We start from the raw sequence: 57,671 nt of genomic DNA on the forward strand, positions 1-57,671 counted from the left end.
CGGTGCCCACTCTTTGATCTGCGCGTGATCTTCAGAGTAACGCATACCGCGAAACAGCGAGCTTTGTTGCAACGCGGCGTAACGAGCGCGCAGGAAATTAACGTTATCCTCGCCCCAGACAAAGCTCATATGCGGAACGGTATTGATAAATGAACGCGGAGTACGCAGCACGCCGCGCTCGACCTGGTGCGCCCAGAACTGGCGGGAAATCTGAAATGCTTCGTTAATGGCGACTGCTTTTTCAATACTGATGCTGCCATCGGCGTTTTGCGGGGTGTAGTTCAGTTCCATCAGTGCAGAATGCCCGGTTCCGGCGTTATTCCAGCCGTTCGAACTCTCCTGCGCGACACCCTCCAGGCGCTCCACCATGGTCATCGACCATTCAGGCTCCAGCTCGCGTAAATAGGTCCCCAACGTGGCGCTCATAATGCCGCCGCCAATCAACAGTACATCAGTTTCCTGCTCCTCGGACGCTTTCGCTTTTGCCGCCATCGAAACGGCATTAAGCCCCACGGCCATCGAGAAGAGCATGGCAGTCACTTTTTTCATCTTGTTAATGCCTTACTTTTAGTCGCTTTATTGCAGGTGAGATTTGCGCGGCATCAACGGTAACACTTAAGTAACAACATTTAAATAATGTTTATAAATTATATTCTAATTTTAGAAACATTATAATTTCGTTGATTAATTATATGGTTATTAGAAATGAAGGGATTTTTAGCATATTGACCTGACGGCAGCAGTCCGCCAGGTCAGCGTCGTAATATTATGCCGTCCGGGCAACGGCATCACGCGAAGCGGCATCGCGCTCTTCGCCCGTCAGCTCGCTAAGTTGCCCATTGCGCATTTCCAGCAGGCGGTCGGCGTGGATAAAGTAATGATCATCATGACTGATAGCGAAAATAGTTTTACCCATCTCCTGCATCAGCGGCAGCAACACCTGATAAAACTCACGACGGAAGTGTGGATCCTGATCCGCCGCCCATTCATCCAGCAGGATAATATCGCGTTCTTCTGCCAGCGCCAGCAACAGCGCCACGCGTTTTTTCTGCCCTTTTGATAACTTCAGGTTAACAATACGCCCGTTGCTTAACTCAAGCTTATGAGCCATTTTCAGCTGCGCCAGCCACTTCTCAACCAGTTGCGGGTTAGCGGGTTTACCCTCCGGCCCCAGCAGTTGATCAAACAGCCAGACATCGGTAAACACTGCCGAAAACAGTTTGCGATAATCTTCCGGTTGTTCGCCACTGACAGGTTTGCCATCCAGCAAGATTTCGCCGCTTTGTGGCTGGTACAAGCCCGTCAGCAACATCGCCAGCGTCGATTTTCCACTACCGTTGCCACCAATCAGAAACAGCAGCTCGCCACGTTTAATGGTGAGGTTAATCGGCCCAACGGAAAACGCGTTATCCTGATAGCTAAACGTCACGTTACGCAGCTCCAGCGTTTGCCAGTTGGGAAAAGCCTGCGGGCGCGGAAACTCAGCTTTGAAAGGCGCGAGCGCGAATTTGTTCAGCTTGTTAAACGCCACCTGCGCCGTCAGCAGCGTCGGCAATGCGCCAACCGCCGAAAGCAGCGGCGTACGCAGGAATAACAGCGTCAACGAATAGGTCGCAGCAACGTTGGTATCAGCCCAACCGAGACTGTTCGCCATCCAGAACACCAGGCCGATAGCGCCCAGCATCATGATGTTTGACCAGTTCACGGCGCTAAGATGGAAGGTGTCTGCGCGAATAATATGATGGCGATACTCTTGCGCATCGGGGATGTAGAGGTTGTTAAACACATACTCGGCGCGTTCCCGGTTCAGAGTCAGCTCTTTGCGCCCTTCGAGTACGGTTTGAAAATCCGTGTACAGCTTGTCTTCGGTTTCACGCAGGGTCGCCATATGTTTGTACACCCGCGCCACCAGCACAAAACCGCCCCAGATGGTGATCGCCATCCAGATAGCCGTTACCAGCAACATTTTGCCCGACAGCATCCACAGATACGCCGCGGAACCGATAGTGAGAATGATCCCCTGCACCAGTTCCGGCAGACGCACAAAAGCAATGGTGATATTGCGCACATCGCTGGTTAATCCTGCTAGCAACGAGGCGCTACCGAGTTGTTCAATGCGCTCGACGTGGGTATCCAGAATCCGCTTGATAAATTCACTACGCAGTCGGTAAACGAAGTGATGCCCCAAAGTGGTGAGCGCCAGTTGCGATCCGAGAGTGACTGCCATCAACAGCAGCAATAATCCCAGAAACTCCGGCAACACCAGCAGACTGGTATCCGCCGTTTCGATAAGGCGCTGATTGATAAAAGCAATTAAGCCAATGCCTAATGCCGCACTGGCGAGGCTTAGCGCCATCACACTGATAAATGGCCAGCGATACTGCCGCCAGACAAGTACAAGAAGTTCCATGCAGAAAACCCGGACAATGAATTACAGCCCGCAGTTTAAACATCTTCACGCGCACAGCAATAATAATTCTTATTTTTATTCTTTTTTACCTGCCTGACGGAATGTCAGGTTGTAGCGGCAGTCAGTGGTGAGTGGATGAAACCCCGCTTTCAACGGTTGAATACCGTGATAAAACAGCCGCGATTCACCGCCCCATATCACCACATCGCCATGTTCCAACAACAATCTTTTTAGCGGATCATTTCGTTTCAGGCCGCCAAATTGAAAAATCGCGGGTAAGCCCAGAGAAACAGAAACAATCGGCGCGCGCAGATCCGGTTCGTCTTTATCCTGATGCAGCGACAGTTTCGCGCCAGGAGCGTAGCGGTTGATAAGACAAGCATCTGGCTGGAAATCTGGATAGCCCGCCGCCGTAGCCGCACGTTGACATAAATTATGAAAACTCTGTGGCATGGCGGGCCACGGTTTATTTGTTTGCGGATCAATGGGCGAATAGAGATAACCTTGCCGATGGCTCGTCCAGCCCAGATGCCCACAGTTGGTCATCGCCACCGACATGGTATATCCCCCGGGGGTGACCATCTGGCGAAACGGCGACTGGCTGGCAACGTCATTAATATCGCGGATTAGTTGCTCCGCAGCGTTAAAAGCAAAACGGTGCAAAATTACCGCTCCAGCCGCCAGTGGCTCTTGCCACGGTTCAGCATCGGCAAACAGATCCAACATTACCTCTCCTCATTTTCAGCTTCGCGGCGCAGCAGTTGCGCTTTACGCGACACGCCCCAGCGGTAACCGGAAAGTGTGCCATCACCACGGACCACCCGATGACAGGGTATTATGATAGCCAGCTTGTTGGCGGCACAGGCGCTGGCAACGGCCCGTACCGCTTTCGGTTTGCCGATGGCGTTAGCCAGTTGCTGATAACTGACGGTTTCACCGCAAGGTATCGTGCGCAGTGCCTGCCAGACTTGTTGCTGAAAAGCAGTGCCGCGAATGTCCAGCGGTAACGTCAGCGGCGTATCGCGTTGATTGAGGCTGGCGATCACTTCACGCACATGTTGCTGAAACATCAGATCGGCAGGCGCGTTGTCGGCAGCGGGAAACATCTGCTGCAACTCGCTGATTAGTGTCGCGTCATCATCGCCCAGCAATATCGCGCAAATCCCCCGCTCGCTTTCTGCCACCAGGCAACGACCCAGCTCACAATCAGCCAGCGCATAACGCACCGCCAGATTTTCGCCACCGTGACGGAATTGTTTAGCCGTCATGCCCAGCGTTTCGTCAGCTTTGCGATAGTAACTGCTGCTGTCGGGGAATCCGGCGTTAAGAATAGACGTCGTCACGCTCTCCCCTTTCGCCAGCGATTCGCGCAAACGGCGAGCGCGCCAGGCCTGTTGCCAGGCTTTAGGCGTCATTCCGGTAGTCGCTTTAAACAACCGATGTAGATGAAATGGACTCATCGCCACCTGGTCGGCTAAGGCTTCCAGCGTTACAGGCGTTTCCTGTTCCAGCAGTCGACACCCGTGGGTGATTTTATCCAACCGATGTTGCTGGGCATTGGCTTTTTCTGGCTGACAACGTTTGCAGGGGCGAAAGCCAGCGGCGAGTGCCTCGCTGGCATTTGCGTAGAAGGAGACGTTTTCCCGCAAAGCATGTCTGGCGCGGCAAGACGGACGGCAAAAGATGCCTGTGGTACGCACGGCGAAAACGAATTCGCCGTCGGCATTCGGGTCGCGGGCTAAGACAGATTGCCAGCGTTGATCGTCAGTTAAGCATGTGGCTTTTTTCATAATCAGCTCCCTGGTTAAGGATAGCCTTTAGTCTGCCCGGTCACCATCACGCAAAAACCAACAATCTTGCGCTTTAATTTTTTTCGCTGACAAGGAAGCTTTTAAACTGTGGTGACATCCAGGTTTTAAAGCTATCGCCTTCTTTGGTGATCATATAAACCGCCAGCCCTTCCCGGCGAACAACCTCTTTGGCTTTCTCCGGCCCGAGTACCATCAAGCCAGTATCCCAGGCATCGGCTTCCAGCGCCGTCGGAGCAATCACCGTCACGGATACCAGATTGTGTTCGATGGGACGCCCGGTTTGCGGATCGATAACATGGGAAAGACGTTTGCCGTCCAGTTCGTAATAGTTACGGTAGCTGCCAGAGGTGCTAATCCCATGACCGTTGATATCCACCACAGCCTGAACCGCGTTTTCTTTATCGGTTGGTTTTTGAATCGCTACCCGCCACGGCTGGCCTTCACCGTTCATACCACGGCTGTTCAGCGCGCCGCCCACCGACACCAGATAGCGGGAAATCCCTTCCTGCTCCATCAAGCGTGCCAGGTGATCCGCCGCATAACCTTCACCGACGGTGGAGAGATCGACATATAAATCCGGCAGGTCTTTTTGCAGATATTGCTGATGCGACTGATTAATGACCGTCAGGTGCTGTAAGCCGGTTTTGGCTTTCACCGCATCGATCTGTTCCTGGCTCGGAATTTGAACCGGCTGTTGTTCCGGGCCAAAGCCCCACAGATTCACCAGCGGCCCGACGGTTATATCCATCGCACCATCGGTCCTTGCGCCAATGCGCAGCGAGGTGGTGACGATATCGGCCATCGCTTCACTTACCGGCCACGGCGACAAACTTTGCGAGTCGTTAAAGCGCATCAGCGCGGAATCTTTTTTATAGGTCGAAAGCAGCTGATCGTCGGCGTCCAGCTGGGTCTGAATCTTTTCTTTAAGTTCGGCACTGCGTTTGGCATCAATGCCCGGGATGCTGGCACGCCAGAAGGTACCCATGGTTTTGCCTTCAAGAACGGTAACTTCAGTAGCGTGGGTTTTGGCGGGTTGTGGTTTTTGATCGCAACCAACAAAGAAGAGCGCGGCAGCCAGCAGTGCCACGCGGGTAAAGCTTATTTCCATACGTGATTATCCTCATGCGAACGGTCGCAAGAGTACACCAAAAAACTGTGTTTGTACGCTGAAAACAATGAAAAAAGGGCCCGCAGGCCCTTTGTTCGATATCCATCGAGATTAGAACTGGTAAACCAGACCCAGAGCTACGATGTTATCAGTGTTGATGCCAGCGTCACGAGTGAACTGGTTGTCGTCCAGCAGGTTGATTTTGTAGTCAACGTAGGTGGACATGTTTTTGTTGAAGTAGTAGGTCGCACCAACATCAACATATTTCAGGATATCTTCGTCGTCGTAGCCACGACCCAGGTTTTTACCTTTAGACTGCAGGTAAGCCAGAGACGGACGCAGACCGAAGTCGAACTGGTACTGAGCAACAGCTTCGAAGTTCTGTGCTTTGTTCGCCCAACCCAGGGAACCTACGCGAGTTGCGTTGTAGGTCTGGGTGTACTGAGCAGCCAGATAGATGTTGTTAGCGTCGTATTTCAGACCACCAGTGTAGGTTTCAGCACGGTCGCCAGTACCGATGTAATCAGCGGTGTTGTTCTGAGCATCAGTACGTTTGGAGCTGGAAACTGCAGCACCGATACCAAAGCCTTCATAATTGTAAGTAATAGAACCACCAACACCGTCACCGTTCTGCTCAAATACATCATTACGGCCATTAGTGGTCATACCTTCGCCATGAGCACTACCGTTTTTACCCTGATACTGAACAGCAAAATCAAGACCGTCAACCAGACCGAAGAAGTCGGTGTTACGGTAGGTCGCGAAACCGTTACCACGCTGCTGCATGAAGTTATCAGAGTCGTAGGTATCGCCACCGAATTCTGGCAGAACGTCGGTCCAGGAAGTTACGTCGTAGACAACGCCGTAGTTACGACCATAGTCGAAAGAACCAACGTCCTGGAATTTCAGACCAGCGAATGCCACACGGGTCCAAGAACTATTGTCACTTTCAGGTTCGTTACCCTGAATCTGATATTCCCACTGACCATAACCGGTCAGCTGATCAGTAACCTGAGTTTCACCTTTGAAACCAAGACGCATGTAGGTCTTGTCGCCATCTTTAGAGTCGTTATCGGAGAAGTAGTGCAGGCCGTCAACTTTACCGTACAGATCTAATTTGTTGCCGTCTTTGTTGTAAATTTCAGCAGCGTTTGCTGCGCCTGCTACCAGCAGAGCTGGGACCAGGAGGGACAGTACTTTAACTTTCATGTTATTAACCCTCTGTTATATGCCTTTATTTGCTTTTTTATGCCACTGCATACTGATTAACCCTCATTAATCAGTCGGCAAGTCCATTCTCCCCAAAAATGCAGAATAATCCAACACGAATATGATACTAAAACTTTTAAGATGTTTCATTTATCGCTATAGATGTTTCAGAATGTAAATACAAGGGAACTTTTTAAGATTATTGCGGAATGGCGAAATAAGCACCTAACATCAAGCAATAATAATTCAAGGTTAAAATCAATAACTTATTCTTAAGTATTTGACAGCACTGAATGTCAAAACAAAACCTTCACTCGCAACTAGAATATCTCCCGCTATCATCATTAACTTTATTTATTACCGTCATTCATTTCTGAATGTCTGTTTACCCCTATTTCAACCGGATGCCTCGCATCCGGTTTTTTTTACCCTTCTTTACACAATTTTCATTATTCTGTGCTACCACAGAAAAACTATAACGCTTGTTAACTATTTCACAAATAATTAACATCAGCATAATTTCCAGCAATCTTCGTTTATTTGCAATTAATTTCGTTAGGCTTTTTGTAGGTTATTTGTACAGCAAAATGGCGCTTGTACATCTATTTCCCCCAATGCAGGATGATAAATATCACGGGAGAATAGAGAATCATCAATCAGGTAAGAGTCTGGAATTTCACACTGTACCCTTTATACTGCCCTATCACTTCGCGAAGTTTTAACAGGTCATAAACACGAATGCGTCAGAAAGAGACAACGGCCACGACCCGCTTTTCACTCCTACCGGGGAGCATTACCCGCTTCTTTTTACTGTTGATCATTGTGTTACTGGTGACGATGGGTGTAATGGTACAAAGCGCCGTTAACGCCTGGCTGAAAGATAAAAGTTACCAGATTGTCGACATTACCCACGCAATCCAAAAGCGCGTCGATACCTGGCGTTACGTGACCTGGCAGATCTACGACAACATTGCCGCGACGACTTCCCCCTCCTCCGGCGAAGGTTTACAAGAGACGCGCCTGAAACAGGATGTCTACTATCTGGAAAAACCACGCCGCAAAACGGAAGCGTTAATCTTTGGCTCTCACGACAACTCAACGCTTGAGATGACTCAACGGATGTCCACCTATCTGGACACATTGTGGGGCGCAGAAAATATACCGTGGTCGATGTATTACCTGAATGGTCAGGATAACAGTCTGGTACTGATCTCGACCCTGCCCCTCAAAGATCTCACCTCCGGATTTAAAGAATCGACCGTCAGCGACATTGTTGATTCACGTCGTGCAGAGATGTTGCAACAGGCCAACGCCCTCGATGAACGCGAAAGTTTTTCTAACCTGCGCCGCCTGGCCTGGCAGAACGGTCATTACTTTACCTTGCGTACCACGTTCAACCAGCCGGGACATCTGGCAACGGTCGTTGCTTTTGATCTGCCGATTAATGATTTGATCCCACCGGGTATGCCGCTGGACAGTTTCCGCCTTGAGCCAGACGCGACGGCAACGGGAAACAATGAAAATGAGAAAGAAGGGACGGATAGCGTCAGTATCCACTTTAACAGTACGAAGATTGAAATCTCCTCGGCACTCAACTCTACCGATATGCGCCTGGTCTGGCAGGTTCCTTATGGCACCTTATTGCTGGATACGTTGCAAAACATTCTGCTGCCACTGCTGCTGAACATCGGTTTGCTGGCGCTGGCGTTATTTGGCTATACCACATTCCGCCATTTCTCCAGCCGCAGTACAGAAAGCGTCCCCAGCACGGCGGTCAATAACGAATTGCGCATTTTACGGGCAATTAATGAAGAGATAGTCTCACTGCTGCCGCTCGGCCTGCTGGTTCACGATCAGGAATCGAACCGCACTGTCATAAGTAACAAAATTGCCGATCATTTGCTGCCGCATTTAAATCTGCAAAACATCACTACCATGGCGGAGCAGCATCAGGGGATTATTCAGGCGACGATCAATAACGAGCTGTATGAGATCCGCATGTTCCGCAGCCAGGTTGCGCCGCGCACACAAATTTTCATTATTCGCGATCAGGATCGCGAAGTGCTGGTAAACAAGAAACTCAAGCAGGCGCAGCGTCTGTATGAGAAAAACCAGCAGGGGCGGATGACCTTTATGAAAAACATTGGCGATGCGCTGAAAGAACCCGCACAGTCCCTGGCAGAGAGCGCGGCTAAACTCAATGCCCCGGAAAGCAAACAACTGGCGAATCAGGCAGATGTGCTGGTGCGGCTGGTCGATGAAATACAGTTAGCGAACATGCTTGCGGACGATAGCTGGAAAAGTGAGACGGTGCTGTTCTCTGTGCAGGATTTGATTGATGAAGTTGTGCCTTCAGTGTTGCCTGCCATCAAGCGTAAAGGTCTGCAACTGCTGATTAACAATCATCTGAAAGCACACGATATGCGCCGCGGCGATCGCGATGCCTTACAACGTATTTTGCTGCTACTGATGCAATATGCCGTGACCTCAACGCAATTGGGAAAAATCACCCTTGAGGTTGATCAGGATGAGTCCTCCGAAGACCGCCTTACGTTCCGCATTCTGGACACCGGAGAAGGCGTAAGCATTCATGAAATGGATAATTTGCACTTCCCGTTCATCAACCAGACCCAAAACGATCGCTATGGCAAGGCGGACCCGCTGGCATTCTGGCTGAGCGATCAACTGGCACGTAAACTGGGCGGTCATTTAAACATCAAAACGCGGGATGGGCTTGGTACACGCTACTCTGTGCATATCAAAATGCTCGCAGCGGACCCGGAAGTTGAAGAGGAAGAAGAACGATTACTGGATGATGTCTGCATAATGGTGGATGTTACTTCGGCAGAAATTCGGAATATTGTCACTCGCCAGTTAGAAAATTGGGGTGCAACCTGTATCACACCCGATGAAAGATTAATTAGTCAAGATTATGATATCTTTTTAACGGATAATCCGTCTAATCTTACTGCCTCTGGCTTGCTTTTAAGCGATGATGAGTCTGGCGTACGGGAAATTGGACCTGGTCAATTGTGCGTCAACTTCAATATGAGCAACGCTATGCAGGAAGCGGTCTTACAATTAATTGAAGTGCAACTGGCGCAGGAAGAGGTGACAGAATCGCCTCTGGGCGGAGATGAAAATGCGCAACTCCATGCCAGCGGCTATTATGCGCTCTTTGTAGACACAGTACCGGATGATGTTAAGAGGCTGTATACTGAAGCAGCAACCAGTGACTTTGCTGCGTTAGCCCAAACGGCTCATCGTCTTAAAGGCGTATTTGCCATGCTAAATCTGGTACCCGGCAAGCAGTTATGTGAAACGCTGGAACATCTGATTCGTGAGAAGGATGTTCCAGGAATAGAAAAATACATCAGCGACATTGACAGTTATGTCAAGAGCTTGCTGTAGCAAGGTAGCCTATTACATGAACAATATGAACGTAATTATTGCCGATGACCATCCGATAGTCTTGTTCGGTATTCGCAAATCACTTGAGCAAATTGAGTGGGTGAATGTTGTCGGCGAATTTGAAGACTCTACAGCACTGATCAACAACCTGCCGAAACTGGATGCGCATGTGTTGATTACCGATCTCTCCATGCCTGGCGATAAGTACGGCGATGGAATTACCTTAATCAAGTACATCAAGCGCCATTTCCCAAGCCTGTCGATCATCGTTCTGACCATGAACAACAACCCGGCGATTCTTAGTGCGGTATTGGATCTGGATATCGAAGGGATCGTGCTGAAACAAGGTGCACCGACCGATCTGCCGAAAGCTCTCGCCGCGCTGCAGAAAGGGAAGAAATTTACCCCGGAAAGCGTTTCTCGCCTGTTAGAAAAAATCAGTGCTGGCGGTTATGGTGACAAGCGTCTCTCGCCAAAAGAGAGTGAAGTTCTGCGCCTGTTTGCGGAAGGTTTCCTGGTGACCGAGATCGCTAAAAAGCTGAACCGCAGTATCAAAACCATCAGTAGCCAGAAGAAATCTGCGATGATGAAGCTGGGTGTCGAGAACGATATTGCTCTGCTGAATTATCTCTCTTCTGTGACCTTAAGTCCGGCAGATAAAGACTAATCATCTATAGGCCAGATAAGACGCGTCAGCGTCGCATCTGGCATTTGCACTGAATGCCGGATGCGGCGTAAACGCCTTATCCGGCCTACGATTCCCATTATTTCAATGGATTACAACAAAGTAGGCCAGATAAGACGCACCAGCGTCGCGTCTGGCATTTGCACTGAATGCCAGATGCGGCGTAAATGTCTTATAAGCCTACGATTCCCGCGATTTCCTGACCCTCTCGGCATATACCGTCAGTGTCTGTATTATAACATCCAGCGTTACCGGCTTCGACAGGCAACTGTCCATACCGGACTCCAGACACCGCTGCTTCTCTTCAGCCAGCGCATTAGCAGTTACTCCGATTACCGGCAACGTCAGCCCCAACTGACGAATGCGTTGCGTCAAGCGGTAACCATCCATATTTGGCATGTTGACGTCGCTAAGCACGATATCAATATGATTCTTGCTAAGTACATTAAGCGCATCGACGCCATCATTCGCGGTTTTACATTGATAGCCCAACGATCCCAACTGATCTGCAAGCAGACGCCGGTTAATCGGATGATCATCCACGACCAGAATCATCATATCGTCGTTATCGCTGACCGCTTTGTCCGTCGACGGCAGAGCGTTAGCAGGATCATCGCTCTCCATCTCGATCAAATAAATACGCGCCAACAATGCCGGTAGCTCATGCGGTGCAGCCACACTGTGTACCCACTCCCCTGGCGCTTTCTCCAGCGGAATACCAATATGGCGACGACAGAAGGTCACTACCGCTCTACCCTGCCATTTTTTGCTCACTACCTCGTCAGTGATTAACACATCTTCGGGAGTCGGTTCCTGCCCTTCGTATGTTGTAACGACGATGCCGCTGCGCTGCAAACTGGTTTCCAGGAACTGACAGAGCGACGCATTGCGGACCGCCAGCCAGCAGCGTTTACCACTCAACCCTTCCACGCCTTTTTTCTGCGGGTACTGAGCGCCGTACAACGGAATACGCACGGTAAACTGGCTGCCCATTCCCGGTTCTGAATCTACCGAGATGTCGCCGTCCATCATGCTGATCAGTTTTTCACAAATCGCCAGCCCCAGACCGGTCCCCTGGAAGTTACGCTGTACGCCCGTGCCGACCTGGAAGAAGGGATCAAACAAGCGCACCACTTCTTTCGCCGGAATCCCCACCCCCGTATCACGCACACGGATAGAGAGATAATCGCCATCAGCGCGAACATGCAGAACTATACAGCCGGTATCGGTGAATTTTATGGCGTTACTCAACAGGTTGGAGATGACCTGCTGTAAACGCATTGGGTCGCCATTTAAGGCCACTGGCACATCCGGTTCAATAAAGCAGTACAAGCCTAGCTGCTTGCGTACCACCAGCGGTAAATAGTTGGCGGTGATGTGGTTCATCACTTCACGCGGTGAAAACTCACGCGGTTCGATCTTCAACTGTTCTGATTCAATTTTCGAGAAATCGAGAATATCGCTGATAATTTTCAACAACAGGCTGGAAGAGTTGTTCATTGCCGTCACCAGACGATCGACGCCTTTTGGCAGCTCTTTGGTTTGCAACAGATCCAGGTTACCGATAATGCCATACAGCGGCGTTCGCAGCTCATGACTTACGGTGGCAAGGAACATCGATTTTGACTGACTCGCCTGTTCCGCTGCTTGTGCCATCTCCTGCAACGACTCTTCCATCTTCACGCGCGAAGAAACATCCACCAGCACACAAATAGCCACGTTTTCATTACGATAGCGCGAATGGACGAAGCTGATTTGCAGATTGGTATTGTTGCTGGTCAGGACATCAACAAAATTGACCTGCTGACCACAGATAATTTGCGTCAGTCGTTGGCGATCCTCATGCGTAAGCATATTGAGATAGGTATGCGCAAGTTCGTTACTTAAAATATTAACACCATCAGCGGTACGCAAAATGCAGATACCCACTGGCGCGGAGGCGACAATCTTGCGATTAAACTGCTCATGCTCTTCCAGTCGCAGGGCGTCGCTTTCCGCAGGAATGAATATACGCCGCTCGTACATCCGTGCGAGAGTAAACAACGCGGCTCCGGCAAGCACATTCAGCAAAATCGCGTTAAGGATCAACATGCGAATGCGCTCCAGCACCTTATCAACCGGCACCGAATAGACGATGCTTAACGATGAAGGTGGCAGGTTTTTCTTCAGCACCAGTTCCCGGAACCCTTCCGTATAGCCAAACCAGGAACGTTCCTGCATCCAGCGAGGATCGCTCTTAATCTTGCTTTCCGGTCCGGTAAGCGAAATCAGGGTATGACCATTTTCATCAAGAATGGTAACCCCCATCGGCAACGTACCAGGTAAAAAAAAGTTCTCCATCCGGATGGTTTGCTCGACACCCAAAAGCGCCTGCAACCGGTTCGCCAGATAAACTGGCGTCAAGGCGTAAAAATACCCGACGCCAGGGCGCGGACCTTCGCTGATCCAGTAGAGGTTACTGCCACTATCATCTTGTGGTGCATTTCGATATTTATTAATGCGTTCATGCAAAGCTTTTAGCGCGGTATCGCGTTCCACTGGCATATCACGCAGACCGAAATTGGCCATGCAGAGGTTATCGCTGCCGATTAAAAATACCCGGTTGAGATCGTAAGCCGCAGAGAAATTATCGCGCCAGTAGCGCATAAACCACGCCAATGACTCCAGAGAAACTCGCCAGGTGTTACTCATTGCGGAACAATCGGAGTCGGCAAACAGTGGTTCAAACACAGGCACATCTGCCTGCGTTTCTCGTCCACGCGGCGAAAGCACACCGTTTTCTGCCGATAAGCGATTTTCAGCTATGTACTTCAGCTCTTTCATCACATCAGAGGTGCGTTGAATAAAGCGCTGAGCCTGATCGGAACTCAGATTAAATTCCTGACGAATTTCCGATTCTCGCTGATGCAACGCATTAACGATGTAAAAAACGGATGAAAAAGCAATCAACAGCCAGAGCACTAACGCCAATGCTCTGAACATGTAGCGCGAGGCTTTCAGGGTTGTACGAAAAGAAGCAAGGTATTTCAAAGGGGCGAAGCTCCGCCTCAGGTGACCGATGGAGTGTGGTTAAGGTAGCGGTAAAAGCGTGTTACCGCAATGTTCTGTCACCATTGCAATAATGCGTATCGCTTAGAAACCATTGCCTTAATCAGGAAAGCCGGAGTAAATGGACAGTTTTCAGTACGAACAACAAGAAATGACCAATCTGCCGACGCTTGTTAATGGTTATATCCTGGCGTCGGCAGATCGCCCAGCAGTCTTATCTGAAAAAAGAGAGAGCCAGGTTGTGTGAAAGGATGGATCACCAGTCAAAACTTTTCACCAGCGTCAGTTCGCCAGCATTACGCATCGGTACAATAAATGTTTCCTGTTTCTCATTAACCGATCCTTCATCGGTGATCAGCGTCAGTTGGGCGGTCGTCAATTCCGTTTCGCTGCGTCCGCCATAGTAGTTGATATATACCTGATAGCGCCCGTGAACTGGTGCTGGCATGGCGAAAATCTCCGGTCCGTACCCCGTCGTGACATCCATATCCAGTGCACCACTGTTTTTCAGCACCGTGTTACCGTACCAGGCGTGTTCACCATCGGGTGTAACAACGTGAAGATCGAGGTCGGTATTGTCCGTATCCCAGGAGAGAACCAGCCGTAAACGCGCGCGAATCACTCCAGCCCCCGGCGTTGAGTAAAACTGCATTTTTTGTCGGCTTTGCCCATCTGGGCTGATGACCTGCACGCTGTTGCTGCCTTCAGTGAAAATATAAGGGCGTGCAAATGAACCATCGGATTCAATTCTCTGCGGCATACTGGCACCGTTGACCACCAACCGGCCCTGCTGAACTTTACCCGCCGCCGCATAATTCTTTATTTTGCCGCGGATCTGCGCTGAGATATTTTGATCATCTGCCATGTTGACGGACGACGCGGGGTAATTGATCGATTGTGAAAAGCTGGCATCTTCACCATCCGCAGGATGCCAGCCAGAGAGCGGTGCATCAATCTCGACTTCCTGTACACCTTCACTGTGAGCGACAGGCGAAAGCGCCACCAGTAACAACGGAAAAAAAATCTTTCGTATAGCATTAGTCCATTAATAATTGTCGGGTCAGCGTTTCGATATAGTTCTCATCAAGCCCGGTGGGATAACCATCAAAGGCCAGGTGCAGATACTCATGGGTTAAATCAAGCCGATCCTGAAGCGTAAAGAAGTTACGAATAAACAGCCGTTTCTGCTGCCGATCGGTATAGGGGAAACCTGAGACTAAACGGCAGACCGCAAACACGTCTGGTTCGTTGTACCCCGTCTCGCCTTGTAACATACCCCGCCACTGCGGCATTTTTTTCGCCAGCCAGGCCTTCGCTTTGGGTAATAACTGGCAGGTTGAGCGTGGCGCTCCCCAGCGGCTAAGGCTGTTGTCGGGATAAGCAAACGCGAGTATCTGGTCGTAACGCTCTCCCTGCCCCGCCTGGACGGTGGCTTGCCGCCAGGAAAGCGTCCCTTCGGTAGCGCGACTGCCGTGATAATGGACCGGGTCGCCCGCATAGATGAGATCCTGCGTCCAGGCGGTCATCATTCGCGCCCCCGTGGTAGCTGGCGAAGCAGAAACACGCTGCATGGCGCTGCTGTCGGGGATGGTCAGGCAATCGCCTTCCCGATTGGCGTTTTGCTGTAAGAAAGTGCGAATCGCCACGGTCATAGCTTTCGCTGCCTCAGGGGGCGTACTTTTCGCCTCGCGGTCCAGTACTCTGGCAACGTACTCTTCACGATCAAGATGCGACTGCAATTTCAGTTTGCCCTTTTCTGTCAGTAAGGTCGTCTCACCGTGGCTGACAAACGTAATGTGGTTACCATTGGCAAACGTCACACGATAGCGCCCATTAAGTACGCCGGGTTTTACTGCTGTCGTACTCTTTTCCGCCGTGATTTTCTTCAGCGGATAACGGGCAAACAGCTCCACCTCTACACATTGCCCACTGGCAACTTGCGTCGGCACTGGCAATACCCGATTAAGCACCGTCGCATAACGGGTCAGTACCGTTTTGCTGGTGCCACTGCCAGTAACCCACAGCGGTGTACCATCGGTTAACCAGCCGGCAAAACCACCCTGCCGGATTTCCTGCTCATCATCGGCAAACCAGCTCCAGGTTTTCACCCTTACCCGACTACCGAGCATGGATGCGACACCGATTTTCGCCTCGTCCAGCACCACATCCAGTAAGATTTCCTGAGCTTTGTTTTGCGCGGGTAACGTCGCTAATGAATCAAGCAGCGATTTAACCGTTACCGAGGTTTCTGGCTTCAGCGTCGGAAGAGACGCTAACCACGCAGGTGCCTGACGCTGTTGCCAGTATTGCCCCCAAACATCTGCACCAATATGCAACCGTTGCGGCGCAAAATAGAGTCCACAGGAGCGTACCAGCGCGGTATCGCGCGTTATGCTCTCCCCAGCCTGACAACAATAAACCTCTTCCGGGGAGTTTCCGCGACACTGGTAGGGCTGCTCTGGTTGATGGGTATCCTCCAGCCAGGCGTAAACATACAGTTTCCACAAACTCCCTAATGGCGTGGTGAGCGTGTCAGGTAATGCCGAGACTTTGGTCACGCCTGATGACGACAGCTGATACAGTTGATCGTGCTGCGCGCCCCGCAGCGCCAGTTGTAACGGCGTCTCCTCCGCAAGCGTTGGCAGAGTAACCAACGCTAATAGCCAGACGATTCTGCGCCAGTTCACTTATTTCACCTGCATCCCGGTCCATTCGCTCCCTGCCGCAACACTTTGCTGTGCAGGTGCATAGGAACGCACATAACGAGCAGGAGGCAGAACGAATTGCCCTTTTTGCGAGAAGCGCAGCAAATGGCGGAAAGAGACCGTTCCCGTCAGTTCTTTCACCGGCACCATATAGGCCAGTTCGCCCATTTCATTTCGCGCTTTTTCCAGCAACTGCCCCTGCTGTTTCGCGGCGTTGGGTTTATTGACCGAAATGCCCCACGTTGTCCGCTCAACATCGGCTCCCGGCGGCAGCGGTACTTCTACCTGGCCGTAGCGCAGAGCTGCATCTTGCTCGCTGGTAAGTGTGATTTCATCGAGATACAGCGCATCGCTGTCAATCTCATTGCTGTTGACAGGCTGTAAGGTAAAGTTCATATCCTCTTCACCCGGGATAAGCCGATACAACTGTCGTTCAACGGTCACCGGAATGTGACTTTGTTGAGCCGTTTTTGCCGGTTCACGCCAGCGAACCTGCACGTTTTGCGGCGGTAATTCGTCACCAAAAGAGAGAATGTCCGGCACGCCCTGACCAACCCAACGCCAGTATTCACCCCCTCCGGTTAACTTATGTTTGGCCCATGCGCCCGCAGGAGCAGGTAACGTAACCGGAGGCATCGTCGCCATATATTTCGCCAGCCAGTTCATTGCCAGCGCGCGCTCAATGGTGGATTGCTCAGCGGTTAAACCACTTAAAATAGCGGCAGCCTGGGTGGCGTCGCCTCCGCTATTGAGCAGCACAACCGTGTGCGCCAGCGGCTGGTTACTGTTTGCCGCTTTATCCCACGCATATTGCTGAACCTGTGGCATCACAGTGGACTTCAACTGCGCTTTTTTCAGCAACGTCATGGTTAAGACGTTTGCCACCGCATCTGCCAGTGGAGATTCAGGTGTATCGAGGATCAGACTGTCATTGATATCACTGGTGTCTGCCTCAGAGAAATCTTTAGTTTTAGTTCCGCGCCGGGCGATAGCTTCGTCCAACCCTTTCAACAACGTTTTGCACGGCAGATTCATCTCCTGCGCCCACGCCAGCACCAGCGCCCGATGCAATAATGGCATGTTATCCGCCTGCTCCGCGTAGCTGTCGAGCATATGCTGCCAGTATTCCGGTTGTTGCGTTACGCCGAGCGCCTGGCTGGCCTGCCAGTCGGCGTACCATGCCCATGCCGTGAGGAATGCGTCGCCATTGCCATCTTCACCCCACCAGGTAAAGCGCGCTCCTGGCCCCGCCAGTTGCATCAGCCGCAAACGGTTATCCTGAATCCTCTGACGAATGTCGTTAGCGGCGGCACTTTGATGATCGGCAAGTGAACGCCAGGCGAGACTGAGCGGGATCAGACGGCTACCGGTGTTGATCACGCCACCCCACGGTTCATCGACTAACGCATCAAGATTGTTACGGAAAATCTCCTGCGGCGTTTCACTACTTTGCAACCGGATATTGCTCGCCTGCTCGGGCAACATCAGCGCGTTATCGCCACCGCCGAGCATGACGTTTTTCTGCTGTTCAACGGGCCAGCTGTTATCCACAAAAGACAGTTTTGTGCTAATACTGTCCTGCACTTGCCCATTTTGTTGGAGTTCTGCACTTAACAAGCCAGATTGCTGAATATTCTGCGTCAGCGAAATATAATTCGCCCCTTTATGCAACGTCAGCGTCTGACGCACCTCAGCGCCTGAAAATTTAGTCACCAGCGCCACCGGTTCGTTATCCTGCTGACTGAAGATAAACAGTCCTGCCGCCGGTTTGTCGCCCATGCGATATACCGTTGGCATACTCCACTTCATGTAGAGATTTTTTTCCGAACGCAAATAAGCACGCCCCTGCCCGACCAGCCCGTCGCCGTTCATCCCACGCGCGGTGATGCGCCAGCGGGTTAATGAATCAGGCATCAGGAACGTGAAATACGCTTTGCCTTGTTTATCGGTTGTGAGTGACGGCATCCATGCCGCAGTATCCACTTCTTCACGCCGTGGACGTTCCAGCATTTTCACTCGCCGCTCGCTGCGGTTAGTCGCGCCAGGCGCAACAGGTTCGCTGGAGAGCGCCTGGTCGTAGCTGATAAATGACAGGCTGGAACTGGTGCGCACATTGTTACGCCCCAGCGGATAGAAAAATTTGCCGATATTCGGCGCGATTTCCGGTTGCAGCGCGTAGATCATTTCATCGACCACGCCAACCGTTAACTGCGCAGAAACTGGTTTACCTTTCAGCAACGAGGTTAATTCGACATTGACCAGTTCACCTGGCTGGTAATGGGTTTTGTCCGTTTTCACCCGAATATCCAACTGGGGAACGGCAACTTTGATCCCGGCGTTCTGAAAACTGTACTGACCGTTACGGGTATACAGCACCGAAAAAGTGATGTTAGGCGCAAAGGAATTGTTCACCGGAACGCGGGCTTCATACTGGGTATCGTTTAAACGTTGTAACGTCAGCCAGTTTGCCGGATGCGATAGCAGCGACTGCTGTTCAACGCGATCGCGTTCCAGCGTCAATAACGCTTCATCAATTGGCTCCGGGAAGGTAATCAGCATCTTCGCGGTTTCGCCTGGCTTGTACAGCGTTTTATCTGCCACGATATCTACCGTACCAGTATGCGCCGTGCTGCCCTTACCGCTGACGGCATGGCTTAACCCGGCGAGAATTAAGCCGTCTTTATCGCGTAACGTCAGGTTGTAGTTGCCTGGTTTATCGAAATTGACGGTAAAGGATTTGCCGCCAGAAGGTAGATCTCCGCTGTGGCTCGTGCGGTCTTCCAGACGCAACCACTCATACGTAACAGGAACCTGTTTTGAAGATTCCAGCGCAGCATAACGGAAAACAACCGATTCACCGCTATTGCTGTATTGTGCGGCGGTGCTCAAAGTGTAATGCGCCAGACCGCGTTCAATGAGGATCTCTTTGGTGGTGGTAACACGATACGCCGCGCCGTCACTGGCGGAGACAGTTAACAAATAACGGCTTGGTTTATCGGCGACGGGGAGATTTAACGCCACATAACCATTATCGTCGGAAACTGTTTCACTGCCTTCCAGCGACACCGGGAAGCGCCCGGCATAGCGCAAATCGTTACCGACCATCGAAAGTTGTTGGGCGCGCAAACTTAACTGCACGCGGGCATCTTTTACCGGCTCGCCATCCGGGTAAAGCAGTTGCAGTTTGCCGCTAACCGCTTCGCCTGTTTTGAACTCTTTTTTGTCGAGAGCTAAACCAATCTCAAAATGTGGCTTGATATAGTTGGCTACGCGAAAACTACTGCTATAGACCTGATTGCGGTAAGCAAGACGTAATTCATAACCTCCGGCAACGGCATTTTCTGGCAGGCGGAAACTCCCCTGCCCGCCATTACGCGCATCCAGCGTGACATTGACGGTTTGCAACAGGCTGCCATTAGCATCCAGCACTGAAAGTTTCGCCGGTGCGCTGACGATAGGGGATGAATGCAACGGATCGTGGAACTCGCGGCCCATCACTTTAACATCGACACGATCGCCTGCGCGATATAGCGGGCGATCAGTAAAGATATACAAGCGGGTATTGTAGATTTCACTTTCGTAGAAAAAATTCTCGGAGACAAAAACGCCGCCTTCTGCATCTTTACCCAGAATGTATGAACGTTCCGGCGATATATGTTGTAACTGCAAGGTACCGCTGTCATCGGTCACACCACGAGTCATCACGCCAAGACCGTCAGTCCACAGGATCTCTGAGCCTGGCTTCGCTTCACCCTGTTTTTTGCCAGCAGTCCACACCAGAAGTTCGTTGCCTGACACTTTGCTAAGCGCCACGGTATCGGAAACAAACACCACCGTCGTTGCCCGATACCCACCGACCATCGCTTCGACGAGATACAGTCCTGGCTCTTGTTTGCCGAGAGGAATATAGATGTTGCCCGGCTGCGGCGAGATGAAATTGCTGGATGCGCCTTCCAGTTTTACCCCTTGCTGCGGCTCGACCGGTTTTGCCTGCCATAGTGGATAGCGGAACTGTTCCACCAGTGGATATTTTTTCAGCGGTGAAAACTGGCTGTTCTGTACATAACGGGAAGGTTTAACAATGGCATTACCGAGCTGTAATTCGGGTAACGCCTGAGTCACATTCTGCCGTGACTGAGAAGAGAAAGTACGCTGCATTACACGGCGAGATTTGCCATACCAGTTATCCCACAGCCAGGTTAGCGTATTGTTCAGCCCGTCGCCCAGATATTGCGGTTGCACCACAATGCGATGCAGGTTTTTCTGCTGGCGCAAAAATGCCATCGGGTCAGGAATACGATACAGGCGAACGTCCACGCCGCCGTACTCTTCCATCTGGTAACGCCGATAATCACGCCCCGGCGCTTCCAGTCGCACTTTCGCCTCTTCACTGCTGCTAAAACTGCTGTCAGCGAGCAAAAAGAATGTTCCCCCGGCGGGCGGTGCATAGTTACTGGAAGGAAGCGAATCATCAGCATTAGCAAGCCCTGTTCCCACAAGGGACAGGCACAAGCACGCTGCTATCGCGCCAGAAAATTTAAACGATAAATGCCAATGAAATTGGGATTGGAATCGTTGGGTATCCATCGGGTGTCCTTCCATGTCATAAGTTGTTGCAGACTGACTGCGCGCATTCCGTTGTCAGTTTTCGTGGCGCTTCCGGTGTGGTAGATGACGTAACGCCCCATCCAGACCATTAAGTGCTGGGCATCGCCCTGATCGAAAAAAATCATATCGCCAGGCAACGCCTGGTTTATGTCCTGGCCAATAAATTGGCTGTTGTACTGAATCAAATTAATCGCGGTCACATAGGGGCCGGTTTTTCCGTTCCCCTGATTCCAGTTTTGCGCCAGTTGACGCTGTTCAGGTGTTAGCGTCATTTCAGGCGGCAAATACTGACTTGCTATACCGTTACTTTTTAGCCATTTGCTGTCGTGAACTTTCAGCGCCTCGTTCGCCGAAAATCGCACCAGGCCAGCACAATCCTGCTGATACCAGCGCGGACTTGGCCCCTGGCGGAGCTGTTCCTGTGCAATACGCACAAACCAGGCGCGAAACAGCCCCGATTGTTCGACATTCAGCATTTCGCTATGAGCAACAACACAACACAGCCAGCAAATCAGCGCCAGCAGCCCGTGCCTCATAGTGGCTGCCAGGTAATGGGTAGCCACTGCCAGGCGGCACCGGGTTCCATCTGGGCCAGCTTCATGACATAACGCGGTTGTTGAGATAAAGCGTCCAGCTTCGGCATTAATAAAGTTTGTGCGGCGTTATAAAAAACCGGTTCGAGATTCTTCGGCAGACTGGTCAGCGTTTCGTTACGCAGCAGTTTCGCCACGCCTTGTGGATTGATATAGACCGGAACAATGCCTTCAGTGGGTATCACATCCACCATTGCCGGGCGGGTTTTATTCAGTGTTTGCAACGCGTTATTGACCAGCGTGTCATCGAGGGAGAAAAGCATCGTCTTGTTTTGCATCGCCAGCGACACGCGGAAAAAATAATCCGACATTAATTGATCTGGTTGCGCTGCCTGCGCTTTCGGATACTGACCGTATCGGGAACTCACTTCGCGACGCCAGATTTGCGCTTCGCCCTGCTGCGTCTGGGTTACTGGCAATATACCTTCTGCGGCTTTGCTTTCGAGCGCACCAATATTTTGCGTAAACAGTTTTCCTGGCAATTGCACTTGTTCGGCAGAGCCATCAAACTGACCGACAAACAGCGGAGTTTGCAATTTTGAATCTTCATACCAGCACAGCCCCGCAGCACCGTCTAACGCCCCGTTGAGCTTGTCGTTTTCCTGGCTGATGTGGGAAAGCATCTCTTCAGCAATACCATGTGAATAAGGCACCGCCACACAGAAGCTGGCCCCTGCAGGCATACTGTTCCATACCGGCGTAAAATCGAAACTGGCATCTACGCTTGCGGATTCATCATTTAACGCCAGAAAACTGTGCCAGCCGTCATTGCTCATTTCGAAGCGCACACCAGCAAAAGAAGGCATTAATCGCTGGTAGCCAAAACCCAGCAAATTTGCACTGACCACGATGCGCTGGCGTACTGGCGTTTTTTCGGCAGTACGCTCTTCCAGGCCAAAGCTGGCTTGCCAGCGTTTTTTACCGCTCAACAAATCACTTGCGATCGCCGTGGCTTCGGTATCCTGCTGATCATCTTTAAACAGCATGTCCGTGCTGGAAAACACCAGCATCTTGTCCTGATAAGTTGCGAACATCAGGACGTTATTGCCGTTATAGCGCAACTGATAAACCGGGATGGTTTCACTATTTAGCTTAATACTACTGATTTCCGTTTTACTTAACTGGCTGTCGCTGGTAGCGGCAAACAGCAATGGCTCCAGCAGCTTGCTTAAACCACTTCGCTGGATCAGCACCATATAATGTGAAAGATGGCCTTGTTTATCGTGCCATAGCGCCGCCTGCGCGGGCTGATCTAAGAGTGACGAAAAGAGCTTATCTTTTAGTGTGAGATCGTGTTCGTAGACAATGCGGCGAATGCTGCCTTCAATGCCCAGACGGTCAGCATGGTTCTGATAATAAAAAACGAAATCTTCGCTTAGAACATCGTGAAGAAACGGAATGGTAAGGAGGTCTTTGGGAAGCTGGCTCAGAGAGTCGCTGTCGAGAAAGAGGTCCGGCTCATTGAGATCGATTTGCAGATTGTTGTGCACCACCAGCGGCGACAACGTTTTTTCTGGCCCACTACCAGCATATTGCAATGCCCAGACACCAGCGGAAAGCAGTACTATTGCGCCAAAACCTACAAGACCATAGAACCGCCAGCCTTTCGCCTTTTTTTCACTACCCATTGCCACATTCCTTGTGTAAAGCCAGCCATTTTTTATGGGTACAGCAAAACTTTACCGCGCCCTAATACGACAAAAGCCCAGACTTTGCAGCCTGGACTTCAATTCAAAAAAGGGAGATAACTCCCTTTTGGCATGAGGCGATGAAATTATTCTTCTTCTGGCTCGTCGTCAACGTCCACTTCCGGAGCGATTTCATCGTCCCCCTCCGCAGCACTGCCGTCGATGGTATCCAGATCTTCCTCATCAACCGGTTCAGCAACACGTTGCAGACCCACCACGTTTTCATCTTCCGCAGTACGGATAAGGATCACGCCCTGGGTGTTACGGCCCACGATGCTGATTTCAGAAACGCGAGTACGTACCAGCGTACCGGCATCGGTGATCATCATGATCTGGTCGCAGTCATCTACCTGCACCGCGCCAACCACTAAACCGTTACGTTCGGTAACCTTGATGGAGATAACCCCTTTCGTCGCACGCGACTTAGTCGGGTATTCCGCTACCGCAGTACGTTTACCGTAACCATTTTGCGTTGCGGTGAGGATTGCACCATCGCCACGCGGCACGATCAGAGAGACGACTTTATCGCCTTCACCTAAGCGAATACCGCGAACACCGGTGGTGTTGCAGCCCATCGCACGGACAGAAGACTCTTTAAAGCGCACCACTTTACCTTCAGCGGAGAACAGCATTACTTCGTCTTCGCCGCTGGTCAGGTCAACGCCGATCAGCTCATCGCCGTCAACCAGTTTGATCGCCACTTTACCAGCGGTACGTAGACGGTTGAACTCGGTGAGGACGGTTTTCTTCACAGTACCGTTAGCGGTCGCCATGAAGACTTTCACACCTTCTTCAAACTCAGTCACCGGCAGGATCGCGGTGATACGTTCGTCCTGTTCCAGCGGCAGCAGGTTGACGATCGGACGACCACGCGCGCCACGAGTGGCTTCCGGCAACTGGTAGACTTTCATCGAATAGACGCGACCACGGCTGGAGAAGCACAGAATATGGTCGTGGGTGTTCGCCACCAGCAGTCGGTCGATAAAGTCTTCTTCTTTAATACGTGCGGCAGATTTACCTTTCCCGCCACGACGCTGCGCTTCGTATTCAGAAAGCGGCTGGTACTTCACGTAGCCCTGGTGAGAGAGCGTCACTACCACATCTTCCTGAGTAATCAAATCTTCCAGGTTGATGTCTGCGCTGTTGGCGGTGATTTCAGTACGACGTTTGTCACCGAACTGTTCACGAACCAGCTCCAGCTCTTCGCGGATCACTTCCATCAGACGATCGGCGCTACCAAGAATACGCAACAGTTCCGCGATCTGATCCAGCAGCTCTTTGTATTCATCGAGCAGTTTTTCGTGCTCAAGGCCGGTCAGTTTCTGCAGACGCAGATCCAGAATCGCCTGAGCTTGCTGTTCGGTCAGGTAGTACAGACCATCACGCACGCCGAACTCTGGCTCCAGCCATTCCGGACGCGCAGCATCATCGCCCGCACGTTCCAGCATCGCGGCAACGTTGCCCAACTGCCACGGATTAGCAACCAGCGCCGTTTTCGCTTCTGCAGGCGTCGGCGCATGACGGATCAGTTCGATGATCGGGTCGATGTTCGCCAGCGCCACGGCTAATGCTTCAAGGATATGAGCACGATCGCGAGCTTTACGCAGTTCGAAAATGGTACGACGGGTCACCACTTCACGGCGGTGACGAACAAACGCAGCGATAATGTCTTTCAGGTTCATGATCTTCGGCTGACCATGGTGCAATGCCACCATGTTGATACCGAAAGAAACCTGCAACTGGGTCTGGGAGTAGAGGTTGTTGAGCACCACTTCACCGACCGCATCGCGTTTGACTTCAATCACGATGCGCATACCGTCTTTGTCAGACTCGTCACGCAGCGCGCTGATGCCTTCCACGCGTTTTTCTTTTACCAGTTCCGCAATTTTTTCGATCAGGCGCGCTTTGTTCACCTGATACGGAATTTCGTGAACGATAATGGTTTCACGCCCGGTTTTGGCGTCAACTTCCACTTCCGCACGGGCGCGGATATATACCTTGCCGCGACCGGTACGGTAAGCTTCTTCGATACCGCGACGACCGTTAATGATTGCCGCCGTCGGGAAGTCCGGCCCCGGGATGTGTTCCATCAGCCCTTCAATGCTGATGTCTTCATCATCGATATACGCCAGACAACCGTTGATGACTTCCGTCAGGTTGTGTGGCGGGATGTTGGTTGCCATACCTACGGCGATACCGGAAGAACCGTTCACCAGCAGATTAGGAATTTTGGTCGGCATGACGTCCGGAATTTTTTCCGTGCCGTCATAGTTATCAACGAAATCGACCGTCTCTTTTTCGAGATCGGCCATCAGTTCATGGGCAATTTTCGCCAGACGGATTTCCGTATAACGCATTGCCGCCGCAGAGTCGCCGTCGATGGAACCGAAGTTACCCTGACCGTCTACCAGCATGTAACGCAGCGAGAATGGCTGCGCCATACGGACGATCGTGTTATAAACCGCCAAGTCACCATGGGGATGGTATTTACCGATTACGTCACCAACGACACGGGCAGATTTTTTATAGGCTTTGTTCCAGTCATTGCCTAGTACGTTCATGGCGTAAAGTACGCGACGGTGTACCGGCTTCAGGCCATCTCGGACATCCGGCAGCGCACGGCCAACAATGACCGACATCGCATAATCCAGATAGGAGCTCTTCAGCTCTTCCTCAATGTTGACCGGTGTAATTTCTCTCGCAAGGTCGCTCATCTAACCGCTATCCCTCTACTGTATCCCGGATTCAAAGGTCGCAAATTATAACACAGCCGCGCAGTTTGAGGTAAACCTATACGCTTTATTCACCTCCAATGCCTGATATACTCGTTTGTCTTGCCAATTACGGAGTAGAAGTGCCAATGAATGCCGAAAAATCGCCGGTAAACCATAACGTAGACCACGAAGAGATCGCTAAATTTGAAGCCGTCGCCTCCCGCTGGTGGGATCTGGAAGGTGAGTTCAAACCGCTGCACCGCATTAACCCGCTGCGTCTGGGCTATATTGCCGAGCGTGCTGGCGGTTTATTTGGCAAAAAGGTGCTCGATGTCGGTTGTGGCGGCGGCATTCTGGCCGAGAGCATGGCGCGGGAAGGCGCGACGGTGACCGGTCTGGATATGGGCTTTGAGCCATTGCAGGTGGCAAAGTTGCACGCGCTGGAAAGTGGCATTCAGGTGGATTACGTGCAGGAAACCGTGGAAGAGCACGCGGCAAAACATGCCGGGCATTATGATGTGGTGACCTGCATGGAGATGCTGGAACACGTCCCCGATCCGCAGTCAGTGGTCAGAGCCTGTGCGCAACTGGTGAAACCGGGCGGCGATGTTTTTTTCTCGACGCTTAACCGCAACGGCAAGTCGTGGCTGATGGCGGTGGTTGGTGCGGAATATATTTTACGCATGGTGCCTAAAGGTACGCATGATGTGAAGAAGTTTATTAAACCGGCAGAATTGCTGGGCTGGGTGGATCAGACCAGTCTAAAAGAACGGCATATGATCGGACTGCATTACAACCCGATTACTAACACTTTTAAGCTCGGTCCCGGCGTAGATGTGAACTATATGCTGCACACGCAGAATAAGTGAGGTTGTTGTTTGGATTCATCCGGCAACCGTGCCAATGCCTGATGCGACGCTTGCCGCGTCTTATCAGGCCTACAAATGCTCCCGTAGGCCAGATAAGGCGTTTACGCCGCATCCGGCAATAGTGCCGGTCAGACAGCGATTACCATTTCACCGTCATCGACAAAAACCCTGCCGTCTGGGCAAAATCATTGTCTCCTTTCTGCCACACCACGCTGCCACGCAGGGACACTCGCTGACTGATATTGCCCGTTACTCCCACTTTTATTTCCCCCCGTTGCTTCACCGCATCGTCACTGATAGTGCTGCCATCTTCTTCAATTTCCGTCGGATGGGGATCGTGATAATAATTCAGATCTAATGTTGGTGTGACATGAACAGCGGTACGCCATTCGCTGTGTAAACCCAGCCGCGTCTGGATATCATCGCCCTGCGATTGTGACACGCGCGCATGGTTAGCGGCTGTAAAATCATCCTGCTGCACGCCCTGATAAATCACCTGCGCCTGTGGTTCAATCACCACTCCATGCCCCGGTAACCACTGATACCCGGCTTCCAGCGAGGCGATAATCCCCGACGAGTGGTAATGATCCGCACCATCGCCTTGTTCGGAAACATCATTGCTAAACCACGCGTATTGCAGCCAGCTATCCAGCCAGGCCCCCTGTTTTTGGCTACCGCGCTGAAACCAGCTTGAGGTCAGCCCAACGGCATAACCGTGGTTCTGGCTATCAGCGCGAGTTCCGGTCATGTTTGATCGACTGTCACCCTGGTTATCGCTGTAGCCGCCCACGGCCCCTAGCATCCACTGGCCATCATCGCCCCAGTATCCGCTTAACAAGTTGCCGCTAAGCTGTACCGTAGAAGTGTCTTCATGCTGGGCCAACTGCCCTGCCGCCGTGTAATGATAATCTCCGCCGATAACACGTAAATTCAGCGTCTGACCATCGCCACCAGCGTGATCGCGTCGCTCCATCACAAATGCCTGATTTGCCGCACGTAGGTTATTGAGATAGCCACCAACTTTGGCGTTCAGCACCGGCTGGTAGGCAGGCGTAGGGGCTGGAGCTGGGTCGGGTGTTGGATCAGGATCCGGCGTGGGATCAGGATCTGGAGTCGGGTCCGGATCGGGCGGCGGCGTCGGAGTGACTTCTTGCGATCGCAGATACCAGTCGTTGTTATCTTCCACCAGCGTGTAGTCATACGCTCCCATATTAACGTAGCCGCTGCCCGCAAGACTAAACAGCGCATTGTTTTGAAATTGCGTGGGATCAGCAGTGAAATCAACCACTTTAATACCTGTAGAAGTCGGTTCACCAGTGCCGGTAATGGGGTTAACCACCACGGTCGTGTTACCCGAGGTATTGCCGTTCAACACCAGTTGGTCGCTTACCGAGTCATCGCCGTTTAATTCGCTGTCGAGAAACAACGTACCGCCGCCGGTGTAATCACCGTTTACCGTGAGCGTATCGCCAGCGACGCCATTTTGCAGACTGACTGTACCGGACATATTGGTTAGATCACCATTAACCGTCACATCGGAAAGATAGGTCAGGCTGTCAGTTTCCAGGTTAGTATTAAGCTCGCCTGTCAACGTCACGCCATCGGTGGCATTCACCAACGTACCGTCGCCGTTAAACAGCGAGGCATCCAGTGCGGCGGAAGTATCCTGACTCGTCAGGCGCAAAACGGTGCCATCACTGATGTCGATAGTGCCGCTGGAAGTCGCATCAATAGACTGGATATCCTGATCTGCGCCAGTCTCGAACGTTGCTCCGTCACCAATCCACAGCGACGAAGCATAAGGAAAAATATCCGCAACATCGCCTTTCAGGGTACCTTCTTCAACACGTACCGCAGACTGCGTCGTACCGCTGGCGGTCAGCTCCAGGGTGCCAGCCCCCGTTTTAGTCAATGTGCTACCCTCATCCTGATGCTGCCCGCTGCTGTCAGCCATCAGTGCGCCCCACTGCGTGTCTACCCCCGCATCAACTGCCACTTCACCGTCGGCGCGCATTTCAATATCACGCCCATGCTCAACCGTTGTAGAGCGAGTATCGACATTGGCAGTAATCTCCATCACGCTTTCTTGTTGATTATCGGTAAAGATAACCTGGCGGTTATAGTGGGTATCTCCAAGCTGCGAGTTGTCACTCACCACCAGCGTACCGGAAGCAATTTGCGTTGTGCCGAGGTATTGATTGTCATTTGCCAGGCTGACCTGCCCATCACCCGCATCGACCACCACGTAGACGCCATCTTTCCCGTCGCTGCCGATATGCATATCGTTTCCGCCTGCAAGATCTACCACATCCTGACTGCCGATAACCGTTCCGCTGCTGCCGCTGACTTCAAGGCCATCGTTGTATGATGTGCCGCTCTGCCAGGTGGAGAAATCAGAGAGACCGAGCACACCGCCGTTTAACACGATCGACTGCGGCTCGTCCTGGAGAGCGGCGAGATCTGCAGCGTCGCCTTCTAGCGTAAGCACCGCGCCATCATCAACGACTATATCGCCAGTTAGCGCCATCGACTGCGCCCCTGCCAGCACGTAGCTGCCGTTTTGCGCAATGGTGAGCTGACCAGCACCTTCGATGGTGCCAGCAAAACTGCCTTGATTAACAGTAACATTGCCACCAGCATCGATATTTAAAGTGCCATTCTGAAAGCCCGTCAATGCGTGCACAAAGGTTTGTTGGGTGGAGCCAACATTTAGCTCTGCCTGATTCTGGTACTTATCAATACTCCCTATCGTCAGACCGTAGCAGTCTTGCGGATCGTCCTGGCAATGATTATCTCCGACATTCATCAGGGAGTTGCTGCGACCCAGGGTAACTTCACCGTTTTCAATCTGCATCTCACCAGTAAAGTCATTGTTATCTGCATTAAGTACCAGATCGCCGGAACCTGTTTTGGTGATCAACCCGGTACCAGCAATAGAGTCAACAGCTCCATCATTCTCTGTATTGCCGATAACCAGCGTTTTTCCGTCGGCAATATCAAAGGTAACTTCACTTAAGCCGAGATACATAAAGCCGCCCGCCGCAGTGGAAGGACCATCCCCATAGCCTGCTGCGCTATTGTTCTCATCGATTAACACACCGCCGTTCTGGCTGTAGCTGTCATCAACAGAAATATCAATAAGATAGGGAGCCGTCACGCTATTGGTATAAATTGCCCCGCCATAACCTTCGGCAGTGTTATTTGTAAATGCGGTGTTATTTATTATTGTGAAACCTGACGGATGCGTGATATCGCTATTATTATCGGTGACATCGATTGCACCGCCATCGCCATCACTGTAACTTGTTGATGTATATGCCTGGTTATTATTAAAAACATCATCACTTAGATAGACATCATTATTGATGGTATAAATTGCGCCGCCTTTGCCATCATTAGCGATGTTATTGCTAAACATGGCGTTAGTGATACGTAAATCGGCGACACCAGTATCATTAGTACCAGAAGAATAGATTGCGCCACCATAGCCGCCTGCGACGTTACCGGAAAAAATAACATCAGTAAGATTCAGCGTTGAGTTTTCTTTAGCAAATATTGCCCCGCCATTATTATATTCTCCTGAGACAGTATTATTGGCAAACAGAGTCATTCCAGTTTCATTATGTGGCGATATCGTAAATTCAGCACTTTGCTGCAAAAATACGGCCCCACCGCTGGCATTATTGGCCATACCCGAAAAAATCACCCATTGCCCATCGGCGATGCTCCAGTCCTGCGTAATGCCTGAAAGGCTTTGCCTGCTGGCCTGACAACTCGCTTTGATATCATATCCCTGGCATGAATCCAAAACCTCCGCGATACTGTTAACAGAGAAAAGAGATGCAATCATTGACGGGAGTAAAGATAAATACTCCTTGCGTAGAAAGATAATCCGCATATTCATCTAACCATCATTTTCTATAAGACGGCGTATTTAATCGTATTATGCGCTATGGGGTATATTTCTTTTGTAAATTGTACAACCCGGCGCAATGACTATTTTGTTATTATTTGATGAATAATATCAGTGTGTCATAATTCAAATTAATAACCTTAAGGTAAATCGGTTATATTTAAACTGAATTAAAGTAATAAATAATATTCTTATAATATATGCAAAAGTAACAAATTGGCTTGGTATTTAACAATAACCGAATAGAAAACAACCATTTCCGACTCAACAATCGCTTACATTCGCTTATATATTGACCACAACTGATACATCAGATTATGTGATGACTCGTGCTTAGATCAATTTTGGCAATCATTAGCAACAAGATTAATAAACCATTTATATCAATTTACCCATACTATTCTGCCGTTCAAGAAATCGCCGAACAGTTATTTTTAACAAATTTTTCTCTTCCCATTGACTTTCCCGGACACCTTGTCTGACCTAAGGTGCGCGAAAGCCACTTTTTCCTTCCTGAGTTATCCACAAAGTTATGCACTTGCAAGAGGGCCATTTTCACACTATCTTGCAGTAAATCCCAAACATACCCCCTATATATAGTGTTCTTAGCAGCTTCCCTCACTACAGGTAGTCTGCATGAATCTATTGCGGAAAGAATTCCAAAAACAGGTACGACATACATGAATCAGAATCTGCTGGTGACAAAGCGCGACGGTAGCACAGAGCGCATCAATCTCGACAAAATCCATCGCGTTCTGGATTGGGCGGCAGAAGGACTGCATAACGTTTCGATTTCCCAGGTCGAGCTGCGCTCCCACATTCAGTTTTATGACGGTATCAAGACCTCTGACATCCACGAAACCATTATCAAGGCTGCCGCAGACCTGATCTCCCGTGATGCGCCGGATTATCAGTATCTCGCCGCGCGCCTGGCAATTTTCCACCTGCGTAAAAAAGCCTATGGCCAGTTTGAGCCGCCTGCGCTGTACGACCACGTGGTGAAAATGGTCGAGATGGGCAAATACGATAATCATCTGCTGGAAGACTACACGGAAGAAGAGTTCAAGCAGATGGACACGTTTATCGATCACGACCGTGATATGACCTTCTCTTATGCTGCCGTTAAGCAGCTGGAAGGCAAATATCTGGTACAGAACCGCGTGACCGGCGAAATCTATGAGAGCGCCCAGTTCCTTTATATTCTGGTTGCTGCGTGCCTGTTCTCGAACTACCCGCGTGAAACACGCCTGCAATACGTGAAGCGTTTTTACGACGCGGTTTCCACATTTAAAATTTCGCTGCCGACGCCAATCATGTCCGGCGTGCGTACCCCGACTCGTCAGTTCAGCTCCTGCGTACTGATCGAGTGCGGCGACAGCCTGGATTCCATTAACGCCACCTCCAGCGCGATTGTTAAATACGTTTCCCAGCGTGCCGGGATCGGCATTAACGCCGGGCGTATTCGTGCGTTGGGTAGCCCGATTCGCGGTGGCGAAGCATTCCACACCGGCTGTATTCCGTTTTACAAACATTTCCAGACAGCGGTGAAATCCTGCTCTCAGGGCGGTGTGCGTGGCGGTGCAGCAACGCTGTTCTACCCGATGTGGCATCTGGAAGTGGAAAGCCTGCTGGTGTTGAAAAACAACCGTGGGGTTGAAGGCAACCGCGTGCGTCATATGGACTACGGGGTACAAATCAACAAACTGATGTATACCCGTCTGCTGAAAGGTGAAGATATCACCCTGTTCAGCCCGTCCGACGTACCGGGGCTGTACGACGCGTTCTTCGCCGATCAGGAAGAGTTTGAACGCCTGTACACCAAATATGAGAAAGACGACAGCATCCGCAAGCAGCGTGTGAAAGCCGTTGAGCTGTTCTCGCTGATGATGCAGGAACGTGCGTCTACCGGTCGTATCTATATTCAGAACGTTGACCACTGCAATACCCATAGCCCGTTTGATCCGGCCATCGCGCCAGTGCGCCAGTCTAACCTGTGCCTGGAAATCGCCCTGCCGACCAAACCGCTGAATGATGTCAACGACGAGAACGGTGAAATCGCGCTGTGTACGCTGTCTGCTTTCAACCTGGGCGCAATTAATAGCCTGGATGAACTGGAAGAGCTGGCGATTCTGGCAGTACGCGCACTCGACGCGCTGCTGGATTATCAGGATTACCCGATCCCGGCCGCTAAACGTGGAGCGATGGGGCGTCGTACGCTGGGTATTGGTGTGATCAACTTCGCTTACTACCTGGCGAAGCACGGTAAACGCTACTCCGACGGCAGCGCCAACAACCTGACGCATAAAACCTTCGAAGCGATTCAGTATTACCTGCTGAAAGCGTCTAATGAGCTGGCGAAAGAGCAAGGCGCGTGCCCGTGGTTTAACGAAACCACTTACGCGAAAGGGATCCTGCCGATCGATACCTATAAGAAAGATCTGGATACCATCGCTAATGAGCCGCTGCATTACGACTGGGAAGCTCTGCGTGAGTCAATCAAAACGCACGGCCTGCGTAACTCCACGCTTTCTGCCCTGATGCCGTCCGAGACTTCTTCACAGATCTCTAACGCCACTAACGGTATTGAACCACCGCGCGGTTATGTCAGCATCAAAGCGTCGAAAGACGGTATTCTGCGCCAGGTAGTGCCGGACTACGAGCATCTGCACGACGCCTATGAGCTGCTGTGGGAAATGCCGGGTAACGATGGCTACCTGCAACTGGTGGGTATCATGCAGAAATTTATCGATCAGTCGATCTCTGCTAACACCAACTACGATCCGTCACGCTTCCCGTCAGGAAAAGTGCCGATGCAGCAATTGCTGAAAGACCTGCTCACCGCCTACAAATTCGGGGTCAAAACGCTGTATTATCAGAACACCCGTGACGGTGCTGAAGACGCGCAGGACGATCTGGTGCCGTCAATCCAGGACGATGGCTGCGAAAGCGGCGCATGTAAGATCTGATATTGAGATGCCGGATGCGGCGTAAACGCCTTATCCGGCCTACGGCTCGGTTTGTAGGCCTGATAAGACGCGCCAGCGTCGCATCAGGCTCCGGGTGCCGGATGCAGCGTGAACGCCTTATCCGGCCTACGGCTCGGATTTGTAGGCCTGATAAGACGCGCCAGCGTCGCATCAGGCACAGGATGCGGCGTAAAATGCCTTATCCGGCATTAAACTCCCAACAGGACACACTCATGGCATATACCACCTTTTCACAGACGAAAAATGATCAGCTCAAAGAACCGATGTTCTTTGGTCAGCCGGTCAACGTGGCTCGCTACGATCAGCAAAAATATGACATCTTCGAAAAGCTGATCGAAAAGCAGCTCTCTTTCTTCTGGCGTCCGGAAGAAGTTGACGTTTCTCGTGACCGTATCGATTACCAAGCGCTGCCTGAACACGAAAAACACATCTTTATCAGCAACCTGAAATATCAGACGCTGCTGGACTCCATTCAGGGTCGTAGCCCGAACGTGGCACTGCTGCCGCTGATCTCGATCCCGGAACTGGAAACCTGGGTAGAAACCTGGGCGTTCTCAGAAACGATTCATTCCCGTTCCTATACTCATATCATTCGTAATATCGTTAACGATCCGTCTGTTGTGTTTGACGATATCGTCACCAACGAGCAGATCCAGAAACGTGCGGAAGGGATCTCCAGCTACTACGATGAGCTGATCGAAATGACCAGCTACTGGCACCTGCTGGGCGAAGGCACCCACACTGTTAACGGTAAAACCGTGACCGTTAGCCTACGCGAGCTGAAGAAAAAACTGTATCTCTGCCTGATGAGCGTTAACGCGCTGGAAGCGATCCGCTTCTACGTCAGCTTTGCTTGTTCCTTTGCCTTTGCAGAACGCGAACTGATGGAAGGCAACGCCAAAATTATTCGCCTGATTGCCCGCGACGAAGCCCTGCACCTGACCGGCACCCAGCATATGCTGAATCTGCTGCGCAGCGGCGCGGACGATCCTGAGATGGCGGAAATTGCCGAAGAGTGTAAGCAGGAATGCTATGACCTGTTTGTTCAGGCGGCACAACAGGAGAAAGACTGGGCGGATTATCTGTTCCGTGACGGTTCGATGATTGGTCTGAATAAAGACATTCTCTGCCAGTACGTTGAATACATCACCAATATCCGCATGCAGGCAGTCGGTTTGGATCTGCCGTTCCAGACGCGCTCCAACCCGATCCCGTGGATCAACACCTGGCTGGTGTCTGATAACGTGCAGGTTGCTCCACAGGAAGTGGAGGTGAGTTCTTATCTGGTCGGGCAGATTGACTCGGAAGTGGACACCGACGATTTGAGTAACTTCCAGCTCTGATGGCCCGCGTTACCCTGCGCATCACTGGCACACAACTGCTGTGCCAGGATGAACACCCTTCCCTTCTGGCGGCGCTGGAATCCCACAATGTGGCGGTTGAGTACCAGTGCCGCGAAGGTTACTGCGGCTCCTGTCGCACACGCCTGGTTGCAGGCCAGGTGGACTGGATTGCCGAACCGTTAGCCTTTATTCAGCCGGGGGAAATTTTGCCCTGTTGTTGCCGGGCAAAAGGCGATATTGAAATCGAGATGTGAATTGGTTGTAGTGCCAGATACGACGCTTACGCGTATTATCTGGCCTACAACGATTACCTGGCGTAGTAATACGCTTTTACCTGCTCCCAGTCCGCTTTGGGGATCGGCTCCAGATATTTTTCCAGCTGGCGGAAGTCATGATTAATCGCTTTATGGCGACGCAAGCGGCGACGACTTTTCTCCAGATCAAGAAAACCAGCTTCTGCCTTACCTTCTGTTTTCACATAGATATGGCGAACATAACAACAGCCATGCTGACGATTAACGCTATGCATTTTCTTAAACGCCAGCGCCACTGCTTTCAACATGGCTTGCCGTACTTCGTCAGAATAAGGCGTTACTGCATGCTGGGCATACCAGTCAGCAATGCTGATGAACCCCGCCATATCTTCAGTCACCAGCAACGCGCGCCATTCCCCCTCAATTTTCACCGCTTCACCAAAAACGATCTTCGGCACGATGACACCGGCCCGTTCCAGTTCTTTAATTACCGCAACCTCACGGACAATCGTTGGTCGGCCGAAAGGATAACGTACGGAATGAAACAGATGATGCGTCATGCGCTTTACATATAGCTTTTTGCCGTTGCGCTCGACGCATTGCACCCCGCTCATACCATTACGGCGATAGTTAGGCTCTTCAACCCAGTCGCCCTCTGTTGCCCACCAGTGATTAAATTCGTCGTGCTTTGCTGAAACTGCCATACCCTATCGCCTGTCATTTTTTATTAACGACAATGACTATAGGTGGTTACCTGCGAAAAATCTTAATGAAACGTGTCGTATTAATGAATTTCTTTTGCCACTACTAGCGCGACACCGCTTTTACCCTTCATTTGCAGCGCATAGACTCCACCAGCCACTACCACTAATAGTGCGCCCAGCAGATAAATCATTCGGTAGCCAGTATGTGCAACCATCATCCCCATCACACAGGCTCCCAGCGCCAGGCCTGCATCCATCGCATTGAAGAAGAGGGAGTTTGCGACACCGATTTTATGCGGTTCCACTGAACTGATAATCTGCGTCTGAAAAACTGGCGTCACGGAACCATACCCGATACCAAGCAACGCGCCAGAAACGACCATCATTACGCTGCCCTGGGTGTAGCCGAGAACCACCAGCCCAACCGTAAAGAACAGCAGGCAGGGGTAAACCACATATTTCGGGCCTTTTTTGTCGCAAACATTACCGGTGAAGGTACGGCAGATCATCAGGAAGATGGCGTAGCAGAGCAGGAAATTACTGGCCGCCGACATCAGATTAAGTTCGCGGGCGTAAAGCGCCAGAAAGGCAGAAACCCCGGCATACGAAAAGGTCATAAAGAATGTAACCATGGCAAACGGCAATGCCGCGCGATCGAACATGGCGGCGAAGCCCATCTTTGGCTTTGAACCGTCGGCATGGCTGATAACCGGCGGCACGGTCATAATCAGCGACAGGATAATCCCCACCGCCGCAACGCCAGTACATAACCAGAAAGCCATATTAAAGGCCTCCCAGCGCGCCATATTCAGGCCAATCCACGGCCCGACCACCATTGCCAGCCCCATTGCCAGAGAGAAAAAACTGATGCCCTCCCCACGTCGGGAGGCCGGGATCAGCCGCGCGGAAATCGTTCCCTTTACCGTTGTGATAACCCCGAAGGTAATACCATGAAGCACCCTAATAAAAAGCAGTGATTCTATTGAGTGGCAAAAAGGATACAGCGCAGTGACCACCAAAAAGGCCAGAGAAGAGAGCACCAGAATAGTTTTATTCGAATATTTACCCACCCATTTCCCGGCAAAGGGGCGAATAACAATCGCCGCAATTAAAAATAATGTCACCAGCAGACCAGCTTTATCAGGGGATGCATGGAGACGATCGGAGATATAAATAGGTAATAAGGTCAGCAACACATAAAAGACGAAAAAGATAATAAAGCTAATAATGGTGATTGCCCAAAAATCTTTCGTCCATAATTTTTCTTTCATACTAAACGACCCGTTCAAATGGCGCACAAGGACACCGCTCAGCATCACAGGCTGAACCACTACAGGTGCGTCAAAATGTGATTTACTCGATAGAAATAGAGTATAAATGGATGCACTCTATAAGAGAAATTAATCGTTTTAATCATATTAATTAGATATTACTAATGACACTAACCCAAATCCACACCCTGCTCGCCGTACTGGATTATGGCGGCTTTACCGAAGCCAGTAAGCGCCTGTTTATGACGCAATCCGCCGTAAGCCAGGCCATTGCCACCCTGGAGCAAGAGCTTGGCGTAGAGATCCTGATCCGCGAGCGGCGAAAAGCACTGCAGCTGACTGACGCCGGCTCACGCATCGCAAGCCATCTGCGGGCGATTACCCGTGAAGTGAACGCTGTGAAAGAAATTGCCGAGCAGGAAAAACATAACCCGACCAGAACGCTGCGCATCGGCTGCTTTCCCAGCGCCTGCGCGTGTATTTTACCGGGTATTATTCGCTATTTTGAAACTTATCATCCGCAGATAAAAATCATTCCTTACGAAGAGAACAGCAGTGAAATTATTGATTCGGTGCAAAACGAAACTATCGATGCCGGTTTTGTCCATTTTCCGGTAACCGAAATGTATTCCGTCCCGGTATATCAGGATAAATTTACCGTGGTGCTGCCAGATGCTCATCCCCTGGCAAAAAATAACGCTATATCGGTGGAAGAACTGGTGGGAGAACCGCTCATTATCAGTAAGGGGCGTTATGAATTAAGCATTATGGCGTTATTTAAGGAAAAGAATATTACGCCGGTCATTAAATATGAATTTAACCATCCAGATACGGCAATAAGTTTTATTCGCCAGGGATTAGGAATTGCTCTGTTACCGGAGCTGACGCTGAAAGCCGTCGCCGGTGAGTTATGCTCTGTCCCGCTGGAGCCGACGTTTTATCGGCAAATTTCATTGCTGGTCAAAGAGGCTCCGGTAGAAGGCAGCCCATTGTTTTTATTGCAAATGTGTATGGAAACCCTGGTGGTCAAAGGCATATTGTGAAAAGGGCATCCGGTCAGGTTTTGCCTTCCCGGATGCCTGTGTCATTAATTATCTTTATGCAGGAATTTAACCGCTTTATCAGGGAAATCAGTAAACAACCCATTTACACCCGCTTTGTTATACAGAGCATCATATAACTGATTCACATCAGTTGTGTATTCAGGCAGTTTATCTGACCGCACGGTATAAGGATGCACTACCAGCTTGTTCTGCTGAGCATCTTGCACCATGCCAGTGAGTTTGATATTACCCGGCTGCGATGTCTCCTCAATCAACATATGGTAATCCGGACCAATACCATCTGCATATTCCGCCACCTGTTTCATGGCACCCGGCTTAAACATCCAGTCGTAGTTGTAATTAACCCAGCTTCCGTCCGGCTGTTTCTGCTGCGTTTCATTCCAGTCGGTATAGGCAATCAGCTGTACCAGATTGAGATCCATGCCCATTTTGGGTTCCAGCTCATTCTTAATACGCTTCAGCTCATCAGCATCAAAACATTGCAAATAAACTTTATCGTCTTTACCGGTGTAACCATATTTCTTCAGCACTTCCAGCGTTTTTGCCGCAATATCCTTCCCCTCCTGATGATGGAACCACGGCGCTTTGATTTCTGGATAGATACCGATATTTTTCCCGGTAGAGTGATTTAACCCCTGAACAAATTCAATCTCTTCTTCAAAGGTGTGCACCCGGAAGTCGGACTTACCCATTGGGAAACGCCCTGGATAAGTCTGCACTTTTTTACCGTTTTCAATATCGAAACCTTCGGTAAATTTCAACGACTTAATTTCATCCAGCGTGAAATCTATCGCGTAGTAACGACCGTCTTTGCGCGCCCGATCCGGGAAACGATCGGCAACATCAGTAACACGATCGAGGTAATGGTCATGCAGAACAACCAGATGGTCGTCTTTGGTCATCACCAAATCCTGTTCCAGATAATCCGCTCCCTGCGCATACGCCATCGCTTTTGCTGGCAGCGTATGCTCCGGCAAATATCCACTGGCACCGCGATGGGCGATGACTATTTTTTCGTTGCTGTCCGCCGCCATTGCACTGCTTCCCATGACTATAGTGCTCATCATGATCGCCATGCTAAGGTTTTTCAGCGTCAATTTCATGCCATTAGCCTCCGTTGCGTTTTTGCAGTAATTCCTGATGGCGACGTTTTTCGCCAATCATCACAACAATCAACAAGATAACCGCCAGAATGCTGCCGCCAATCATTACCATAAAGCCGCCATCCCAGCCGAAGAAGTCCACGGTGTAGCCAACAATCGCGCTCGCCGCCACCGAACCGCCCAGGTAACCAAACAGACCGGTAAAGCCCGCTGCCGTTCCTGCCGCTTTTTTCGGTGCCAGTTCCAGCGCATGCAGACCGATCAGCATCACAGGGCCGTAGATCAGGAAGCCGATAACAATCATACAAATCATATCGACGGTTGGGTTACCTGCCGGGTTCATCCAGTAAACGATAGTCGCGATGGTCACCAGTGTCATAAAGAAAACGCCGGTTGCCCCACGGTTGCCACGGAAGACTTTATCCGACATCCAGCCGCACAGCAGGGTGCCCGGAATACCCGCATACTCATAGAAGAAGTAGGCCCAGGAGGATTTATCCAGCGCGAAATGCTTAACCTCTTTCAGATAAGTCGGTGACCAGTCGAGGATGCCGTAACGCAGCAGATAAACGAACACGTTGGCGATGGCAATGTACCACAGCAGTTTGTTCGGCAGCACGTACTGCATGAAGATTTGCTTCGCGGTCAGCTCCTGTTCCGCTTTTTCGTTATAGTCGTCCGGATAATCATTTTTGTACTCTTCGATCGGCGGCAGACCACAGGATTGCGGGGTATCGCGCATCATCGCAAAGGCGAATAATGCCACCAGAATGGCGCAGAAAGCGGGCATATAGAGCGCCGCGTGCCAGTCATTGAACCAGGCCATCCCCAGCAGGAACAGCAGCGGCGGAATACCACCACCGACGTTGTGCGCACAGTTCCACACTGACACAATGCCGCCACGTTCTTTCTGCGACCACCAGTGCACCATAGTACGACCACACGGCGGCCACCCCATCCCCTGGAACCAACCGCAGAGGAACAACAGTACAAACATCACCGCAATGCTCGACGTCGCCCATGGCACAAAGCCCATAAACAACATCACTGCCGCCGCCAGAATCAAACCTGCGGGCAGGAAAACGCGCGGATTCGAGCGATCCGATACCGAACCCATGATGAATTTCGAAAATCCATAAGCAATCGAGATCCCCGAAAGGGCAAAACCTAAATCACCGCGTGAGAATCCCTGCTCAACCAGATAAGGCATAGCAAGCGCAAAGTTCTTACGAACCAAATAGTAAGCAGCATAGCCAAAGAATATCCCCAGGAAAATTTGCCAGCGCAATCGACGATAAGTCGGATCGATCTCCGCGGCAGGTAAGCGCGCTTTGTGTGGCGCTGGTTTAAAAATACTCAACATTGAAAGCCTCCGTGGCCCGTGGTCTTATTTATGATTAACAGCCTGATTCAGTGAGAGAACCTGCCGTTTCTTGAGTTGCCGCGATGTTAAGAAAACATTCATAAATTAAATGTGAATTGCCGCACACATTATTAAATAAGATTTACAAAATGTTCAAAATGACGCATGAAATCACGTTTCACTTTCGAATTATGAGCGAATATGCGCGAAATCAAACAATTCATGTTTTTACTATGGCTAAATGGTAAAAAACGAACTTCAGAGGGATAACAATGAAAACTCGCGACTCGCAATCAAGTGACGTGATTATCATTGGCGGCGGCGCAACGGGAGCCGGAATTGCCCGCGACTGTGCCCTGCGCGGGCTGCGCGTGATTTTGGTTGAGCGCCACGACATCGCAACCGGTGCCACCGGGCGTAACCACGGCCTGCTGCACAGCGGTGCGCGCTATGCGGTAACCGATGCGGAATCGGCCCGCGAATGCATTAGTGAAAACCAGATCCTGAAACGCATTGCACGTCACTGCGTTGAACCAACCAACGGCCTGTTTATCACCCTGCCGGAAGATGACCTCTCCTTCCAGGCCACTTTTATTCGCGCCTGCGAAGAAGCAGGGATCAGCGCAGAAGCTATAGACCCGCAGCAAGCGCGCATTATCGAACCTGCCGTTAACCCGGCACTGATTGGCGCGGTGAAAGTTCCGGATGGCACCGTTGATCCATTTCGTCTGACCGCAGCAAACATGCTGGATGCCAAAGAACACGGTGCTGTTATCCTTACCGCTCATGAAGTCACGGGGCTGATTCGTGAAGGCGCGACGGTGTGCGGTGTTCGTGTACGTAACCATCTCACCGGCGAAACTCAGGCCCTTCATGCACCTGTCGTGGTTAATGCCGCTGGGATCTGGGGGCAACACATTGCCGAATATGCCGATCTGCGCATTCGCATGTTCCCGGCGAAAGGATCGCTGCTGATCATGGATCACCGCATTAACCAGCATGTGATCAACCGCTGCCGTAAACCTTCCGACGCCGATATTCTGGTGCCTGGCGATACCATTTCGCTGATTGGCACCACCTCTTTACGTATTGATTACAACGAGATTGACGATAATCGAGTGACGGCAGAAGAGGTTGATATTCTGCTGCGTGAAGGGGAAAAACTGGCCCCCGTGATGGCGCAAACGCGCATTTTGCGGGCCTACTCTGGCGTGCGTCCACTGGTCGCCAGCGATGATGACCCGAGCGGGCGTAACGTCAGCCGCGGCATCGTGCTGCTCGATCATGCTGAACGCGATGGTCTGGACGGATTTATCACCATCACCGGTGGCAAACTGATGACCTATCGGCTGATGGCGGAATGGGCTACCGACGCCGTATGCCGTAAACTGGGCAACACGCGCCCCTGTACGACCGCCGATCTGGCACTTCCTGGTTCACAGGAACCCGCTGAAGTTACCTTGCGTAAAGTCATCTCCCTACCTGCCCCGCTGCGCGGTTCTGCGGTTTATCGTCATGGCGATCGCACGCCTGCCTGGCTGAGCGAAGGCCGTCTGCACCGTAGCCTGGTATGTGAGTGCGAAGCGGTAACTGCGGGTGAAGTGCAGTACGCGGTAGAAAATTTAAACGTTAATAGCCTGCTGGATTTACGCCGTCGTACCCGTGTGGGGATGGGTACCTGCCAGGGCGAACTCTGCGCCTGCCGCGCTGCCGGACTGCTGCAACGGTTTAACGTCACGACGTCCGCGCAATCTATCGAGCAACTTTCCACCTTCCTAAACGAACGCTGGAAAGGCGTGCAACCCATAGCATGGGGAGACGCACTGCGCGAAAGCGAATTTACCCGCTGGGTTTATCAGGGACTGTGTGGTCTGGAGAAGGAGCAGAAAGATGCGCTTTGATACTGTCATTATGGGCGGCGGCCTCGCCGGATTACTCTGTGGCCTGCAACTGCAAAAACACGGCCTGCGCTGTGCCATTGTCACTCGTGGTCAAAGCGCGCTCCATTTCTCATCTGGATCGCTGGATTTGCTGAGCCATCTGCCAGATGGCCAACCGGTGACAGACATTCACAGTGGACTGGAATCTTTGCGTCAGCAGGCACCTGCCCATCCTTACACTCTTCTAGGGCCACAACGCGTACTCGATCTCGCTTGCCAGGCGCAGGCATTAATCGCTGAAAGCGGTGCGCAATTACAGGGCAGCGTAGAACTGGCCCACCAGCGGGTTACGCCTCTCGGCACTCTGCGCTCAACCTGGCTAAGTGCGCCAGAAGTCCCCGTCTGGCCGCTGCCCGCGAAGAAAATATGTGTAGTAGGAATTAGCGGTCTGATGGATTTTCAGGCGCATCTTGCGGCGGCTTCGTTGCGCGAACTCGACCTTGCCGTTGAAACCGCAGAAATTGAACTGCCGGAACTGGATGTGCTGCGCAACAACGCCACCGAGTTTCGCGCGGTGAATATCGCCCGTTTCCTTGATGATGAAGAAAACTGGCCGCTGTTACTTGATGCGCTTATTCCTGTCGCCAATACCTGCGAAATGATCCTGATGCCCGCCTGCTTCGGCCTGGCCGATGACAAACTGTGGCATTGGTTGAATGAAAAACTACCTTGTTCACTGATGCTTTTGCCAACGCTGCCGCCTTCCGTGCTGGGCATTCGTCTGCAAAACCAGTTACAGCGCCAGTTTGTGCGCCAGGGTGGCGTGTGGATGCCAGGCGATGAAGTGAAAAAAGTGACCTGTAAAAATGGCGTAGTAAATGAAATCTGGACGCGCAATCACGCCGATATCCCGCTGCGTCCACGCTTTGCCGTGCTCGCCAGCGGCAGTTTCTTTAGCGGCGGACTGGTGGCGGAACGTAACGGCATTCGAGAGCCGATTCTCGGCCTTGATGTGCTACAAACCGCCACGCGGGGTGAATGGTATAAGGGCGATTTTTTTGCGCCGCAACCATGGCAGCAGTTCGGTGTAACCACTGATGAGGCACTACGCCCGTCGCAGGCAGGGCAAACCATTGAGAACCTGTTTGCCATCGGTTCGGTGCTGGGCGGATTTGATCCCATCGCCCAGGGATGCGGCGGCGGTGTTTGTGCCGTCAGTGCTTTACATGCCGCTCAACAGATTGCCCAACGCGCAGGAGGCCAACAATGAACGACACCAGCTTCGAAAACTGCATTAAGTGCACCGTCTGCACCACCGCCTGCCCGGTGAGCCGGGTGAATCCGGGATATCCGGGGCCAAAACAAGCCGGGCCGGATGGCGAGCGTCTGCGTTTGAAAGATGGCGCACTGTATGACGAGGCACTGAAATATTGCATCAACTGCAAACGTTGTGAAGTCGCCTGCCCGTCCGATGTGAAGATTGGCGATATCATCCAGCGTGCACGGGCGAAATATGACACCACGCGCCCGTCGCTGCGCAATTTTGTTTTAAGCCATACAGACCTGATGGGTAGCGTTTCCACGCCGTTCGCACCAATCGTCAACACCGCTACCTCGCTGAAACCGGTGCGGCAGTTGCTTGATGCGGCGTTAAAAATCGATCATCGCCGCACGCTACCGAAATACTCCTTCGGCACGTTTCGTCGCTGGTATCGCAGCGTGGCGGCTCAGCAAGCGCAGTATAAAGACCAGGTCGCTTTCTTTCACGGCTGCTTCGTTAACTACAACCATCCGCAGTTAGGCAAAGATTTAATTAAAGTGCTCAACGCAATGGGTACCGGTGTACAACTGCTCAGCAAAGAAAAATGCTGCGGCGTACCGCTGATCGCCAACGGCTTTACCGACAAAGCACGTAAACAGGCAATCACAAATGTAGAGTCGATCCGCGAAGCAGTGGGAGTAAAAGGCATTCCGGTGATTGCCACCTCCTCAACCTGTACATTTGCCCTGCGCGACGAATACCCGGAAGTGCTGAATGTCGACAACAAAGGCTTACGCGATCACATCGAACTGGCGACCCGCTGGCTGTGGCGCAAGCTGGACGAAGGCAAAACGTTACCGCTGAAACCGCTGCCGCTGAAAGTGGTTTATCACACTCCGTGCCATATGGAAAAAATGGGCTGGACGCTCTACACCCTGGAGCTGTTGCGTAAAATCCCGGGGCTTGAGTTAACGGTGCTGGATTCCCAGTGCTGCGGTATTGCGGGTACTTACGGTTTCAAAAAAGAGAACTACCCCACCTCACAAGCCATCGGCGCACCACTGTTCCGTCAGATAGAAGAAAGCGGCGCAGATCTGGTGGTTACCGACTGCGAAACCTGCAAATGGCAGATTGAGATGTCCACAAGTCTTCGCTGCGAACATCCGATTACGCTACTGGCCCAGGCGCTGGCTTAAACTCCCATCTGATGCCCGGTAAGCATGTGGTTACCGGGCATTTTTGCGTGCATGATTCCGCGCTCAATGTATACGTTGCAACGCAGTGAAAATTCCTCTGAAAACGTCTCGCAAAGGCTGAAACTGGCAGATGTCAAAGGCCTGGGATAACCGTAATGTCGCGTCATCATAAATATCAGGTGACGGACAACCATGATCGAATCAACAACCTCCTCCCCGCATGATGCGGTATTTAAAACCTTTATGTTCTCGCCCGATACGGCGCGAGATTTTCTCGAAATACATCTGCCAGAGCCGCTGCGCAAGCTTTGCAACCTGCAAACTTTACGTCTGGAACCCGCCAGCTTTATTGAAAAAAATTTACGCGCTTACTACTCGGATGTTTTGTGGTCGGTGGAAACCAGCGACGGTGACGGCTATATCTACTGCGTGATTGAACATCAAAGTTCTGCAGAAAAGAATATGGCTTTTCGACTAATGCGCTATGCCACTGCCGCCATGCAACGTCACCTGGATAAAGGCTATGACAGAGTTCCGCTGGTGGTGCCATTGCTGTTTTATCATGGCGAAACCTCGCCCTACCCGTACTCACTCAACTGGCTGGATGAGTTTGACGATCCGCAACTTGCCCGGCAGTTGTACACCGAAGCTTTTCCGTTGGTGGATATCACCATCGTACCTGACGATGAGATCATGCAACATCGGCGTATAGCTCTGCTGGAACTGATTCAAAAGCATATTCGCGACCGCGATTTAATCGGTATGGTCGACAGGATCACCACGCTTTTGGTTAGAGGCTTCACTAATGACAGCCAGCTACAAACACTGTTTAATTATCTGCTGCAATGCGGCGATACCTCCCGTTTCACCCGCTTTATTCAGGAGATTGCCGAACGTTCACCACTACAAAAGGAGAGATTAATGACTATTGCTGAACGGCTACGGCAGGAAGGACATCAAATTGGCTGGCAGGAAGGTAAATTAGAAGGTTTGCAGCAAGGTAAATTGGAGGGTTTGCAGAAAGGTAAATTAGAAGGTTTGCGGGAAGGCATGCATGAGCAAGCGATTAAAATTGCCTTGCGCATGCTGGAGCAGGGCTTTGAACGTGAGATTGTGCTGGCGACAACCCAACTCACTGATGCTGATATTCCGAACTGTCATTAAAAGGAGAGATTAATGACTATTGCTGAACGGCTACGGCAGGAAGGACATCAAATTGGCTGGCAAGAAGGTAAATTAGAAGGTTTGCAGGAAGGCATGCATGAACAAGCCATTAAAATTGCTTTGCGCATGCTGGAGCAGGGCATTGATCGTGATCAGGTGCTCGCGGCCACTCAGCTAAGCGAAGCCGATCTGGCAGCGAATAACCACTAATTAACACAGGCCCACAGCCGATCCCCATGGGCCTTTGATATCAATAACTACCTTTTACGCGTGGCCCATTTTTGCCTGATTTAAACATCGCCAGTCGTTGATCCAGGGCATCACTGTAGAGCATCGTGTCAACGCCAACAGCGACAAAGTTCGCTCCCCACGCCAGGCATTGCTGCGCCATATCAGGAGCCACAGCCAGAAAACCAGCCGCTTTACCCGCAGCGCGGATCCGCCGAATGCTGGTTTCAATAATTCGCTGCACTTCCGGGTGCCCGGCGTTATCCGGGTAGCCCAACGACGCAGAAAGATCCGCAGGTCCAATAAACACGCCATCAATCCCTTCAACATCGAGGATTTCGTCCAGGTTATCCAGTGCCGTTTTACTTTCCACCTGCACCAACAGACAAAGCGAATCGTTGACTTGCGCCATGTAATTCTCAATGCGTCCCCAGCGCGCAGCCCGTGCCACACTGGCCCCAACACCACGCTCACCGTAGGGAGGATAGCGCGTGGCAGACACCACCTGACGTGCCTGATCGGCAGTATCGACCATTGGGATCAGTAGAGTTTGCACGCCAATATCCAGGACTTGTTTAATCAGCGGCTTACTGCCTTCCACCGGACGGATCACGGGGTGGCTGGCATAGGGCGCTACCGCCTGTAGCTGGTGATAAAGATCCTGAATGGTGTTTGGCGCATGCTCCCCGTCAATCAGCAACCAGTCATAACCGGAAGTGGCGGCAATTTCTGCCATATAGGCAGTCGTTGAGCTTAACCACAGACCAATTTGCACTTCGCCCTTGCGTAAACGTTCTTTAAAGGGATTGGTTAATAATGCGTTCATCGTGTTCCTTAACTATTTAATGATGTGCCACGTCGGTCTGCGCAACAGTGCGATTTACACGCAGAGTGAAAATAATCAGCGAACCGATGACCGCCACCGCTGCCAGCGTCAGTAATCCCGCCGCATCGCTGGAAAATAACGTTTCTGCTTTCACGCGCAGGATCGGGGCAATAAACCCGCCCACTGCACCAAACAGGTTTATAAAACCAATCCCCGCAGCCAGCGCCGTACCGGAAAGAAGCTGTGTCGGCATCGTTCAGAACACTGGCTGTACGGCAATAAACCCGATGGCTGCAACACACAGCGCAACGATCGCCAGTACTGGAGAAAGCAGCCCGGAGAGACCAATACCAATGCCTGCCGCCAGTAATGTCAGCGCCGCGACATTACGCCGCTCGCCGGTTTTATCGGAATAGCGCGGAATAAGCCAGGTCCCAAACAAGGCCGCGACCCACAGAATGGCGGTGACCACCGACGCCGTAAAGCCCACTTTTGTCCCCAACAATGCAGCAACCTGCGTCGGCAGGAAGAAAATTAATCCGTAAACCGCCACCTGAATGGTCAGGTAGATAATCGCCAGTTGCCAGACTCGCCCATTACGCAGCGCATCGCTCAGTCGAGAAGTCACTTTCTGTTGTTCTTCACTTGCCAGTTGGTTGATAAGCAACGTTTTTTCTTCTTTACTCAGAAAACGTGCCTGCTCCGGCGTGTCATCAAGCCAAAAGAATGTGAATACCCCAGCGCCGACTGCCAGCAATCCTTCAATCACAAACATCCAGAACCAGCCGGGATGCCCCATAAATCCATGCATCTCCAGCAGCGCGCCGGAAAGCGGTGATCCCAGTGTTAACGCCAACGGTGCGCCCATATAGAACAGCCCCATAATGCTGGCGCGATTACGCTGCGGAAACCATTGCGAGGTGAGATAAATCATACCAGGGAAGAACCCGGCCTCCGCAGCACCAAGCAGAGTGCGAACGATCAGAAATTTCGCTTCAGTATCGGCCCATGCCATGGCTGCCGAAAGAAATCCCCACAGCAGTGTTGTCGTACCAATCCAGGTTCTTGCCCCCAGTTTGCGCATCAAAAGATTCGCCGGAACACCCAGAAACGCATATACCACAAAGAAAATGCCTGCTCCCAGACCAGCCCTTCGATAATACTTTGCTGTACAGCTGCAGGTTGCCAGGCAAGCAGGCATTTACCTATTCCGGAGCGATAAAGCGAAAGGCTTTTTCCTTCATGGGAACGCACGCTGATAGTGGCTGATGACTCCACTTTCAAAATGTAATAAGCGCTGCCGTTATCAATAATCCCCAGGTGACATAACAGCCCAGTGGTATCCATCAGTTGCGTCAAACGCGGTCGAGCCAGTTCCCGGAGATCCATCTTGCTTAACGCATGACCGGAAAGCTCCACCAGCCTGGTCCACAAACAAAAATTTTCCTGGTGATCAAGGCTAAGAAAACGCTGACGCCTGAGTTCATTAAGCAGCAAATAGGCCGTGCTTTTAGGGATCCCCAATGTGTCAATGATCGTCGCAGCACTACAGGGGCCAATGCGGGCAATCAAATTGAGAATATCAATAGCCCGTGTCAGGGCGGGAACTTTGCTTGATTCCAACATACTGGACTCCAGTCTTAGATACTGGAATCAGTCTCGTTGCTCAGGGGGAGTAAAATTGTGAAGCGCATCAAATCCCGCTCCTCGTCCAGCGGACTGGAGAAATTACGCACAAATTTGTGAATTAGCGGCACGGATTTTTTCTTATTGAGTACAACAGGTTGGACAAATTTTGCCGGATGGGGGATGTGCCGGTGCAGTAAACCGGCACAGAGTGGCGGAATCAGACAGATAAGGTCATGGACTCAACAACCTCAATCCAGCCATGCTCACTGGCGATGTCCTGGCCGTTTAACCAACGGCGCAGCATATTCAGTGCCATCATTGCGCACACTTCCTGACGGATAGCCAGGCTGTAGCGCGTAGTGCTGAAACGCACACGCAGAGCGAAAGTGCCATCTGGCGTGGATAGCGCAAAGTTGAGATGCTCGTTCTCGAAACCCGAAACAGCCAGTGCCAGCCCGGCAAAATGGTTGGCCCGCCGTTCTGTAATCCAGTGCGCAGTTTGCGCCAGGGTTTCTTCCTGTGAAGGAACCACTTCACACGCCAGCAATGGAGCACCTGCGCGAGAAAGTTGCAAAACCAATAAACCGCCGGTGAATTGCTCGCTCAACGTCAGGCTGAACTGGCGGTTTTGCAATTCGCGACTGATCTGCGCGGGCAGTCCTTCGGTGCCTTCGAAAATCACGCTCTGTCCGGCAACACGTTTAACGTCCAGCCACAGTTTTTCCATCGCCTGTTGCTCGCTTGCCGGTCCGGTGAGTTTCAGTTCGATGATAGGCATTGAGGAGCGATAGCCCATTGTTACGCCCGGCGGCAGTTGTAGAGTGTCCAGGCTTTGTGCCAGATCGCTTTCCGAACGACCAAAGGTAGTTAAACGCAGACAAACCGGCGGCTGTGGTAAAGAAAAACGCTCGCGCAGGCGCGGCAGGATTTCGTGCTCGACCATCACCTTAAATTCTGACGGTACGCCGGGGGTAAAGAACATCAGGCAACGATTAAGCTGCACGGCAAAACCACAGGCGGTGCCTACCGGGTTATTGATAAATTCAGCACTGGCAGGCAGCTCCGCTTGTTTACGGTTGCTCGGTGCCATTACTCGTCCACGTTCGTGGAAATAGCGTTCCATCTCTTTGAGCCAGGCTTCATGCAACACCAGGCCTTCACCTTTTGCTGTCGCAGCGGCGAGTGCGCTTAAATCATCGCTGGTCGGTCCCAGCCCGCCGTTAACGATCAGCACATCGGCGTGCTGACTACGTTCGCGAAGAATGGTGACTAAGTCATCAAGGTTATCCCCCACCGTATTGCGGCGAGATAATGGCAACCCCTGATGAAAGAAAAAATCGGCCAGCCAGGCAGCGTTAGTGTCAACGATTTGCCCGTGTAACACTTCATCCCCGGTGGATAGCATTTCCACTTTTAACATGGTTATCTCCTGCTTTTGTTATCGAATCACTATAACGCAAAGGGAGATAAGACGTAGTAAGAAACTGAATGGCGCGACAGAATGCCGCGCCGGAAGGGATCAGAAACTGGCGTTAACCCCAACATACGGGCCGTCAGCCACGGCGTTGTCGCGGTTACCGTCTTTACCCGACAGATTCAGGTAGCGATAACCCGCCTCAATACTGACTGGACGCATAATGGTGTAACGCGCGCCAGCATTCGCTTCCTCATAACTTTGAATACCGCTGGAGAGTGAATCCGGAGAGTAGTAATACTCGCCAAACAAACGGAAGCTGTTGCCAATTTTCCACTGCAAACCACCTCCTACCGCTGCGGCATAACCTTCATCGCCGTAATTCGGGTTGGTGTAAACGCCTTTTCCGCCAACGGTCGCCATTAACGGCCCGAGAGGCAGATTCAACCCCAGCCCCACGCCAGCGACGTCACCGTCGTCGTCGTTATGTGTCCAGTTACCGCTTAACGCCAGGCCCGTCGATTCAGTCCCAAAACCGACACCAATATTGGTGTATTCTTTACCCGCCTGGCCGCTGATGCTCATTGCATTGACCGATGCAGAAACCAACAGCATTCCGGCCAGACCTGCTAGCGCAATTTTTTTCATTATCCCCTTTCCCACAAGCAATTAATCAAAATTCCCAAAGCTGCGGGATTGTACTGCCTGGCGCAGAGGATTCAATGAGCGAAAAAAGGGATCTAGTCACTTATTGTAACTAAATACTTCTTAAATAATTAAACGCCGAAAAAATAAACACAGTTTACCGATACACACAAAAATAATAATAAGTGCAGTTATCATCGCAAAAGAGATTACTGTCACTTTCACATATTTCTGAGTTACCGTATTCTCATGGTTTCTTTTTATTTATAAGGAATACCCCTGTGCGACAACGGACTATTGTATGCCCTTTGATTCAAAATGATGGTGCTTATTTGCTGTGTAAAATGGCCGACGATCGCGGCGTTTTCCCCGGTCAATGGGCGCTTTCGGGTGGCGGCGTGGAGCCCGGCGAACGAATTGAAGAGGCACTACGCCGCGAAATTCGCGAAGAGCTGGGAGAACAGCTGCTTTTGACAGAAATCACGCCGTGGACCTTCAGCGATGATATTTGCACCAAGACGTATGCAGATGGTCGCAAGGAAGAGATTTATATGATTTACCTGATTTTTGACTGCGTTTCTGCCAACCGAGAAGTGAAAATAAACGAAGAGTTTCAAGACTACGCGTGGGTAAAACCTGAAGATCTGGCGCACTATGATTTGAATGTCGCCACCCGAAAAACGTTACGTTTGAAAGGTCTTCTTTAACAATGATGACAGCCATCACTGGCTGTCAGATTGAAAATTTAGTGGTTAACGAATTCCCCATCCAGATAAACTTTGCCTTTTTCCACATGCATGACTAAACCATCCAGATAATCAGGTTTAAATGTCGCATCACGCTTATCTTTAGCAATATATGTCAGGCAATGATTATGGGTAAAAATAACGATATTTTTATCAGGCGCTTTGCGTTGTAAGTCTTTAATTGCACTATAAATCTCATTACCGCATTGAAGAAATCGTTTATCTACCGTCAGCTTTTTACCCGCCGAAAACCAGGTCGCCGACTGAATAGTCCGGACGGTATTACTGGAATAGAGATCGAAATCAGGGATATCAGCACTAAAAGCGTTGCCCAGTTCACGGGCATCCTGGGTACCTTTGACCGTAATACCTGTTTTATCTGACAAGCATTGATTGGTTGAACGATCGCAACGTTCAGCATGGCGAAACAAAACGACAACCGGATGCTGCTGTGCCAGTCTGGCCAGCGTTTTATTGTCGATACGTGGCAAACCATTGCTACTCCAGGCGGCATGAGTACCCAGTCCGGCAATTGCAGCGAGCGCCAGTAAAATGATGAAATATTTTTTTGACTTCAACGAAGAGCGGCAAAAAGCTAACACGTAAACTCCACCTATAGACAAGCGCAACCAGACAATTACCGTGAAATTGAGCGACATTTCTGGCGATAATTAGCAGTTGGTGTAATATTAAAAATCCTACGATGCCGGCAAAATGCCTCAAAATTTTGCCAAATGCAAAGCCTAAATAAGAAAAAATATAAAAATTTCAATATTTACGTCTAATATTAGTTTCTTAAGGTTAAGTTAATATTCTATCCTTAGAATTTCACTCCAAATGGCAAAATATACACAACACTCTTTATAGCAAATATAAGTGGACAGGTATTCAATGGCGGAAGGAAAAGCAATGTCAGAATTTTTGCCTTTTTCGCGACCAGCAATGGGCGTGGAGGAACTCGCAGCAGTTAAAGAGGTTCTCGAATCCGGTTGGATCACAACCGGTCCGAAGAATCAGGCGCTTGAACAAGCCTTTTGCCAGTTGACGGGAAATCAGCATGCCATCGCGGTCAGTTCAGCCACCGCCGGAATGCATATCACGCTAATGGCGTTGGAAATTGGCAAGGGCGATGAAGTGATTACGCCTTCCCTGACTTGGGTTTCAACCCTCAATATGATCTCCTTGTTGGGTGCAACGCCGGTAATGGTGGATGTCGACCGCGATACGCTGATGGTCACTCCTGAAACGATCGAAGCAGCCATTACGCCACGCACTAAAGCCATCATTCCGGTGCATTATGCCGGTGCGCCAGCAGATATTGACGCCATTCGCGCCATTGGCGAACGTTACGGCATCGCAGTTATCGAAGATGCTGCCCATGCCGTCGGTACGTATTACAAAGGGCGACATATTGGTGCAAAAGGTACCGCTATTTTTTCGTTTCACGCCATCAAAAATATTACCTGTGCGGAAGGTGGCCTGATTGTTACTGATAATGAAAATCTTGCCCGCCAGCTGCGGATGCTGAAATTTCACGGTCTGGGTGTCGATGCCTATGACAGACATACCTGGGGCCGTGCACCGCAGGCTGAAGTCTTAACGCCGGGCTATAAGTACAATCTGACCGATATTAACGCCGCGATTGCCCTGACACAGTTAGTCAAATTAGAGCACCTCAACACCCGTCGGCGCGAAATTGCCCAGCAATATCAGCAAGCACTGGCAGCTCTCCCCTTTCAGCCATTAAGCCTTCCCGCCTGGTCACACATTCACGCCTGGCATCTGTTTATTATTCGTGTCGATGAACAACGTTGTGGTATCAGTCGCGATGCGTTGATGGAAGCGTTAAAAGAAAGAGGCATTGGTACCGGGTTACATTTCCGCGCCGCTCACACACAAAAATATTATCGCGAGCGTTTTCCCACGCTGTCGTTACCGAATACCGAATGGAATAGCGAACGCATCTGTTCGTTGCCGCTGTTCCCGGATATGACCACCGCCGATGCCGACCGCGTCATCACAGCCCTTCAGCAACTCGCAGGACAATAAGCCATGTTTGAAATCCACCCTGTTAAGAAAGTCTCGGTGGTTATTCCCGTTTACAACGAGCAGGAAAGCTTACCGGAATTAATCAGGCGCACCACCGCAGCCTGTGAATCACTGGGGAAAGAGTATGAAATCCTGCTGATTGATGACGGCAGTAGCGATAATTCCGCGCATATGCTGGTCGAAGCCTCACAAGCGGAGGGCAGCCATATTGTGTCTATTTTGCTTAACCGCAATTACGGGCAACATTCAGCGATTATGGCGGGATTCAGTCACGTCACCGGCGACTTAATTATTACCCTCGATGCCGATCTCCAGAATCCGCCAGAGGAAATCCCCCGTCTGGTGGCAAAAGCCGATGAAGGTTACGACGTGGTAGGGACTGTACGCCAGAACCGCCAGGACAGCTGGTTTCGTAAAACCGCTTCGAAGATGATTAACCGGCTTATTCAGCGCACCACCGGCAAAGCGATGGGTGACTACGGTTGTATGCTGCGCGCCTATCGCCGTCATATTGTCGATGCGATGTTGCACTGCCATGAACGCAGTACCTTTATCCCGATTCTGGCGAATATCTTCGCCCGCCGTGCCATTGAAATTCCAGTGCACCATGCCGAGCGTGAGTTTGGTGAATCCAAATACAGTTTTATGCGCCTGATTAATTTGATGTACGACCTGGTGACCTGCCTTACCACAACGCCGCTACGTATGCTGAGTCTGCTCGGCAGCATTATTGCGATTGGAGGTTTTAGCATTGCGGTGCTGCTGGTGATTTTACGCCTGACCTTCGGACCACAATGGGCGGCAGAAGGCGTCTTTATGCTATTTGCCGTGCTGTTTACTTTTATTGGCGCTCAGTTTATCGGCATGGGATTACTCGGTGAATATATCGGCAGGATCTACACCGATGTCCGCGCCCGCCCCCGCTATTTTGTTCAGCAAGTTATCCGTCCATCCAGCAAGGAAAATGAATAATGAAAACCGTCGTTTTTGCCTACCACGATATGGGATGCCTCGGTATTGAAGCCCTGCTGGCTGCCGGTTACGAAATTAGCGCTATTTTTACTCATACCGATAATCCCGGTGAAAAGGCCTTTTATGGTTCGGTAGCTCGTCTGGCGGCGGAAAGAGGCATTCCGGTTTATGCGCCAGATAACGTTAATCATCCGCTGTGGGTGGAACGTATTGCCCAACTCTCACCAGAGGTGATTTTCTCTTTTTATTATCGCCATCTTATTTGCGACGAGATTTTGCAGCTCGCTCCCGCAGGTGCATTTAATCTGCATGGTTCGCTGTTACCAAAATATCGTGGTCGCGCGCCGCTGAACTGGGTGCTGGTCAACGGTGAAACGGAAACGGGCGTTACATTGCACCGAATGGTGAAACGTGCCGATGCCGGGGCCATTGTGGCGCAACTGCGCATTGCCATTGCGCCAGACGATATCGCCATTACGCTGCATCATAAGTTATGTCATGCCGCGCGCCAGCTACTGGAACAGACATTACCCGCCATTAAACACGGTAATATTCTGGAAATCGCCCAGCGCGAAAACGAAGCCACCTGTTTTGGTCGCAGAACGCCGGATGACAGTTTCCTCGAATGGCATAAGCCGGCATCCGTACTGCACAACATGGTGCGTGCCGTTGCCGATCCGTGGCCGGATGCCTTCAGCTATGTTGGCAATCAGAAATTCACCGTCTGGTCGTCGCGTGTTCATCCTCATGCCAGCAAAGCACAGCCGGGGAGCGTGATTTCTGTTGCACCACTGCTGATTGCCTGTGGCGATGGCGCGCTGGAAATCGTCACTGGACAGGCGGGCGACGGCATTACTATGCAGGGCTCGCAATTAGCGCAGACGCTGGGCCTGGTGCAAGGTTCACGCTTGAATAGCCAGCCTGCCTGTGCCGCCCGACGCCGTACCCGGGTACTCATCCTCGGGGTGAATGGCTTTATTGGCAACCATCTGACAGAACGCCTGCTGCGCGAAGATCATTATGAAGTTTACGGTCTGGATATTGGCAGCGATGCGATAAGCCGTTTTATGAATCATCCGCATTTTCACTTTGTCGAAGGCGATATCAGTATTCATTCCGAATGGATTGAGTATCACGTCAAAAAATGTGATGTCGTCTTGCCTTTGGTGGCGATAGCCACGCCGATTGAATATACCCGCAACCCGCTGCGCGTATTTGAACTCGATTTCGAAGAGAATCTGCGCATTATCCGCTACTGCGTGAAGTACCGTAAGCGAATCATCTTCCCGTCGACTTCAGAAGTTTATGGGATGTGTAGCGATAAATACTTCGATGAGGACCATTCTAATTTAATCGTCGGCCCGGTGAATAAACCACGCTGGATTTATTCGGTATCTAAACAATTACTTGATCGAGTGATCTGGGCCTATGGCGAAAAAGAAGGTTTACAGTTCACCCTCTTCCGCCCGTTTAACTGGATGGGGCCACGACTGGATAACCTTAATGCAGCGCGAATTGGCAGCTCCCGCGCTATTACGCAACTCATTCTCAATCTGGTAGAAGGTTCACCGATTAAGCTGATTGATGGCGGAAAACAAAAACGCTGCTTTACTGATATTCGGGATGGTATCGAGGCGTTATACCGCATTATCGAAAATGCGGGAAATCGCTGCGACGGCGAAATTATCAACATTGGCAATCCTGATAACGAAGCGAGCATTGAGGAACTGGGCGAGATGCTGCTGGCGAGCTTCGAAAAACATCCGCTGCGCCATCACTTCCCACCGTTTGCGGGCTTTCGCGTTGTCGAAAGTAGCAGCTACTACGGCAAGGGATATCAGGACGTAGAGCATCGTAAACCAAGCATCCGTAATGCCCGCCGCTGCCTGGACTGGGAACCCAAAATTGATATGCAGGAAACCATCGACGAAACGCTGGATTTCTTCTTGCGCACCGTCGAGCTTACGGATAAACCATCATGACAAAAGTAGGCTTACGCATTGATGTCGATACCTTTCGTGGCACCCGTGAAGGCGTGCCGCGTCTGCTGGAAATCTTGAGTAAGCATAATATTCAGGCCAGCATTTTTTTCAGCGTCGGCCCGGACAATATGGGCCGCCATCTCTGGCGACTGGTGAAGCCACAGTTTTTGTGGAAGATGCTGCGCTCAAACGCGGCATCGCTTTATGGCTGGGATATTTTACTGGCAGGTACGGCCTGGCCAGGTAAAGAGATTGGTCATGCCAATGCCGATATCATTCGTGAAGCGGCTAAACATCACGAAGTCGGCCTGCACGCCTGGGATCACCATGCCTGGCAAGCCCATAGCAGTAACTGGGATCGGCAAACAATGGTCGACGATATCGCACGCGGCCTTCGCACCCTGGAAGAAATTATCGGCCAACCGGTAACCTGCTCCGCAGCCGCTGGCTGGCGTGCCGACCAGCAGGTGATCGAAGCAAAAGAAGCGTTCCATTTGCGCTACAACAGCGATTGTCGTGGGGCTATGCCGTTTCGTCCATTGCTCGAAACAGGAAAACCCGGCACGGCGCAAATTCCGGTGACCTTACCCACCTGGGATGAAGTGATTGGTCGGGATGTGAAAGCTGAAGATTTTAACGGTTGGCTACTCAACCGCATCCTACGAGATAAAGGCACGCCGGTTTATACCATTCATGCAGAAGTTGAAGGCTGTGCTTATCAGCATAATTTTGTGGATCTCCTGAAACGTGCAACCCAGGAAGGCGTAATATTTTGCCCTTTAAGCGAACTATTATCAGAGACGTTGCCGCTCGGGCAA

The 57,671-nt window shown here is 51.1% G+C and carries 40 protein-coding genes and 3 pseudogenes (2 of these 43 running past the window's edge); 18 read left to right on the plus strand and 25 right to left on the minus strand.

Annotated features, from left to right (window positions below; all coding sequences use genetic code 11):
• From mqo to K0778_RS04445, 6 genes are all read right to left on the minus strand, one after another.
• A protein-coding gene (gene mqo, locus K0778_RS04420; protein WP_000758073.1) for a malate dehydrogenase (quinone) crosses the window boundary here: on the minus strand, positions 1-549 show its beginning. It extends 1,098 nt beyond the left edge of the window; 549 of the gene's 1,647 nt are visible here — the first part of the coding sequence; it begins with the start codon at positions 547-549; its stop codon lies beyond the left edge, outside the window.
• Between the two features lie 217 nt (positions 550-766).
• The gene (gene yojI / locus K0778_RS04425) at positions 767-2,410 is read right to left on the minus strand and encodes a microcin J25 efflux ABC transporter YojI (protein ID WP_000422188.1); all 1,644 of its coding nucleotides are present in this window, start codon (positions 2,408-2,410) and stop codon (positions 767-769) included.
• Between the two features lie 75 nt (positions 2,411-2,485).
• Complete coding sequence (alkB, locus tag K0778_RS04430; RefSeq protein ID WP_000884916.1) at positions 2,486-3,136, minus strand: DNA oxidative demethylase AlkB; 651 nt, start codon at positions 3,134-3,136, stop codon at positions 2,486-2,488.
• The gene (ada, locus tag K0778_RS04435; RefSeq protein WP_058055620.1) at positions 3,136-4,200 is read right to left on the minus strand and encodes a bifunctional DNA-binding transcriptional regulator/O6-methylguanine-DNA methyltransferase Ada; all 1,065 of its coding nucleotides are present in this window, start codon (positions 4,198-4,200) and stop codon (positions 3,136-3,138) included. Before ada ends, alkB begins: the two co-directional genes overlap by 1 nt.
• Before the next feature lie 73 nt (positions 4,201-4,273).
• The gene (apbE, locus tag K0778_RS04440; RefSeq protein ID WP_063084744.1) at positions 4,274-5,329 is read right to left on the minus strand and encodes an FAD:protein FMN transferase ApbE; all 1,056 of its coding nucleotides are present in this window, start codon (positions 5,327-5,329) and stop codon (positions 4,274-4,276) included.
• 111 nt (positions 5,330-5,440) lie between these two features.
• Positions 5,441-6,538 (minus strand): porin OmpC, encoded by a 1,098-nt coding sequence (locus K0778_RS04445; protein ID WP_058061194.1) that lies wholly within the window; start codon positions 6,536-6,538, stop codon positions 5,441-5,443.
• 738 nt (positions 6,539-7,276) lie between these two features.
• Here K0778_RS04445 and rcsD point away from each other — a divergent pair.
• Positions 7,277-9,949, plus strand: a complete 2,673-nt coding sequence (rcsD, locus tag K0778_RS04450; RefSeq protein WP_063084745.1) for a phosphotransferase RcsD — start codon at positions 7,277-7,279, stop codon at positions 9,947-9,949.
• A gap of 16 nt (positions 9,950-9,965) precedes the next feature.
• Positions 9,966-10,616: a response regulator transcription factor RcsB gene (gene rcsB / locus K0778_RS04455; RefSeq protein ID WP_001061917.1), complete on the plus strand. Its 651-nt coding sequence runs from the start codon at positions 9,966-9,968 to the stop codon at positions 10,614-10,616.
• 198 nt (positions 10,617-10,814) lie between these two features.
• On the opposite strand, the gene rcsC is transcribed toward rcsB, so the two are convergent.
• Positions 10,815-13,664, minus strand: a complete 2,850-nt coding sequence (rcsC, locus tag K0778_RS04460; protein WP_063502121.1) for a two-component system sensor histidine kinase RcsC — start codon at positions 13,662-13,664, stop codon at positions 10,815-10,817.
• Positions 13,665-13,803: 139 nt separating this feature from the next.
• Here rcsC and K0778_RS27645 point away from each other — a divergent pair, with 139 nt between their 5' ends.
• Entirely contained in the window at positions 13,804-13,929 is a 126-nt protein-coding gene (locus tag K0778_RS27645) for a hypothetical protein (protein WP_255233127.1), read from the plus strand.
• A 9-nt stretch (positions 13,930-13,938) separates the two neighbouring features.
• On the opposite strand, the gene K0778_RS04465 is transcribed toward K0778_RS27645, so the two are convergent.
• The 6 genes from K0778_RS04465 to gyrA form a co-directional block, all read right to left on the minus strand.
• On the minus strand, positions 13,939-14,715 hold the full coding sequence (locus K0778_RS04465; protein WP_058055550.1) for a YfaP family protein: 777 nt from the start codon (positions 14,713-14,715) through the stop codon (positions 13,939-13,941).
• Positions 14,716-14,719: 4 nt separating this feature from the next.
• Positions 14,720-16,369, minus strand: coding sequence for a YfaQ family protein (locus K0778_RS04470; protein ID WP_058055549.1), 1,650 nt, complete (start codon positions 16,367-16,369; stop codon positions 14,720-14,722).
• Positions 16,370-20,884 (minus strand): alpha-2-macroglobulin, encoded by a 4,515-nt coding sequence (locus tag K0778_RS04475; RefSeq protein WP_063084747.1) that lies wholly within the window; start codon positions 20,882-20,884, stop codon positions 16,370-16,372.
• Between the two features lie 23 nt (positions 20,885-20,907).
• Positions 20,908-21,531 carry a DUF1175 domain-containing protein gene (locus K0778_RS04480; protein WP_001328405.1) on the minus strand — a complete coding sequence of 208 codons (624 nt, stop codon included), beginning with the start codon at positions 21,529-21,531 and terminating at the stop codon, positions 20,908-20,910.
• Entirely contained in the window at positions 21,528-23,216 is a 1,689-nt protein-coding gene (locus K0778_RS04485) for a DUF2138 domain-containing protein (protein ID WP_058055546.1), read from the minus strand. The genes K0778_RS04480 and K0778_RS04485 overlap by 4 nt, the downstream gene beginning before the upstream one ends.
• A gap of 146 nt (positions 23,217-23,362) precedes the next feature.
• Positions 23,363-25,990 carry a DNA topoisomerase (ATP-hydrolyzing) subunit A gene (gene gyrA / locus K0778_RS04490; protein ID WP_001281225.1) on the minus strand — a complete coding sequence of 876 codons (2,628 nt, stop codon included), beginning with the start codon at positions 25,988-25,990 and terminating at the stop codon, positions 23,363-23,365.
• A gap of 146 nt (positions 25,991-26,136) precedes the next feature.
• Here gyrA and ubiG point away from each other — a divergent pair, with 146 nt between their 5' ends.
• Complete coding sequence (gene ubiG, locus K0778_RS04495; RefSeq protein ID WP_058055545.1) at positions 26,137-26,859, plus strand: bifunctional 2-polyprenyl-6-hydroxyphenol methylase/3-demethylubiquinol 3-O-methyltransferase UbiG; 723 nt, start codon at positions 26,137-26,139, stop codon at positions 26,857-26,859.
• Between the two features lie 139 nt (positions 26,860-26,998).
• Here the strand turns inward: ubiG and yfaL are convergent, their stop codons facing one another.
• Positions 26,999-30,757, minus strand: a complete 3,759-nt coding sequence (yfaL, locus tag K0778_RS04500) for an AIDA-I family autotransporter adhesin YfaL/EhaC (RefSeq protein ID WP_063084526.1) — start codon at positions 30,755-30,757, stop codon at positions 26,999-27,001.
• 424 nt (positions 30,758-31,181) lie between these two features.
• Positions 31,182-31,325, minus strand: a complete 144-nt coding sequence (gene ypaB, locus K0778_RS28290; RefSeq protein WP_001300064.1) for a protein YpaB — start codon at positions 31,323-31,325, stop codon at positions 31,182-31,184.
• Positions 31,326-31,452: 127 nt separating this feature from the next.
• Here ypaB and nrdA point away from each other — a divergent pair, with 127 nt between their 5' ends.
• The 3 genes from nrdA to yfaE all read left to right on the plus strand — a co-directional run bounded on the left by nrdA (position 31,453) and on the right by yfaE (position 35,356).
• Positions 31,453-33,738 (plus strand): class 1a ribonucleoside-diphosphate reductase subunit alpha, encoded by a 2,286-nt coding sequence (gene nrdA, locus K0778_RS04505; protein ID WP_001075172.1) that lies wholly within the window; start codon positions 31,453-31,455, stop codon positions 33,736-33,738.
• Positions 33,739-33,971: 233 nt separating this feature from the next.
• A complete protein-coding gene (nrdB, locus tag K0778_RS04515) occupies positions 33,972-35,102 on the plus strand; it encodes a class Ia ribonucleoside-diphosphate reductase subunit beta (protein ID WP_000332037.1) in 1,131 nt (376 codons plus the stop codon).
• Positions 35,102-35,356 (plus strand): ferredoxin-like diferric-tyrosyl radical cofactor maintenance protein YfaE, encoded by a 255-nt coding sequence (yfaE, locus tag K0778_RS04520; RefSeq protein ID WP_000135040.1) that lies wholly within the window; start codon positions 35,102-35,104, stop codon positions 35,354-35,356. The genes nrdB and yfaE overlap by 1 nt, the downstream gene beginning before the upstream one ends.
• A gap of 53 nt (positions 35,357-35,409) precedes the next feature.
• Here the strand turns inward: yfaE and inaA are convergent, their stop codons facing one another.
• Both inaA and K0778_RS04530 read right to left on the minus strand, forming a co-directional pair.
• Positions 35,410-36,060, minus strand: coding sequence for a lipopolysaccharide kinase InaA (gene inaA / locus K0778_RS04525; protein ID WP_058055506.1), 651 nt, complete (start codon positions 36,058-36,060; stop codon positions 35,410-35,412).
• Between the two features lie 80 nt (positions 36,061-36,140).
• Positions 36,141-37,331 (minus strand): MFS transporter, encoded by a 1,191-nt coding sequence (locus K0778_RS04530; protein WP_063084519.1) that lies wholly within the window; start codon positions 37,329-37,331, stop codon positions 36,141-36,143.
• 164 nt (positions 37,332-37,495) lie between these two features.
• Here K0778_RS04530 and K0778_RS04535 point away from each other — a divergent pair, with 164 nt between their 5' ends.
• Positions 37,496-38,374 carry a LysR family transcriptional regulator gene (locus K0778_RS04535; RefSeq protein ID WP_058055507.1) on the plus strand — a complete coding sequence of 293 codons (879 nt, stop codon included), beginning with the start codon at positions 37,496-37,498 and terminating at the stop codon, positions 38,372-38,374.
• A gap of 44 nt (positions 38,375-38,418) precedes the next feature.
• Here the strand turns inward: K0778_RS04535 and glpQ are convergent, their stop codons facing one another.
• Together glpQ and glpT are read right to left on the minus strand one after the other, a co-directional pair.
• Positions 38,419-39,498 carry a glycerophosphodiester phosphodiesterase gene (gene glpQ, locus K0778_RS04540; protein ID WP_001613489.1) on the minus strand — a complete coding sequence of 360 codons (1,080 nt, stop codon included), beginning with the start codon at positions 39,496-39,498 and terminating at the stop codon, positions 38,419-38,421.
• 4 nt (positions 39,499-39,502) lie between these two features.
• Positions 39,503-40,861 carry a glycerol-3-phosphate transporter gene (glpT, locus tag K0778_RS04545; protein WP_000948724.1) on the minus strand — a complete coding sequence of 453 codons (1,359 nt, stop codon included), beginning with the start codon at positions 40,859-40,861 and terminating at the stop codon, positions 39,503-39,505.
• Positions 40,862-41,133: 272 nt separating this feature from the next.
• Between glpT and glpA the strand changes: the two genes are divergently transcribed.
• From glpA to K0778_RS04570, 5 genes and pseudogenes are all read left to right on the plus strand, one after another.
• Entirely contained in the window at positions 41,134-42,762 is a 1,629-nt protein-coding gene (gene glpA / locus K0778_RS04550) for an anaerobic glycerol-3-phosphate dehydrogenase subunit A (RefSeq protein WP_001613490.1), read from the plus strand.
• Positions 42,752-44,011 (plus strand): glycerol-3-phosphate dehydrogenase subunit GlpB, encoded by a 1,260-nt coding sequence (gene glpB, locus K0778_RS04555; RefSeq protein WP_058055508.1) that lies wholly within the window; start codon positions 42,752-42,754, stop codon positions 44,009-44,011. Before glpA ends, glpB begins: the two co-directional genes overlap by 11 nt.
• Positions 44,008-45,198 (plus strand): anaerobic glycerol-3-phosphate dehydrogenase subunit GlpC, encoded by a 1,191-nt coding sequence (gene glpC, locus K0778_RS04560; protein WP_001000377.1) that lies wholly within the window; start codon positions 44,008-44,010, stop codon positions 45,196-45,198. Before glpB ends, glpC begins: the two co-directional genes overlap by 4 nt.
• Positions 45,199-45,390: 192 nt before the next feature.
• Positions 45,391-46,362, plus strand: coding sequence for an ISNCY family transposase (locus K0778_RS04565; RefSeq protein WP_153449058.1), 972 nt, complete (start codon positions 45,391-45,393; stop codon positions 46,360-46,362).
• A pseudogene (locus K0778_RS04570) lies at positions 46,363-46,572 on the plus strand (hypothetical protein); the annotation flags it as partial. It abuts the gene before it with no gap.
• 40 nt (positions 46,573-46,612) lie between these two features.
• Here the strand turns inward: K0778_RS04570 and yfaU are convergent.
• From yfaU to K0778_RS04595, 5 genes and pseudogenes are all read right to left on the minus strand, one after another.
• Positions 46,613-47,416: a 2-keto-3-deoxy-L-rhamnonate aldolase gene (yfaU, locus tag K0778_RS04575; protein ID WP_063084521.1), complete on the minus strand. Its 804-nt coding sequence runs from the start codon at positions 47,414-47,416 to the stop codon at positions 46,613-46,615.
• Between the two features lie 16 nt (positions 47,417-47,432).
• Positions 47,433-48,617, minus strand: a pseudogene (locus tag K0778_RS04580) (MFS transporter).
• Positions 48,548-49,042, minus strand: a pseudogene (locus K0778_RS04585) (IclR family transcriptional regulator); the annotation flags it as partial. The pseudogenes K0778_RS04585 and K0778_RS04580, both read right to left, overlap by 70 nt.
• 220 nt (positions 49,043-49,262) lie before the next feature.
• Entirely contained in the window at positions 49,263-50,465 is a 1,203-nt protein-coding gene (locus K0778_RS04590; RefSeq protein WP_063084522.1) for a nicotinamide mononucleotide deamidase-related protein YfaY, read from the minus strand.
• A 99-nt stretch (positions 50,466-50,564) separates the two neighbouring features.
• The gene (locus tag K0778_RS04595; RefSeq protein WP_000717009.1) at positions 50,565-51,107 is read right to left on the minus strand and encodes a YfaZ family outer membrane protein; all 543 of its coding nucleotides are present in this window, start codon (positions 51,105-51,107) and stop codon (positions 50,565-50,567) included.
• Between the two features lie 278 nt (positions 51,108-51,385).
• Between K0778_RS04595 and nudI the strand changes: the two genes are divergently transcribed.
• The gene (gene nudI / locus K0778_RS04600) at positions 51,386-51,811 is read left to right on the plus strand and encodes a nucleoside triphosphatase NudI (protein WP_058055513.1); all 426 of its coding nucleotides are present in this window, start codon (positions 51,386-51,388) and stop codon (positions 51,809-51,811) included.
• Between the two features lie 38 nt (positions 51,812-51,849).
• Here the strand turns inward: nudI and ais are convergent, their stop codons facing one another.
• Positions 51,850-52,452, minus strand: a complete 603-nt coding sequence (ais, locus tag K0778_RS04605) for a lipopolysaccharide core heptose(II)-phosphate phosphatase Ais (RefSeq protein ID WP_000879110.1) — start codon at positions 52,450-52,452, stop codon at positions 51,850-51,852.
• A gap of 307 nt (positions 52,453-52,759) precedes the next feature.
• Here ais and arnB point away from each other — a divergent pair, with 307 nt between their 5' ends.
• The 4 genes in view from arnB to arnD are tightly spaced (at most 3 nt apart) and all read left to right on the plus strand, a layout consistent with a single transcriptional unit that may run on beyond the window.
• Complete coding sequence (gene arnB, locus K0778_RS04610; RefSeq protein ID WP_153449059.1) at positions 52,760-53,899, plus strand: UDP-4-amino-4-deoxy-L-arabinose aminotransferase; 1,140 nt, start codon at positions 52,760-52,762, stop codon at positions 53,897-53,899.
• Positions 53,900-53,902: 3 nt separating this feature from the next.
• On the plus strand, positions 53,903-54,871 hold the full coding sequence (arnC, locus tag K0778_RS04615) for an undecaprenyl-phosphate 4-deoxy-4-formamido-L-arabinose transferase (protein ID WP_000461633.1): 969 nt from the start codon (positions 53,903-53,905) through the stop codon (positions 54,869-54,871).
• A complete protein-coding gene (gene arnA, locus K0778_RS04620; RefSeq protein WP_063084524.1) occupies positions 54,871-56,853 on the plus strand; it encodes a bifunctional UDP-4-amino-4-deoxy-L-arabinose formyltransferase/UDP-glucuronic acid oxidase ArnA in 1,983 nt (660 codons plus the stop codon). The genes arnC and arnA overlap by 1 nt, the downstream gene beginning before the upstream one ends.
• Positions 56,850-57,671, plus strand: partial view of a 4-deoxy-4-formamido-L-arabinose-phosphoundecaprenol deformylase gene (arnD, locus tag K0778_RS04625; RefSeq protein ID WP_058055516.1) — the 5' portion only. Its footprint extends 69 nt past the window's final position; only the first 822 of its 891 coding nucleotides appear in the window; it begins with the start codon at positions 56,850-56,852; the stop codon falls past the right edge of the window. Before arnA ends, arnD begins: the two co-directional genes overlap by 4 nt.

This window comes from Escherichia sp. XD33 (genome assembly GCF_019375075.1).
Classification (GTDB): domain Bacteria; phylum Pseudomonadota; class Gammaproteobacteria; order Enterobacterales; family Enterobacteriaceae; genus Enterobacter; species Enterobacter flexneri_A.

Coding starts and splice junctions, on each gene's coding strand:
- yojI (WP_000422188.1), bottom strand. CDS start 2,410: ATGGAACTTCTTGTACTTGTCTGGCGGCAGTATCGCTGGCCATTTATC.
- alkB (WP_000884916.1), bottom strand. CDS start 3,136: ATGTTGGATCTGTTTGCCGATGCTGAACCGTGGCAAGAGCCACTGGCG.
- ada (WP_058055620.1), bottom strand. CDS start 4,200: ATGAAAAAAGCCACATGCTTAACTGACGATCAACGCTGGCAATCTGTC.
- apbE (WP_063084744.1), bottom strand. CDS start 5,329: ATGGAAATAAGCTTTACCCGCGTGGCACTGCTGGCTGCCGCGCTCTTC.
- K0778_RS04445 (WP_058061194.1), bottom strand. CDS start 6,538: ATGAAAGTTAAAGTACTGTCCCTCCTGGTCCCAGCTCTGCTGGTAGCA.
- rcsD (WP_063084745.1), top strand. CDS start 7,277: ATGCGTCAGAAAGAGACAACGGCCACGACCCGCTTTTCACTCCTACCG.
- rcsB (WP_001061917.1), top strand. CDS start 9,966: ATGAACAATATGAACGTAATTATTGCCGATGACCATCCGATAGTCTTG.
- K0778_RS27645 (WP_255233127.1), top strand. CDS start 13,804: ATGGACAGTTTTCAGTACGAACAACAAGAAATGACCAATCTGCCGACG.
- K0778_RS04480 (WP_001328405.1), bottom strand. CDS start 21,531: ATGAGGCACGGGCTGCTGGCGCTGATTTGCTGGCTGTGTTGTGTTGTT.
- K0778_RS04485 (WP_058055546.1), bottom strand. CDS start 23,216: ATGGGTAGTGAAAAAAAGGCGAAAGGCTGGCGGTTCTATGGTCTTGTA.
- gyrA (WP_001281225.1), bottom strand. CDS start 25,990: ATGAGCGACCTTGCGAGAGAAATTACACCGGTCAACATTGAGGAAGAG.
- ubiG (WP_058055545.1), top strand. CDS start 26,137: ATGAATGCCGAAAAATCGCCGGTAAACCATAACGTAGACCACGAAGAG.
- yfaL (WP_063084526.1), bottom strand. CDS start 30,757: ATGCGGATTATCTTTCTACGCAAGGAGTATTTATCTTTACTCCCGTCA.
- ypaB (WP_001300064.1), bottom strand. CDS start 31,325: ATGGCCCTCTTGCAAGTGCATAACTTTGTGGATAACTCAGGAAGGAAA.
- nrdA (WP_001075172.1), top strand. CDS start 31,453: ATGAATCAGAATCTGCTGGTGACAAAGCGCGACGGTAGCACAGAGCGC.
- nrdB (WP_000332037.1), top strand. CDS start 33,972: ATGGCATATACCACCTTTTCACAGACGAAAAATGATCAGCTCAAAGAA.
- yfaE (WP_000135040.1), top strand. CDS start 35,102: ATGGCCCGCGTTACCCTGCGCATCACTGGCACACAACTGCTGTGCCAG.
- inaA (WP_058055506.1), bottom strand. CDS start 36,060: ATGGCAGTTTCAGCAAAGCACGACGAATTTAATCACTGGTGGGCAACA.
- K0778_RS04530 (WP_063084519.1), bottom strand. CDS start 37,331: ATGAAAGAAAAATTATGGACGAAAGATTTTTGGGCAATCACCATTATT.
- K0778_RS04535 (WP_058055507.1), top strand. CDS start 37,496: ATGACACTAACCCAAATCCACACCCTGCTCGCCGTACTGGATTATGGC.
- glpQ (WP_001613489.1), bottom strand. CDS start 39,498: ATGAAATTGACGCTGAAAAACCTTAGCATGGCGATCATGATGAGCACT.
- glpT (WP_000948724.1), bottom strand. CDS start 40,861: ATGTTGAGTATTTTTAAACCAGCGCCACACAAAGCGCGCTTACCTGCC.
- glpA (WP_001613490.1), top strand. CDS start 41,134: ATGAAAACTCGCGACTCGCAATCAAGTGACGTGATTATCATTGGCGGC.
- glpB (WP_058055508.1), top strand. CDS start 42,752: ATGCGCTTTGATACTGTCATTATGGGCGGCGGCCTCGCCGGATTACTC.
- glpC (WP_001000377.1), top strand. CDS start 44,008: ATGAACGACACCAGCTTCGAAAACTGCATTAAGTGCACCGTCTGCACC.
- K0778_RS04565 (WP_153449058.1), top strand. CDS start 45,391: ATGATCGAATCAACAACCTCCTCCCCGCATGATGCGGTATTTAAAACC.
- yfaU (WP_063084521.1), bottom strand. CDS start 47,416: ATGAACGCATTATTAACCAATCCCTTTAAAGAACGTTTACGCAAGGGC.
- K0778_RS04590 (WP_063084522.1), bottom strand. CDS start 50,465: ATGTTAAAAGTGGAAATGCTATCCACCGGGGATGAAGTGTTACACGGG.
- K0778_RS04595 (WP_000717009.1), bottom strand. CDS start 51,107: ATGAAAAAAATTGCGCTAGCAGGTCTGGCCGGAATGCTGTTGGTTTCT.
- arnB (WP_153449059.1), top strand. CDS start 52,760: ATGTCAGAATTTTTGCCTTTTTCGCGACCAGCAATGGGCGTGGAGGAA.
- arnC (WP_000461633.1), top strand. CDS start 53,903: ATGTTTGAAATCCACCCTGTTAAGAAAGTCTCGGTGGTTATTCCCGTT.
- arnA (WP_063084524.1), top strand. CDS start 54,871: ATGAAAACCGTCGTTTTTGCCTACCACGATATGGGATGCCTCGGTATT.